Raw genomic sequence first — 57,671 nt, 5'->3', positions numbered from 1 at the left:
TGATGCAATTCGCCAAGCAACTGTTGAAGCGAAAGCAGAAAGCAATAAACCAACGATCATTATCTGTAAAACGATTATTGGTTTAGGTTCACCGAATAAACAAGGTAAAGAAGATTGCCACGGTGCACCACTTGGTAAAGATGAGATTGCTTTAACGCGTGAAGCATTGGGCTGGAAAGAAGATGCATTCGTAATTCCTGAAGATGTTTATGCTGCTTGGGATGCAAAAGCGAAAGGTCAAACTTCTGAAGCCGCTTGGAATGAATTGTTTGCTCAATACCAAGCAAAATATCCAACTGAAGCAACTGAATTGCTACGTCGTATCAACGGTGACTTACCTGCTGATTTTGCTGCAAAAGCAGATGCTTTCATTGCTGAAACTAATGCTAAAGCTGAAACCATTGCGACACGTAAAGCAAGCCAAAATACATTGCAAGCATTTGGTCCATTACTTCCTGAATTATTGGGTGGTTCTGCCGATTTAGCTGGTTCTAACTTAACGCTTTGGAAAGGTTGCCAAGGCGTACAAGAAAATCCAGCGGGCAACTATGTTTACTATGGTGTTCGTGAATTCGGTATGACGGCAATTGCAAACGGTGTAGCTTTACACGGTGGTTTTGTTCCTTACGTTGCTACATTCTTGATGTTTATGGAATATGCACGTAATGCAGTGCGTATGTCAGCATTAATGAAGCAACGCGTGATTCATGTTTATACGCATGACTCAATTGGTTTAGGTGAAGATGGTCCTACGCATCAACCAATCGAACAAATTGCATCATTGCGCGGTACACCAAACTTAAATACTTGGCGTCCATGTGACACAGTTGAAGCTGCTGTTTCTTGGAAATCTGCGCTTGAGCGTAAAGATGGTCCGACAGCACTCATTTTCTCTCGTCAAAACTTACCATTCCAAGCACGTAATGAAGCTCAAATTCAAAACGTTGCAAAAGGTGGTTATGTGCTTGCTGAAGAAAAAGGTGAGTTGAAAGCAATCATCATTGCGACTGGTTCTGAAGTTTCATTGGCAATGGAAGCATATGCACAACTTGAAGGTGTGCGTGTCGTGTCTATGCCATGTGCTGAAGAATTCATGAAGCAAGATGCTGCATACCGTGAAGCTGTATTACCTGCACATATTCGTGCACGTGTAGCGGTTGAAGCTGCTCATGTGGATTACTGGTGGAAATTTGTTGGTTTAGATGGCAAAGTGATCGGTATGACCACTTACGGCGAATCTGCACCAGCAAAAGACTTGTTCCAGTTCTTCGGTATTACGACTGAAGCTGTTGTTGCTGCGGTTAAAGAACTGACTGCTTAATGATTAAGTGGTATAAAAAAGCGTCCTGATTAAGGACGCTTTTTTTACATATTGAATTGAGTTTCTTAAAAACAATAGTGATAGAAAGTTAAAGAAATTATTAAATATTCTTTTGTTCTATAGGTGAATTATAATTATTATGAGTTACATATACCCACATTTATTTTCAATAATTTGTAGAATCGCTGCCAACCGTACTTATTATTTTGAGTGTGATGATTGGCGTTTAAAACTTAGAGAAGCTTTATTTGAACAAAGTACCATGGCTGATCTCGGTATAGGTTTTGATACAGAAATACTTTTTACAGAAGATCCAAAACAAAATTTATGTAAGTATCAACTACTTAAATATACAGACAATTTAATTCAGAGTTTGAAAGATATAGAAGATTTATCTGCTTGGCGATTCTTTGGGATAGAGTGTATTGATGAATATGAAACACGATCTTTAAAGTTGGCAAGCTTAGAGCTTGTTCAGTCTTTTGAAAAAACAGAAATTTTTCCACTACATAGGGGTTTTGTTGCACAAAGATTTGAAATGCAAAGCGCCCCTAATTGAGCCAAATTTAAGGCGTAACTTGGGTAAGTGGTCGACCTAATTCCGTAAACCTGTTGAGGACTGCTACACGTGCATGAATTTCATTCACCTGACTAGGAAAGCTTCTTGCCATTAATTTATCGCCTAATAATTTAATGCAATGCATCTTGGTTTCCACCAAACTTCGTCGATGATAGCCTGACCATTTTTTCCATAGTCTCCTGCCTAAACGTTTAACTGTTCGAAGTAATTCATTTCGTTCTAGCGAGCTGATCTTTGTATCTTTCCATGGTTTCGCATTTTTTCTAGGTGGAATCACCGCATGCGCTTGCCGATCTGCAATGACCTGACGGCATTGCTTGGTGTCATAAGCTCCATCGGTATAAACAGAGTCAATCTGCTCATCTTGTGGAATCTGATCGAGTAAATCACCAAGCACTTGTGAATCACTGACATTATTTGTAGTGAGTTGAATAGCGCGTATTTGAAGGGTTTCAGCATCTATACCAATATGTAGTTTACGCCATTGGCGACGATATTCAGGTCCATGTTTCTTGCGTTTCCATTCGCCCTCACCTAGAAACTTCATGCCTGTAGAGTCTATGAGTAGATGCAGCCCATCGCTACTTTTTTGGTAGCTGATTGCAATATCAATATGCTTTTGTCTTCTACAAAGCGTACTGTAATCTGGTGCGGTCCAATTTAATCCACAAAGTTTAATCAGACTTTGCACAAAGCCAGTGACCATACGTAAAGATAGACGGAATAAGGATTTAATCATTAAGCAGCATTGGATAGCTGCGTCGGAGTAGGTTTGATTTCGCCCTTGTTTGCCTTTTGATGGAGCATACCATTGCGTAGCAGGATCAAACCAAATGGCAATATTTCCGCGACTCATGAGTGCTCGGTTATATGCGGGCCAATTGGTTGTGCGGTAGATTTTGTGTGTAGGCTTCTTCATTTGAAAATTATATCGCTGAAAAAGCTTTTACAGATAGGTTTGTGCAACAAAGCCCTACATAGGTCTAAAATTATAGAAATGATTAACATGCTTCTAATACATAAGTATGGTTATGAGTTAAGAAGCGTTGATGAAAAATATATTAAATTGGACGAGAAGCAGGGAGTATTCTATTGTCCAGATGACGAGAGTGAAGTGAATTGGTATGACTTAACGTATATGGTTATAAGTTTAGAAGCAAAACAAGTTATTCCTATAAATATATTGGATGAATTCAAATGTCAGGAACTGAATTATCAGTTTAATATTAGTTTTTTATAAATATGGTTTTTAAAATAAAAACCATATTTATATTGCTTACCCGATGCTTAATTCACTCTGAATCGAAATATTTGACGTTAATAACTTATGAATCGGGCAGCTTTCCGCGACTTTTAATAAACGTTTGTGCTGATCGTCAGTAAATTCACCTTTAAGCACAATTTTACGCTCGATATTGTTATGACCTGATTCATGTTGACCATTTGGGTTTAAACTCAAATCAACTTGAACGTGGTCAAGTTTAATTCCTTTGTGTTTAGCGTACATTTCCAAGGTAATGGTAGTGCAAGCACCTAAAGCAGAAAGTAAAAGCTGAACAGGGTTGGGTGCTGTATCTTGACCACCTTTATCAGCAGGCTCATCCGCATGCCATGTATGACCAGATTCATCAGTCAGTGTTACGCGATAAGGGGTCAAAGTGCTTTCAGCTTGTACAGAATAAGTCATGATTTACCTTGTTGTTGGTATAAATGATTAAGCATATCTCAAAAGTGTTGCTTATTGGATGAAAATAAGGACATTAAAGCCCTTATTTTCAATGAGTTTGAGTATTTTATTAATAGCGCGCCTTGGCTAATAGGTTAGCATTTTGATCTAAAAACTCAGCATCTAAGAAATGAGCTTTACCACCATGATGGATTACCGTCGATAATATATCATCTACTATATCATCAGTCGTCGTCGTACCAGTATCAAGTTCAACAGTAGACGTTGCTGAATCAATATTCGCTGGCTGTATGTAACCTTTTTTAATAAAGATTTGGTCAAGGCGACCCTCATTTGCAGCACGGTAAATTGATGATAAATCCTCAATCAATAAATTCTGACTCTTTGCTTGATTGATTTCAGTTTGAGCAACTTCCTGAAGTTTGGTTCGGTATAAATTTACTTGCTCTTGGGCTTCTTCAATAATCAGGCGTGCTTCTGCTTCTAAGTTTGCACTGTTAGTAACAGTGGCGACAATTGCATTTGGATTGTCACAGACTTGTTGATAGAAAGAGACGGTACGCTCATCACCAACGACAATAATTGGTAAAGGATTTTGTTTATAGACTTCCTGAACGCTTTTATCAACACGATTTAGAAACTCTTTGATATAGTTTTCTTCTTTGGTTGCGTTTGAACGATCATTTGAGCTCGTTGTATAAAGATGCGTGTTTTCTAATGGGAATTCTAATCCTTGAAGTTCATCTTCTTGATTAAACTCATGTACGAGCTGATCGTTAAATACTTCAAATAATCGCCCATTCATTCTTGAAACAATCACCATGTAATAATGCACAGAACTGTTCAATTCACGGAGAATGTCTCGTGTAGCAAAATGTTGATCAATAATGACTCGTGGTTTTACCTTGAAAGGGAAGTTGAAAATTTGAGTACTTTCAGGTGTTGAGAAGATTGCTAAAGTATCGAGATTATAATTGTGATCATGCTCCGAAAGCTCTTTCTCAATTTGCTCTAATCGCGTCTGAACTTCACGCTTATCATGGGCTTCAGATAAGCGAGTTTCTAATTCTTTGAGTGCATTTTTTAATGCAATTGCATCTTGCTGGTTATCTGGAAAAGTTCGATGTGTTGGAACAAAAATGCTGATCGCTGGATTGGCTTGAACCGTGTTTAATTGATCAAATACTTGTTGTAAATTCATGATGTTTCCTCTAAATGAAAATATTTAAAAATTTTTTAAAGGTGATTAATTTTTATAACATCGTTTGCTAAAAACCACGGTTAAAAAATGATAAGTTTTGTATAGCTCGAATTTGTGTAAGTTATGCTTTATTGTTGTTTGTGTGATTTATTTATCTATATAGATGTATAATCGTTGCAAAAATAAAACACTGTGTCATAAATCAACCGCAGTTTATTCCTACACTTTTCTACTACAATCAATGAAATTTTGAAAAAATGATTCGAGGATGCCATGAACAGATTAAAAACGTTATCTCTAGGTGTATGTTTAGTATTAGGTTCAACACTAGTACAAGCGAAGGCTGTTGATTACAAAATTGATCCTACTCACACAGCGACGGTTTTTAGCTGGAACCATTTCGGTTTTTCTACACCAAGTGCAAATTTCACTGATATTCAAGGTGTAATTAAAGTTGATAATGCAAAACCAGAAAATTCTTCAGTAAATGTGACGATCCCAGTTAGCAGCGTAAATACAAATGTTGTTGCACTGGACAAAGAATTCCAAGAAGAAGCTTGGTTTAATGCAGCAAAATATCCAAACATCACTTTTAAGAGTACGAAAGTTGAAACTAAGGATAAAAAGCACTTCAAAATTACAGGTGATTTGACTGTTAAAGGTGTGACCAAGCCTGTGGTATTGGATGCGGTATTAAATAAACAGGGGGAGCATCCAATGGCAAAAGTTCCTGCGATTGGTTTTAATGCAACCACTTCATTTGATCGTTCAGCATTTGGTATTGGAAATTACGTACCGAATGTTGGTGACAAGATCACTGTAAATATTACAACTGAAGCAACTGCTGCTAAGTAATATTTAACAAATAATAAAAAGCTCAGGTGAATACCTGAGCTTTTTGTTTTGATGAAGAAAAATTTTAATGCTTAGCTCGATTATTCTGTCGCATTGAATGCATCTGAATATGTAACATTGCCTGTCGGTGTATGATCATAAAAAGGCAAAACTTGAAAATATTCAGCAGGCACACCATCCAGAATTAGTTTTGGATCTGCTTTAAATCCAAATCGACCATAATATTGAGGATCTCCAAGCAATACACAGCCCAAAGCGTCTAGATCTTTTAATGCTTCAAGGCCTGCATGTATTAACTTCGCTCCAACACCTTTACCCTGAAAATCAGGCAGTACCGAAATAGGCCCTAAACCATACCAGCCAGTTGTAGCATCTGATATTTGAACAGGCGAAAATGCAATATGCCCGATAACCTGATGATCACTTTCAGCAACCAGTGAAAGTGTTAGTTGGTTAGAATCTCTTAATGCATTTACAATGAACTGCTCTGTATGACTCGAATACTCCTCACGCTCAAAAGCTAATCGAGTTAAATCAAAAATAGCATTTATATCGGTTGGATTTTCATCACGAATAATTAGATTCATATTCATTTTCTCTTGAGTGTCTTGATCTAACATGTCACAAATTTGTTCGATCAAAGGTTTTATATTAACGATTGTCTAATTGTGGGTGCACTGATCTAAGCCCGTGTAAATTGATTTGATAGGGCTGTCCATTAAGTGATTTGATCAGTTTCTTCTTTTTTAACTTGTTGAATGTTTCAAGACTACAATCAGATAGCAAGAAACCTTCTCGGCTGTAACACTCTACAGCGATAGTTTGACCAGTATCATTACGAAGTTTTACGATTTTTCCGCCTTTAGCTAAGACGTGTAGAGTCCTTTGTTCGGACTTAGATAGGTTCATGTTGTATCCAGATATAAGTAATCATAAGCAAAGTTAAGCTTTTAAAAGCCAATAAAATCGCGTCGATAACCTATTTCAATATGCTATTGAAATACGATTATCAGATTACTGCTATCTCCAACATAAAATCCTCGATGAGAAGTAGATTGATACGAAATGTACCGAATGGAAATATTCTATAGAAACTGATAATAGAAGTAAATATCGATGTGCATATAGCCTATGCTTGAAAACCCGTTTTCAACACCAGTTGAACTATTATTTTTTCGAATTTTTTTCTTTAAGTTGTAAGTAGATTGGGATAGGTTTCTTTGCTTGCTTTTTCAGCATGAGTTTAATGTATAACGCAATCGCAAAGCAGGCTGTTGCAACTGTAAGCATAAGGCTATTCATATAACTCATCAGTGAGCTTACATAACCAATCGTCGTTAGTCTTCGTTGCATACGCTCAACCTGGGTGCTGGACTCAATCCCTGTGATTGCCCAAGTGCATAGATGTTCGCAATTGTTGATAATTAAATGATAGTTATTTTCATGCATGCGAGAACGCATCCGTTTTACAACAACTTTTGCTTTATAACGAGGTGAGGGGTAATGTCGAATGTAAATGGGTTTACCACGAGCAAAACGCTGAAGGGTTGTCATTTCAATCGGATGTTTTTTAAAGATATGAGCAAAACCAGAGTAATGAATCACACGTCCACGGCCCGCATAGATTCCATGATGGCTGTAGCCAAAATGTTTGACAATGAGGTGAGCGCCGAGCGGAAAGCGTCGATGTTTTTGTTGCATGCGGATACAAGGTCTTTGTATTTACACTTGTATTCTAATCAAAAAAAATGAATCAATCGAGTACCTTTGTGGATTGATTCGCATGAATGTGTTTGGAGATTGTATCTGGGGTTTGCGTTATATTGAGCGAGTTGTATTTATTCAAAATAGAGATATCTATGAGAACAGGTTTTTTGATATTACTCACATTATTGGCTATGCCGAATGCTTTTGCTATGCAGCATCACGTTTATCAATTTGAACGTGTTGATTATAGCGTGGTAGAGGTTCAAGACCTCAATGTGTTGAAGCTCTATTTAAAAAGCCCAAAAACTAATCGTTATTATCACAAGTTTTCTAATATTCAAAGTGAGTTACAAGCGTGCGAGCGTTTAGACTTTGCCATGAATGCGGGCATGTATCATCCGGATTTCCAACCTGTTGGCTTATATATAGAAGATGGAAATGAAGTGGTTGCATTAAATGAAGATCGTGGTTTTGGAAATTTCTTTATGCAGCCCAATGGCGTGTTAGCTTGGAATCAAACACAAGCAATCATAAAAACAACATCTGAATATAAACAGCACAGCTTTGATGCCATATATGCAACTCAGTCTGGTCCGATGTTGGTTTATGATGGAAAGATAAATCCTAAATTTTTGCCTGATTCAAATTCTTTGAAAGTTCGTAATGGTGTGGGCATCAAAGATAATACATTGTATTTTGTTATATCACAGCAACGCGTGAGTTTTTATCAGTTTGCACAATTTTTCAAACAACAATTGTCAGTAGAGGATGCTTTATACCTTGATGGTTCTATTTCAAGTTTTTATTCTGCAAAAACAAAACAACATGATCGTTTGATGAATTTAGGGCCGATTGTGGCGGGGGTAAAGCGAGATGAATGTAGGTAGTACCTAATCCCTTTATGAGAAAGGGATTAGGTTTTGCTTTATTGAATTGGTGGGTTGATCATTTCAAGAAGCTCTTTGCGGCTGTAGCCTCGAGAAATAAGTACCTTTTTGATGCCTTTAATTACGTCTTCATCTCTTGCTTTAACCAGAGCTTCCAATAATTGTTCGTTTGTTTTACATGAGCAATCATTTTCGACGCAAGCAATTTGATTCTTATGTTCATTGTGCTGTTGTTCAGCAGAGAACAGTTTTTCCCAAAAACTCATAGAGCCTTTCATATTCGGTTTAACATAGATCGAAATATAATCAATCTAAAATAAAATACAAGCCAGAAATAGTGATAAAAGCAGCAGTTAGACTCTGATTTTTCCGATGGTAATTGGTGAAATCAACGAAAATATGACATTGTTATGACTTGATATTTAAAGAATAATATTTTTCGTTTTTAAAAGTATTTAGAAATTAAAGAGTTAAAATTCTCTTTAATTTCTAATGTTACATTGACATAAATTGTTTAAATTTTTTCGAGCAAAACACCTGACTCAATATGGTGCGTAAATGGGAACTGATCGAATAAAGCAAATTTGCTGATACGATGGGTTTGAGTCAAAGTTTTTAAATTATCATGCAGCGTGTCAGGGTTGCATGATATGTAGATAATTCGTTCGAATCCTTGCATAAGTGCCAAAGTTGCATCATCAATGCCCGCACGTGGTGGATCAACAAAGATCGTATCAAACTGGTAGCTTTGGATGTCTATATTTGCTTCTTGTAAGCGTCTAAACTCACGCTCACCTTCATAGGCTTGAGTAAATTCTTCAGCTGAAAGACGTGCAACTTGGATATTTTCAATCTGATTTTGTTCAATATTCCATTGTGCCGCATAGACTGAGCTTTTTGCGAGCTCTGTTGCAAGAACACGATTAAATTTTAGAGACAATGGCAGAGTGAAATTGCCATTACCACAATACAATTCTAATAAATCTTTTTGTGAGTTTTGTGCTGCATCACACGCCCATTCAAGCATATGTTTGCAAACTTGTGCATTCGGTTGGGTAAAACTACTTTCGATTTGTTTGTATTTAAATATGCGTCCATGAACATTGAGTTGTTCAACAACATAGTCATCACCAACAATCATTTTTTGACCGCGGCTACGACCCATAATTTTAATGTTTAACTTTTCAGCTAAAGTTTTTGCAGCAGCTTCCCACTCACTATCTAAACGACGATGATAGATGAGCGTCACTAACATTTCTCCGCTTAAGGTTGCGAGAAAGTCAGCTTCAAAAATACGTTGTGATAAGATTGGGACTGCTTTTAATTCCTCTAATAGGCGAGGCATTAAGTCATTAATGCTTTGGTCGGCAATAGGAAACTCATCAATACGGATAACAGTTTTTTGTTTACCATCTTCAGCACGTTCAAACATGGCATAGAACAGATCATCATCAGTATGCCACAGACGAAATTCGGCACGCATACGAAAATGTTGTTCAGGTGATTGAAATACTTCTAAAGCAGGGGGATTGAACGGTGCAAATTGTGCAGTAATTCGTTCAACTTTCTCTTGAAGTTGCTGTTGATAAGATACGGTCATAACTACCAAAAATACAAAACAAATTTAGCTGTGAATGGTATCAAAATTTTATGGATTGACCTAGCTATGATTGAGTATATAAAAATCGAAATACCTAGAGATGAAGACCACTAAAATGCGTTGGCTGGGTAATATATTATTTTTGAAATAAGGTTAATGAGGTTAGGTTTGATTTATGAGTAATGCGAAAATTATTGTAGATTATCTTGATAAAAATGGCTCTTTATCAAGAGAAATAGTTTGGGGGAAGAAGTTTGAAAATGATAAATATTATATAAAAAACATCCCTTTTTTTGCTCCAAACATTTCATTTGATGATTTGATAGAAGTTGATAATGAAGAAGGTAGTTTATATTTTAATGACTTAGTAGAACCTTCCAACAATTCAACTTTGAGGATCATCTTTTTTGAAGATGATTCAAAGAGTATTTATGAGCTACTAAGAAAAATTGAATCTTATTTAGCTGAATGGGAGGGCTTAGAAAATAAACCTTATTACGCAATTAACGTACCTAAAAATGTTAACTATAAGGTGTTGAAAAATTTTCTAGATGAATATGAGGTTTTTTTTGACTATGAAGAGTCGTGCCTTTCAGAAAAACACCGTAATGATCTTCTATAAGTAATAAAAAAACCGAACCATGTAAACATGATTCGGGCTAGGAGATTGAGGACTAAAACTAGTCTTCAGATAAAGTCATCAAACTTGCATTACCGCCTGCTGCTGCAGTATTTACGCTAATGGCACGTTCGATGACGAGGCGTTCTAATGGAATCTGCTCACCTGTTTGAAGATGAGTAATACCAACGATAGCTCCTGAACGATTCGCAATTTTATGCTGTAAGGTTTGAAGCTGTTCTACTGAACCTTGATGTAATACAGCATCAAAGTGATCTGTTTCAACACGTGCAATGACTTTGATTGCTGCTAAAACTTCTTTGGGTAAAGATGCTTGATGTTTAGCCAAGAATACGTTGTCTTTTAGCACTGCTGCTGAACTACCAACTGCAAAAGTTGCAAGAAGTTGTTGTAGCTGAGCTGCTTCATCATTGGCAATTGAAAGCACACGATGACGAGGTAAGATAATGTATTGGTTGCTTTCACCCGTAGGACCTTGCAACTCATAGAACTTACCTACACCAAATGCAGGAATCGTTGTAATTGCTTGAGGCATATTTTGGTTTGCCCAAGACAATAAGCTTTGATAAGCAACATTTGATACCGCATCAAATTGAGAAATTTCTGCTTTCACCGCAAATGGTCTAGCCAATACTTTCTCAGAACAATGTTCCATCAAACGGTACATATAAAGTGGACCGCCCGCTTTCGGACCAGTACCAGATAAGCCTTCACCACCAAATGGTTGTACACCTACCACTGCACCCACGATATTGCGGTTAATATATAAGTTACCTACTTCCGCACGTTGGATCACAGTATTGATGGTTTCATCGATACGTGTGTGTAGACCCATGGTTAAGCCATAACCTTTGGCATTGATTCGATCGATCAATTGCTCAAGTTCACCATACTTATAAGTGATGATGTGCAATACAGGACCAAATACTTCACGTTCAAGGTCATCAAGGTTTGGTAATTCAATCGCAGTTGGCGGTACAAAAGTCCCTTGCGTAAGTGTTTGTTGGCTTGCAGCATCGTTAAACATCAATTGATGAACAGGGTAACCCTTAGATTTCATCTTTTGGATGTGGGTATCGATGGTTTGTTTTGCTTCAGTGTCGATTACAGGACCAATGTCAGTTTTTAAGATCGCAGGGTTACCGACGATCAACTGTTGCATTGCGCCTTTTAACATTTTGATGACGGTTGCCGCGCTATCTTCTTGTACGCACAAGATACGAAGTGCAGAACAGCGTTGACCCGCACTGTCAAATGCAGAACTTACAACATCTAGAACCACTTGTTCAGTAAGTGCTGAAGAATCCACGATCATCGCATTTTGACCACCAGTTTCCGCGATTAACGGGATAGGCTGACCATTTGGAGATAAGCGTTTTGCCACAGTCTTTTGCAAGATTTTTGCAACTTCGGTAGAACCTGTGAACATGATGCCTTGAATACGATCATCTTGGCTCAGTTGAGCACCTACAGTTTCACCACGACCAGGAAGGAGTTGAACAGCACCATGTGGTACGCCAGCTTCCCACAAAATTTGGACAGCTTGTGCTGCAATAAGTGGTGTTTGTTCTGCTGGTTTAGCAATTACACAGTTACCGCTTACTAATGCTGCTGCAATCTGACCAGAGAAAATTGCAAGAGGGAAGTTCCATGGGCTGATACAAAGGACGGTACCTAATGGTTTTACTTGTGCATGTGCAGGTAAATTCTCAATTTGAGTTGCGTAGTAACGTAAGAAGTCTACTGCTTCACGTACTTCAGCAATTGCATTGGCATAAGTTTTACCACTTTCACGGCAGAGTAAAACCATCAATTCCTGAATACGAGCTTCCATCAAATCAGCTGCACGTTTTAAGCAAACAGCACGATCAGTTTTATTTGTTGCAGCCCAACTTTGCTGTGCTTGTACTGCTGCTTCAAGTGCAAGTTGTACATCAGCACTCGTTGCTTCATTCACATAGCCCACAATTTCACTGTTTTGTGCAGGATTTGTAATTGCAATAGCATTACTTTCATCGTGAACAGTGGATTCAAAGCCCAGTAACGGTGTGCTTTTCCAAATGTGGTGACGTAGCTTCTGTGCTGTTGCATTTAGATCAGCAAGTGGCGTGTCATTATTTAGGTCAAAACCATTTGAGTTTGGACGCAATGGGTATAAATCATGTGGAAGAGGAATTGCTGGGTGTTTTAATCCGAGCTGGCCTTCTTCTTTTGCAGCAGTTTGAATGTCTTTGATCGGTGATTGGATTAAATCATCAACTTTCAATGTTTTGTCTGCGATACGGTTTACAAACGATGTATTTGCGCCATTCTCAAGCAAACGGCGGACTAGATAAGCCAACAATGTTTCATGGTTACCTACAGGCGCGTAAACACGACAAGGAATACCGAGTTTATTATCTTCTTTTGAACCCACGACTTGCTCGTACAACGGTTCACCCATTCCATGCAAGCATTGGAATTCGTATTGACCAGGGTAGTATTTGCTTGGATCAGCAAGATTGTAGATCGTCGCAAGTGATTGCGCATTGTGGGTTGCAAATTGCGGATACACTTGGTCTGGAGCAGCAAGAAGTTTCTTCGCACAAGCGATGTATGACAAATCGGTGTGTACTTTACGGGTAAACACAGGGTAGTCAGTCATACCGTCAATTTGAGCTTTTTTGATCTCGCTGTCCCAATATGCACCTTTCACCAAGCGGATCATCAAGCGTTTGTTACTGCGTTTAGCAAGGTCAACGATATAATCAACCACATAGAAACAACGCTTTTGATAAGCCTGAATAACGAAACCAATTCCTTTCCAATTGGCAAGTTTTGGCTCAAAACATAAACGCTCAAGTAATTCGAGTGAAATTTCTAAACGTTCAGATTCTTCAGCATCGATGTTTAAGCCGATATCATATTGTTTTGCTAAGCATGCAAGCTCAAAAACTTTGTTATAAAGTTCGTGATGAACACGGTCAATTTGGGCACGTTGGTAACGTGGGTGCAAAGCAGAAAGCTTAATTGAGATACCAGGACCGTCATATACACCACGGCCATTTGATGCTTTGCCAATTGCATGAATCGCTTGAGTGTAGTCGTTGTAGTAACGTTCAGCATCATGTTCAGTAAGTGCTGCTTCACCTAGCATATCGTACGAGTAGCGGAAACCTTTATGTTCTAATGGTTTAGCATGTTCAAGTGCTTCTTCGATGGTTTCACCGGTTACAAACTGTTCGCCCATCATACGCATGGCAACATCCACCGCTTTACGAATGATACCGCGACCACTACGTGCCAGAAGTCCAGTTAAAACACTAGATAAACTCGTTTGCTTTGGCGTTTCCATCAGTTTGCCTGTCAGCATCAAGCCCCAAGCAGCAGCATTAACGAACATGAGGTTACTTTGACCGACATGGTCTTTCCAGTTACCTTGGTTGATTTTGTCACGAATCAATAAATCACGTGTCGCTGTATCTGGAATACGAAGCAATGCTTCAGCCAAACACATGAGTGCAACACCTTCTTGAGAAGAAAGCGAAAATTCTTGAAGTAGACCTTGAACGATACCCGCTTTACCAGCTGAGCTTTTACGCTCACGTAAATTGTTTGCTAAGTTAAATGCGAGATCATAAATTTTTTGATCAAGATCAGGGGAGATATTGGCAGCTTCAGCAAGTTCTGCCACTGATTCAGGTTCTGCACGTCGCCAAGCGGTATTAATGCGTTGCTCAAACTCACTTTTTTCTTTAAATTCGGTGATGTAAGCACCGCTATTTTGAGTTGTGTCCATGTCTAGGCGGGTATCCAAAGTATTCATGCTAAATTCCGATAACAATCTTGAAGTTCTATCGATATTTGATGCCTTGCTTGATGCAGTTTTAGTTTGCAGCGCGGTTAACAAATAAAATACCAATAGACTCTATCTCTATTGAGTAGAGAGGTTTAGATAATTTATCATTGCAGAATAAAACCCGTATAACTCACTATATTTCGACCATTTTTTAGAGGAAAATTCAGTTGGATAGCCCAATTTATACTTTAGATCGAACTGATTTGAAAATTCTGGATATTCTTCAAACAGATGGGAGAATATCAAACAGTAAGTTAGCTGAATTAGTGAACTTGTCTCCGACTGCGGTAATGGCGCGCGTGCAAAAGCTGACAAAAGATGAATTTATTCTTGGTTACGAGGCAAAGCTCAATCCGAACAAGCTGAATGCAAATTTTTTGGTATTTGTTGAAGTGCTTTTAGATAAAACGACACCAAATGTTTTAGATGATTTTATTGATGCTGTGACCCAACATCCTGAAATCGTTGAATGTCATATGGTGAGTGGAGGTTTTGATTTTTTGATTAAGTTGCGTAGTGCTGGCATGGAGGAGTTTCGCCGTATAGCAGGGCAAATCCTATGGCAACTCCCTGGTGTCAAAGAGACACGGAGCTATCCAGTGATGCAAGTTGTAAAAGACAGCTCTAAAATCAAGATTAAATCACGCGCAAAATACTAGATCAAAAAAAGGGGCTCGAAAGCCCCTTAAATTTATTGAAAAATTATTTCATTTCACGTGCATAGATTTCATCAGCTTGTTCAAAGCGATTTGTAACATTCGCATTTGGCGCTTTACCAAGTAAGCTGACAACAACAATGCTGATAAATGCAAATACAAAACCTGGAATGATTTCGTAAATACCTGTATCGCCAAAGAAGTTTTTCCAAACGATAACCGTTACAGCACCAATGATCATACCTGTCAATGCGCCGTTTAGAGTCATGCGTTTCCAGAACAATGAAAGAATAATCAATGGACCAAATGCGGCACCAAAACCTGCCCAAGCATAAGCAACTAAGCCTAGAACTTTACTTTCAGGATTTTGTGCGAGGAACAACGCAAGCATTGCAACCACAAGTACCATACCACGACCGATCCAAACCAACTCTTTTTGAGAAGCATTTTTACGGATAATGCCTTTGTACAAATCTTCAGTTAAGGCACTCGAACAAACCAATAGCTGGCAACTCAAAGTACTCATAACCGCAGATAGGATTGCAGCAAGGATGATACCAACAACCCAAGGATTGAATAGAATTTTAGTCAATTCCATGAATACAGTTTCAGGGTTGGCAGTAACTGCAGCGGCAAGTTCTGGATGCTGTTGGAAATATGCGATACCAACAAAACCAGAGCCAACTGCACCAGCTAAACATAAAATCATCCATGTCATGCCGATACGTCGAGCAGCAGGAATAGATTTGACTGAATCAGCAGCCATGAAGCGAACTAAGATATGTGGTTGACCGAAATAGCCTAAACCCCATGCTGCTGCAGAAAAAATTGCAACCAAACTTAAATCTGAAGCAAAATTATAAGCATGCGGGCGAGCTGTTTCTACTAAAGCAGCAAATTCTGCAGCACCTGCATCCAATGAGAGGTAGGTGATGATTGGGAGCAGTAACAACGCAAAAATCATCAAGGCTGCTTGGAAAGTATCCGTCCAACTGATCGCAAGGAATCCACCAATACAAACATAACCAATGGTTGCAAATGCACCAAGCATTAAGGCTGTGCCATAAGGTAAGTCGAATAATGTTTCAAATAAACGTGCACCAGCGACCATGCCAGAAGCACAATAAATCGCGAAGAAAACCAAAATAATCAAAGCGGATGTTACGCGTAAGATTTTTTTCTGATCATCAAAACGACCGGTAAAATAATCAGGTAGGGTAAGGGCATTATTTTGCACTTCGGTGTGTACACGTAACCGTCCTGCAACCAAGTACCAGTTGAGCCATGCACCAATAATCAAGCCAATGGCGATCCATGATTCAGATAGTCCTGCCAAGTAAATTGCGCCAGGTAAACCCATGAGTAACCAACCACTCATGTCGGATGCACCAGCCGATAATGCGGTGACAAAACTGCCTAGACTACGTCCTCCAAGAATATAATCATCAAGACTTTTGGTAGAAAAATAGGCGTACAGACCTATACCCAACATGGCAGTAATATATACCACGAACACAACAACAGTGGGATTAGAGAAATTCATAATGGATGCTTATCCTTATATATCCATAACGGTACAATCCCATCTGAATAGCCAAAAATTGATTTACTATTCTAATAAGACTGATAAGGTCACAGATTCAAGCATGAATGTTTTTTGAATTACTGTTGTTTTTATGTTTATTTATTGTGTGTTTTATGTAAATTTAATTAAGTGTATGAATATTAATTCCTTTATCTATAAATCAAGTGTTTTTCTTGCTTTTAAAAACCTGTAAAACTCATTTTTAATTATGTAAATCTTGTTTTTGGTTACAAATGTCTAAATTTTTTAGAGTTAAAGTGATTCATTTGAAGAAAAAATACCTAAAAGTACAAATGTAGAATAATTATTTTGAATAAAAAGTGAGTGTTTAAGTGAATTCATGGCTTATAGGAGCAGAAATAATACTGATTTTTACTGCGGATGAATTTTGCTTGAAAAGTATGCAATTCTGATTTATGGGAGGATTTGGGGTCTGTTTCACAACCTGCTTTTAGAGCTATAAATCATTCAGTGATCCATAAAAAAGCCCAGCATGTGTGCTGGGCTGATTCAGGTAAGTATAAAGTTATAAACCCGACTCATATTCACTATTAGATAGAAGTTTTTCCACATCAGCCATATTGTCTGGCTTAATTTTGTAAATCCAACCTTTGCCATAAGGCTCTTCATTGACGAAATCAGGATCATCTTCAAGGTCTAAATTTACTTCAACCACTGTACCTGAAACAGGTGCATGAATATCAGAAGCTGTTTTTACAGATTCAACAATACCTGCTTGTTCAGTTGCAGTAACTTTACTGCCAACCTCAGGGGTTTCAACATAGACTAAATCACCCAACTCATCTTGTGCATGGTCAGTAATACCAGTTACAACCAAGTCACCTTCGACTCTTACCCATTCATGTGTGCGCGCATATTTCAAATCCGCTGGATGATTCATGACAACTCCTTAACAATTCGTCGTATCATTTTTTCTAGCTTTATACAGGTTTTTCAATAAAAACAAAAGCATCGATCAATGAAGCAATTTAGAAAATTATAAATATGGATCTTTACGCCAGTTACTTGGGCTACGGCCACTCCAACGCTTAAATGCACGGCTGAAATTGGCGACATCAGAATAACCCAACTCATCAGCAATTTGTTCTAGACTATAATCTGTACGTGAAAGCAGTGATGTAGCATGGCGATAACGGACTTCATCTACGAGTGTCGAAAAAGAGGTGCCTTCGGCTGCCAGTTGGCGTTTTAGGGTTCGATCAGACATATGCAAGCGTTCAGCGACATTCTCGATACTCAGGTAATGTTGTTCTGAATTGGTCAAAATGTCACGTACCCGCATCGCCAAACGACGTCTTTCACCTAGTGCTGATAATTCAGTTTCACACTGGTTGATCGCGATTTGACTGGCGATTGGATCGGCATTTACCATTTTTAAGCCGAGATATTTTTTGTCAAAACTTGAAATGAGATGAGGTTGATTAAAACGAATCGTACTACTTAACTTATCTTTATACTTTTCAAACCCTGTAGGCTCAGGGAAATCTAGATCCACTTCACCTCTTAAATCCTCAATCCCTGTTAAGGCTTTTGCCATGGTCATGATCCCGATGGTCAAGCCTAAGATGATTTCGGTGCGTAAAGGCTCAACTTCAATATCACATTGCAGTTGTAAAGTTGCTTTTGGCCCAAAGGTCGAGAAGTATAATTGTAGAAATGGTAAACGCAATTGAATGAATCGACTGGCGAGCGCAATTGCATCGGTAATGTCATGCGCTGTCATGATGGCATAGCCAATAAATCCATGAATTGAAATACGCATTTGCGTTCCGAGATGGAAGCCTAAAGTACTTTCACCTGTCAGACGCAATGCATGCTTCACCAATTCATTCGCAACGGGTGTAGGAATTCGATAATTCGGATCAGCCAGTTGTTCGCTTGTTAAATGAAATGGAGCGAATAAAGTTTCATCGTTATATCCCCAACGAGAAACAACATCTAATAGTAATAAGCCATAGACGCCTGGTATACCTTGATCTTGACGAGTTGAAGTTGTTTTCATCTGCTTTCCGTGGCGCTCATCAATTTTGCCAATATCTTTTAAACACTAAAGTCTTAATCATCTTTACATGAAATAAAATAATCAATCATAAAAATTGTTGGACAAGCGGGTCATTGCTCATTCAAAACATTAAGTCGGCTTTGTAAATACCATAACTTTGGTGGTAGATATTAATAACACATCACCGTTTTGGTTCAAAGCTTGTGTGACGTAACTGACAATACCACGATCAAGTTTGGTTTTAGAGGGTACAATTGCAGTAATTTCAACTTCAACATGAATTTTGTCGCCCGCACGAGTTGGTCTAGGCCAGCGTAGACTTGACTCAGTCCCTAAGAGACCACCTGCGATTGGAAAACATTCAGTCCATAAGCGCATCGTAACAGCAGATGTATGCCATCCACTGGCAGCTAGACCTTGAAACACAGGGTGTTGTGCGGCAGCTTGTTCATCTAAATGAAAAGGTTGCGGATCGTATTGACTTGCAAATTGCTTAATTTCTTCGAGTGTCATTTCATATTCGCGACTAATGAAACGATCACCAACATTTAAATCTTCTAAATACAACATTATTCAGTATCCTGAGCCACCACGCGCTGTTCTACTAAAAAACCACCTGTTTGGCGTTTCCATAACTGGGCGTATAAACCATCATTTGCAATCAATTCTTCATGTGTGCCTTGTTCAGCAATTCGGCCTTCATCTAACACAATCAAACGATCCATCTGAGCAATAGTAGATAATCGATGCGCAATTGCAATGACCGTTTTGCCAACCATTAAGTCATTTAAACTGCTTTGGATTGCTGCTTCGACTTCAGAGTCAAGTGCGCTGGTTGCTTCGTCTAAAATTAGGATAGGAGCATCTTTAAGAAAAACTCGTGAAATCGCAATACGCTGACGTTGACCGCCAGAAAGTTTAACACCGCGTTCACCAACAAAGGCGTCAAATCCAACACGTCCTTTTTGATCGGTGAGTTGGGGAATAAATTCTTCTGCTTTTGCCTTTCTTACAGCTTGTTGAATTTCAGCTTCAGTCGCATTTGGGCGACCATACTTAATATTTTCAGCAACAGTGCGATGTAATAAAGAAGTATCTTGAGTAACTAACGCAATATTGGCACGAAGACTGTCTTGAGTAACGTCATTAATATCTTGGCCATCAATTAGTATACGACCTTGGTTGATCTTGTAAAAATGTAGAAGTAATTGAATGAGGGTTGACTTTCCAGCACCTGAACGACCGACTATTCCAATTTTTTCGCCAGGTTTTATGGTTAAATTCAAATGATCAATTACATTTTTCTGATTATAAGCAAAGCAGACATTTTCAAAGCGAATTTCACCATGATTGACTTTTAATTCTGTTGCATCTTGTTTGTCTTGAATTTGAATCGGTTTACCTAAAGTTTTCATACCATCTTGAATAGTACCGACATTTTCGAACAGCATGGTGACATGCCACATGATAAATTCTGCCAAACTATCGAGTTTGAGCACCATTGCTGTGGTCGCTGCAATTACACCTAATGCAGCTTGTCCTTGCGTCCATAACCAAACTGAAGTTCCGATGACACCAATAAAGAGAAATGCGCTGAGTAGGCGAATACTAATTTGATATTTTACACCTAGACGCATTTGCTTATAAACGGTGACCATAAACTCTTGCATCGACTCTTTGGCATACTGGCTTTCACGTCCAGCATGAGCAAATAATTTCACCGTTTGAATATTGGTATAAGCGTCAGTTACACGACCAGTCATAATTGAACGTGCATCCGCTTGCTCCTGAGAGACTTTTCCTAAACGTGGAATAAAATAACTGGCAATGAGAATAAACAAAACCAGCCATATGATTAACGGAACGATTAGTATAGGAGAGATTGAACCCAGTACGAGGCTGATTGTTATGAAATAAATAAAAACATAAACCACCATATCACCGAGAATCATCCAAAACTCTCGGACAGCCAATGCAGTTTGCATGACTTTGGCTGATAGGCGACCTGCAAAATCAGTGTGGAAGAAATCTAAGCTTTGTTGTAGAAGTAAATTATGAAATCTCCAACGCATGCGCATTGGAAAATTACTAAATAAAACTTGGTGTTTAATGATCGCTTGCAAGCTGACAAAGAAAATATTGGCAAATAATATGCTTATTAAAATCGTAAGATTTTGTTGATTGGTTGCGAAGAAACTATTGGGTTGACTACTACTGAGCCAATCAACTAGTTTACCTATATAAGCAAAGAATAACGCTTCAAAGCAAGCAGCCGCAGCCGTACAAGCAATTAACAAAAATAAATATGGTCGGATCCCTTGAGTCGCTTGCCAAACGAAAGCAAAAAAAGTGGTTGGTAGAGGTTTGTTTAAGTCTTTGGTGGGGTATGGGTCGACTAATTTTTCAAACCACTTCAACATTGTTTTTTCCTCAAGACGTAGACTTAGATTCAATGGCTAAATGCTTTGCTATTATCTAAATGTATGTATAAAGTTTTAGCTTTAGCTGTATAGGATAGCAGAAAAATAAAGTAATTAATGATAATCAAACAAACACAATTTTATTATTCCTTAATATTAATAATTATCAATAACACTTGAGAAAAACCACATGCAACAATATTCTGATTATTCACAAAGTCCTAAATTAAAGATTGAGACTACTCAAATTGATCGTTTTAATCCAACGTATTGGCGGGTTGATGGTCCGCAAACGATGTCTTTTGCAATTACCAATTACTTAAATGGTTTTGAAGTGGTATTTAGGTCGCGTACCACAACAGATCTTGCTGGAATAGTTTGGGACTCACACGATGCAAAAGATCATAAGTTTCTGGCTTATGAAACGAAATATGATTACTCAGGAATGATCTGGGATTTTGATCTTGAGCTTTCAGCTTCTATGCCAGCTTTAAATAACGAAGCATTAACCCCAACATTGACTGTGCATTACCGTGAGCAAGGTCAAGATAAAGTTGCTTATATCGTATTGTTTAATTATGCCGATCAACCAGCTTCACGAACTGCACATATTCAGATTAACTGGGATACGGTAAAGGCAGGTTTTTCGGCGACTGATGATTTTCCTGTCACTCATATTCACCGTATCTCATTTTCAGCATTTACAATGAGTTATAACGGTCATTCGACACTTGCTTTGCCTCAAGCAGAGGATGGTTATATTCGAATAATCAATTCGGTTACTACAGGGGTGAATGCCAGACTAGCATTGACGCGAGTCATTGTGGCTCAACACCAGCATGGCATTTGTACTAGTTATGATGATCATTATGATTTAAACCCTCAGCGTTTGGTGGATAATATTGAGGCCTTGGGTTATCAGGGATTAATTAATCATTATTGTGGTATGTCCAAATACCCAGAGATGAAATGGCGCAGTGATCTAAATACTTGGCAGATTCCCGATACGCTTGTGAGCAATGAAAATGTTGTGAATCCATGCGCGCTAAAGTGGCATGAGTATTTTTCTAACGCGTTAGATCAAGCAAATATGCAACCTATCTTTGGCGTGAGTTTTGAAATGTATTCGCTTGCGGCAAATGAGCTCTGGGCGCAGCGGGACTGGCATAGTAATTTGGGCCGAACTGGATATGAGCCGCCAAGTTATTTTTTTAGTCCCTGTGATCAAAATGCAATGGCTTACCTACACAAAGCTTTTATTGAGTTTTCTGATACATTGGCTGCAGCGGGATGTGAGGTCAATATGCAGATCGGGGAGCCATGGTGGTGGTATAACCAAGGTACTGATTTGCCGTGTATTTATGATTTTCCAACTAAGCTGGCATTTCATGCGGATACAGGATTATACGCACCAGATGTTGGAACCATCTATGAGGCTATGCATAAAACGGGGACACCTTATGATGAATTCAAAGCATGGCTGAGAAATAAGTTAGGGCAAACATGTCAAGATCTACGCACTGTAATTAAAGCAAAGCATCCAAATGCGAAAGTTAGTCCGTTAATTTTCTTTCCGACGATACGAACACCAATAGAAACACTTGTGACAGATATTAATTATCCAAGTCATCACTATGCGTATCCAAACTTCGATTATATTACAACTGAGTCTTATGATTGGATTTTAGAGGCGAAATTAAGTTTGGCACATCAGGTTCTCTCTGAAATTCCAGTACAAGAATTAAACTACCCAGCTGACAAGATTGCCTATTTGGCAGGCTTTGTACCAGATGCCTCTATTGCTCATCTTTATGGTTTTGATCGTACAAAACCGTATCAAGCCCCAATTTGGCAACGTATCTTTGGTGATATGGAAAATAATGAGGTATTGGGAGTATTGAAACAATTTATTTGGGCTTATCCGCAAATTATGTCGGATTCAATCACTATTGATATTGAACAAGCACCAGAAGGTTTTTTTATTCAGCAGGAATATCATTTACCTGTGAATGACGACACACCTTATCCTCCAGAAATTTACTTATAACTTGGTTCTTTTTTGCAGCAATTAGCTTTAAATTAAGATGTATGATCATCTGATTTTTAGTTGATTGCTGGGTGATTTAATTTGGAATATATATTTCTAATAATGTGAATAGTAAATTAAAAATTAGTTAATTACTTTTAAAGAGGCCAGTTATGAATTTTTTTAATTGTTTTTTATGATCATAGACAAGATAAATGGTTTAAATTGAGCGATAATCGCACTGGATTTTTTGCAAAAAACGTGGATAATTGTGACTTGTTACACATTTATACGGAAGTGAAAAGTTGAAAAGAGTTGGAAATTTAGGCGCTTGTTTATTGTTCATCGCTGGTGTTTTTTTCTTGGTTATGGGGATTCCTTCAACCGATTTTGTTCTCATCGCAATTGCAATTGCACTGATGGTTGCTGCTTTCTTATTAATTTATGAGTTTAATCTAAATTTATTTAAGTGGACCAAATAACTTTATTCAGTATAAGAGAGGCTCTTTAAGAATAAATTAAGAAAAAAGATTAAGGGTTTAGATATTTTTCCCATTATAAGTCAATTTAACCTACCTATGGCTTGAGTCTTTGCTGCATAGAATTTAGTAAAAACTCAAGCCATTAAAAATTTAAGTCACATTTTTAGTGTCTATATGGTCGTTGTTAAGGTTTTGAAAATCATATCCAGACGGTGCTTGGTAAATTCTTAATCCAAACTCTGGGATAATTGCAATTAAATGATCGAAAATATCAGACTGAATTGCTTCATAAGAAGCCCAAGCAATTGTATTGGTAAATGCATAAATTTCTAAAGGTAAACCTTCACTGGTTGGTTGCAGTTGGCGAACCAAGATCGTTTGATTTTGAGCAATGCCACTATGTTGACGCAAGTAGAACTCAACGTAAGCTCTGAAAGTCCCTAAATTAGTTAAGCGTCTTTGGTTATATCGAGATTGATTACTTAGGTGATTATTAAATTCTTGTATTTCAGATTTTTTAGAATCTAAGTATTGATCCAATAATAAAAAATCTCTTAGCTTTTGTTGCTCTTCTTCGCTCATGAAATGAACACTACTTTGATCAATGAACAGTGAGCGTTTCATACGGCGACAACCTGAGTTACTCATGCCACGCCAGTTTCGAAAAGTATCTGTAACTAACTTATTCGTTGGAATGGTGGTGTAGGTTTTATCAAAGTTTTGAACAGTCACAGTATGTAATGACATATCAATGACATCGCCATCAGCATTTAAAGATGGCATTTCAATCCAGTCTCCAATACGAACCATATCATAAGATGCGATTTGTACACTCGCTACCAATGAAAGAATAGTGTTCTGGAAAACCAACATCAACACGGCTGCCATTGCACCAAAACCGGCGAGTAGGGTAAATACATCTTTTTTGAGAAAAGTGCCCAAGATCATTAGACCGCAAACCACAAATAAGATCAGCTTAACAAGCTGTAAATAACCTTTGATCGGTTTGTTTCTTGATTTTGGATTACGTTGATAGATCAGATTAAAAATATTAAGTGCTTCACTCACTGTCAGCGCAAGGGTAAGGAAAATAAAAGCTTGTGCGCCCATTTGCACAAAACTGACTACTTTCTCTGGTAGATGAGGGACAGTTGTAATTCCATTCATAATAACAATGGCTGGAACAATATTGGCAAAACGGCGGGTAACACTATGTTGTGCAAAAATAGACTGATTTGGGGATTTAAGTTTGGTAATTAAGTGTCGTATTCCACGAACAATGATTCGTTTAGCAATAAAATTTGCCAGTGCTGCAAATAATATTAGAATTGTTAAAGCAATCAACATTTCCAATAAAGGATATTGACTCAACTCAACTTTTATTTCACGGATAAAATCTAAATAATTCAAACCCAAATACCTTACGATTCTTTAAGCAAGGATTGTAAGGTGGAATTGTGGGGATATTATTTTAAATCACAGTTTATATACGATTTGTAAGACGTTTTTACATAATATGTGCAGGATTTACCACATGAGATCATCAGGAATAACATAGGCTGCATACGGATCATCTTCGTCGGTAGTTTCATTATTTTGTTCGCTGTTGTTGTTTACCAAGATAAAGCCCTGCATTTTTTGATTGATTTTATCTGCCAAGGCTTTAGGGAGATAGGCGTAACTTTCTTGATCTTTTGCAATCACAAGTGAACCTGAAACAAGCGCGTTATATACTTGTTGAGATAGATAAACTTTTTTAATTTTATTGTCATCAATAAATTGGTAGGCAATATCACCTTCAGTTTGTAGAACTTTGTGTTGTTTGATCATTTGAATGATCGATGCTTTTAGTGCTTTTTCTTCTAAAATACGTTGTTTTTCTGAGTTTAATGCTTGGTCTTTGGCGATTTTTTCTTGTTTAGCTCGATCAATATCGGCCTTTAATGCAGCGTCATCATTTTGTCCAAGACGTTGTTCATGCTGAACTTGTTTAGTGAGCTTTTTCGCTTTTTTATTATCCAACAAACCTGCTTTTAATAACTGAGCTTGAAGTGCATTTTTAACCATGATTTAGTCCGAATTTAAATTTGATGGAGAACGAAAATAATAAATCCAATATGCCACACTCATTATTAAGCTTAAAGCTGTAGGAATGAGGAAGGTTTGTAATTGTAGGTAAGGATAGAGCATGCTGGCAAGCACACCACCGACTAAAAAACCGAAAAAAATAAGTAAGTGAAGAAAAATGCGACGTCTTTCTACATGCAATCCACGGGCTTTATAACCTAATGCTAGGCCGATATCAGTGAGTACACCTGATAGGTGGGTAGTACGAATAATTGCACCCTTATAGTGGCTGACCATTGCATTTTGAACGCCCATGGCGACGCATGCCCAAAGTAAACCATATCGTGGAAAATAAGGAATAAGTAACCATGTTAGAAATAGGAAAATCGCGACTAGACTTAATGGAAAGCCATAATGGCGACCAAGCGCTACATTGCCATTGCCTAGAATCAGTCCACTATAAAATGAACCAATCACATAACAAATCAAAACGAGGCTGAGATAAAGAAGGTGATCTGGCTGCCAATTTACCAAGCTCATTGCGAGTAGGCTGGCATTTCCTGTCATGTGGGAAACAGACTGGTGAAGTACGGTGAATAAACCGAGAACGTTTACCATCCCTGCATTCAATGCCAATAAAAAAGCACCCAGTTGAATCCAGTTTGGTAAACGTTGAAAAGGCATACTGACCTATGAGTCTTGGCGGTTTCTAAAATCTACGGCTGCAGTAAATAGAACGTCAGTCGATGAGTTAAGTGCAGTCTCAGTTGAGTCCTGCAATACACTAATAATCATACCAATCGCGACGACCTGCATAGCAATCTCAGATGATATACCAAATAAGCTACAAGCAACAGGGATGAGTAATAATGAACCACCAGCAACACCCGAAGCACCGCAAGCAGAAACTGCTGCAACGACAGATAAGATGACCATAGTGCTAAAGTCTACGTGAATACCAAGTGTGTTCACAGCCGCTAACGTTAAAACAGTCACTGTAACAGCAGCCCCGGCCATGTTAATGGTTGCACCAAGTGGAATGGATACACCGGCAGTTGCTTCATTGACACCTAAGCGATGTGCAAGGTCTAAGTTTACGGGAATATTGGCAGCGGAACTACGTGTAAAAAAGGCGGTAATTCCACTCTCTTTTAAACATTTGAAGACCAGTGGATATGGGTTCGAACGCATGGTGATTCCAACTAAAATTGGATTTATCACTAATGCGACAAAAATCATTGTACCGATGAGAACCATCAACAAATGTGCATAGCTTGCTAAGGTTGCAAAACCAGCATCTGCAAAGGTTACTGCAACCAAACCAAAAATACCCACTGGTGCAAAAGCAATCACGATATGGATAATTTTATTGACCGCATTCGAAACATCAGTGAGCACATGTTTTGTATTGTCAGAACTGTGACGTAAAGCTAAGCCAAGACCAACAGCCCATGCTAAAATACCGATAAAATTAGCATCACTGATTGCTTGTACTGGGTTTGCAATAAAACTCAGCATGAGGTTCTTTAAAATCTCAGCCAGATTGCCGGGTGCTTGTAGTTCTGATTGCGCCGCTAAATGTAAAAACAGTTGACTTGGAAAGAGAATACTCGCAATCACTGCACTGAAAGCAGCAAGGAGCATTCCTAATAAGTAGAGTGTCAGTACTGGTTTTAAATTCGCATTTTGACCGACTTTGAAGTTTGCGATAGAAGAGAGTACAAGTACAAAAACTAAAATTGGTGCGACAGATTTTAAAGCCTTGATGAATAACTCACCTAATAAACTTAGGTAAGGTGTGACATTTGGGAAGAGCAATGCCACGCCGACCCCTAAAAAAATAGCGATAATAATTTTGCTAACTAAACTCAAGCGAGACAATACATTAAACATATGAAGGCCTTATAAACCTATGCACGATTTAAGGTTAAACAAGCGCCGTATTCTATACCTAAGAACCGTGAATATTAAAATTTTTTTTGCAAGCGAATTGCTTTAAAAATAATTTAAAAAATAACACAATGTTTTTAAAAAGTATTTTTAAAAAATATGCCATATCTTTTTGAATAAAAAAAGAGCTATAAATTACTTTTTTGTCGCGCTGCTTTCCGAAAGTTGTTGTATCGCTTGGTAATGTGTTAGAAAAACTTGTCCAGACAATTCCTTGATCAAAGCTGATTTGATTAGCTTTTCCATCACAGGACTTTTGACTTCGGAAAGGTGTAGTTGAATATTTAAAAGTGATAACTCTATGTTTATTTCCTCCAACATTTCAAGTGCACTCAGATCGATGTTGCTAATGCTTGAGCAATTAATGACAACATGCTGTAGTTGAGGGTTTTGACTCACGTGAGTAATGATGTAGCCTTTCAGTACATGTGCGTTGAGAAAGCTTAGATTTTCATCAACACGAAATGAAACGATATCAGGCGAGGTAATTACTTTATAGTGAGATATATTTCTAAAATGCTGCGTGCCTTCTACTAATCCGATCACCGCGATATGTGGTCGGCTGACACGCCACAGTAATAGTACAAACGTTAAAATAATTCCAATGATTAATCCTGTCGTGATATCAATACAGGTTACGCCGATAAAAGTTGCCCACATTGCCAAACCATCTGCTTTTGAATATCGCCATGTCTCAATAAAAGGACTCAGTGTTATCAACTTCCAGATAGAAACAACGATGGTTGCAGCCAAGACTGCTAAAGGTAGATTTTGAAAAAATCCGGTAAAATATAAACTGACAACGATCATCAAGATGGAAGATAGAACACCTGCCATAGGGGTTTTTGCGCCAGCATCAGCATTGACTACAGTACGAGATAAACTACCTGAAACTGCAAAACCAGAATTTATGCCAGCAGCGATATTGGCTAAGCCAAGAGCGATCAGTTCTTGGTTGCTGTTTAGATCGTCACGTTTTTTTAGCGCAGTTGCCTGTGCTATGGCCAGTGACTCAATAAAGCTAATCATGGCGATCATAAAAGCACTTGGGAGTAATTGTATTACCAAATTCCAGTTCCAAGATGGAAAATGAAAACTGGGTAAAGCTGAGGGGATGACACCAACCGTTTGAATTGAATAGTGACTGCTATTAATGATAAATGTCATGATGAGAATAGAGCAAAGTAGAATCAACAATGGAATGATTCTGTTTATAAAACCTGATCGAATTAATTTAGGCAATAAGAACAGTAAGACAATTGAAATAATTCCGATACTAAAGTTACTTAAACTGATTTGATGAAAATTTTGTTGAAGACTAATAATAAACTCAGGAATATTGTTCGCTTGTAAAGGAATAGCAAATAAGAACTTAAATTGTCCCAAGGCAATTAATAAAGTAGACGCGATGATAAAACTTTTGATCACGGGGTGGCTAATCAGTTGGATTAAAAATCCAAAACGGAAAATGCCAAGAACAAATGAGATCAAACCAACTAAGACGGCAAGTAGGCAGGCTGCTTCAATATAGGCTTGAGATCCCACTGTAAATAGGGGATTCAATGCTGCAAAAACCATCATTGAAATAATGGCAACAGGACCGATTGAAAGTGTTGAACTACTGCCCGTAAAGGCATAAATGATCATTGGCAAAATACTTGCGTATATACCCATGATTGGAGGTAGTCCTGCTAACATTGCATAAGCCATGCCTTGTGGGACAAGCATAGCAAGTACGATTAAGGCTGCGACTAGGTCAGCCTTAAAACTTGCTGTTTGATAATGACTCAACCATTTACGAGCTGGAAATAATCTATCAAAGTCAGGCATTAGCAGTTTCATGCATAATATTCTAAATCATAAATTTATATATATTATGCAGAAAAAATGCTAAACAAAGGAGAGATAATTTAAACTTCTACTTGGGGACAATAATGTTTATATAAGGTTTCTAAAAGAATACTGAGTTTGGGATCAAGGATAGAGTAAAAAATTTGTTTACCATCTCTGCGAGTAGATACTACTTTACTTTTACGCAACATCATCAGTTGTTGTGAAAGTGTGGGTTGAACAATTTTTGTTACTTCGGCAATTTGAGAAACATTGAGCTCTTTTTGAGTTAGATGACACAAAATGATTAATCGATCAGTATTTGCAAGAGATTTAAGTACATTTACAACGATATCAGCAGACTCTCTCATTGCCTCAATTTCAAGATCCTTTTGCATACGCTCATCACTACCAGAAAACCGGGTCTAGTATAAGGTGAGAAATGGGAAAAAATGTAGTAAAACTGCATAATTGCAATGGATTTTAATGACATATCATATCAAAAAATCTAATAAGTATATGTGTTTTTGTGATTTATATCTCAAAAATAATGTTTATTATAGATGTAATTCACAAAATAATTTTTATTGCTTAAAAACGGATCAATCCATTCTGATGTAAGTAGTAATTATTAATTTTTGTTAAACAATAAAATTAAGTTGTTAATATATCTAAAAATATGCAAAAAATTAAAATAATGATTGTGCTTTGTGAAAAATTGTATACAATTGCCAATAAGACAGAATAATCTGTCTGCATAAAAAGGATCGGAGATGTGAAAACATAACCGCCAGAGGGTAATAATACTTATTATTCTTTTACACTCAGACGCAAGCGTGAGCCAGAAAAATAATTATAAATCACGCTTTATTTTTTTATCACATTATTTTTTATAAGCTATCCCTCTATGACTAAAGGGATAGAGCTGTTTATGTTAGTGCTTGCTCAAAACTGATTAATTGATTTACACGTTTCCAATACTCATTAATATCGACTGAGCTTTTGTTGACATGTGCCTGTATTGTCATACCATCAAGTATGCTTACAATGAGTGTTGCCAGATGGATTGGATTTTGAATCCCAAGATTCGCAAGCAAGTTTTCAATGAGTGCCGTCAACCAAATTTTATATTGTGTTGCTGGTTCCAAAGTCGAAGGGTAGATTTTAATAACTTCATCGAGTGCTTTTTGGAACATGCAGCCGTTAAAATCGTCACTATTGAACCATGCTGAATACCATTCAAAAATTGCTCTAAGCTGTCCCAAATGATCTGTTGGGTCACACTCTGCTAGTGTTAAATTTAACGAGGCTTGTAAATTTTGATTGCGTTGGATCAGACATTCTTGAATTAATTTTTCCTTGGAAGGGAAATATTTGTAAAATGTCATTTTTGCGACATTAGACTCGCTTATGATCCGATCAACCCCAACCGAATTGTAACTATGCGAGTTAAACAGTCGTAACGCTGTGGTAATAATATCTTCTTTTTTTGACATATAACGCCTCGAGTTTGCTCGTCATCAAGAGCATCTTTTTGCATTTCATCATGCAATTTTGGCGAATAGTCTACACTGTATCAAATAAATATCATAGCGAAAAATAACAATATTTATTTGATTGATTTTAAATTTTACAACGAAATAGACCAGTTAAAAATAACAGCATGAATTTATAATATTAATATCGAAACTGTATATATGAGTTAATAAGAAAATCTCTGTACACGACAAATTTCATAGGATCCTTGTCCTATCAGGCTTTTTCTTTCTTAAAATTGCTAGCACTTTCTTAAATTCTTCTTTTTTTCCAAAACCAATCAAACGTAGAATAGCCATTTGAACATAGTCCAAACCGTAGCGAAATAAACTTACTGAAAGTCGTCCATGCTTCTTTATTTTTATCGCTTTTTTCCGATCATGTTGCCATTCACCTGTTAAATAGCACCAACAGAAACCGATAGCTAGCACTGCTATCAATTTCTTGACTCGTCTAGGGTCTGTTAAACGAGTATTTTCAAGATTGAATCCACGTCCTTTGAGACAACTAAATAACGTTTCGATTTCCCAGCGTAATGCATAATCACGAATAGCAGAAGCATTAAACATAGGAGAAACAACAAGTAAAAGCTCTCCATCTTCTAATCGTAGCGCACTAATATACAGTTTCACTCGACCAACCCAAATACGTCGTTTACGACATTCAGTTTGACCAACTTGAAGATGACGAAATAAATCACTAATTTTATGATTCTTGGCTAAGTGATTGGTCACAATAAAGTTTTTTTAACACGTATACAGAAGTTAATGTCATTTTCAATTAACCATGTAAACCATTTCTCACCGATAAATTCTCTGTCTGCAAACACATTCACAATACGATCTTTACCAAAAATGGAGATAAAGCGTTGAATCAAAGCAATACGCTCTTTTGTATCTGAATTTCCACGTTTATTGAGCAATGTCCAAACAATAGGTATCGCTATTCCACGATAGACGATGGCTAACATCAAGATATTAATATCTCGTTTTCCCCATTTCCAATTAGTTCTATCCAAAGTTAATTGGACTTTATCGAATGAAAATATATTGAAAATTAACTGAGAAATTTGACGATAATCGAAATACTGATCTGCAAAGAAGCGTTGTATACGTCGATAAAATGATTGTGGTAAGCACTTGATGGGTAAGGCTTTAGATGCAGAAGAAAGATTACATGTCTGTTTTACAATTAATGCAAGCATAATCAGTGTAAAACATTTTGCATGTGACTTGTTCCACTTTAGATATTTGTTTAAGATGAGATGTAACTCATTGAAATGTGTCATCATATTCGTCGTCAGAAAACAAGTATTATGCCATTATTTCAATGAGTTATCTTTTTTTGTCGTGTACAAAGTAAGAAAATATAAAAAAATAAATTGTGGTTAACTTTAGTTAATATAGATAGTGAGTAAATAACTAAGCATATAAATTTAAATAATAATCATTTGCATTTTTTGAAATTAAAGATCAACTGTAGCAATACAATTGATCTCTAATTATGTGTAAACAAGGAGGGATTAGCGGGTGAGTTCAGTTATGAGTTGTGCAAAGTTATGGTAAAGCATAGATTGTTGTGTTGGGGTATAAACTGAACGTTTAATTACGCCTTTGTTGGTATCTATAGCGAGATCCACATTTTTGGCATTTCTCAACTCATACAAAAATGAACTCGGAATAACGAAAGTGTTGGATGAGCGCTTTGGAATCAAACGGTTTATATATTTTTGCTGGGTCGGTCCTATAGGTGCATAGGTAAATGTTTTGCCATCGATGGTAAAAATAATGTTACCGATATCATAATAGTCATAACTACTAGTCAGTGCGACATCAAGCTTAAGTTGTTGTTTGTTTTGCTTGTCCCATTCAACAACCACACTCGGACAAAGTTCATTCGCCTTACAGGTTAAAGAACCTGCTGTTGCTATAAGATCATTGCTGTTACTACTTGTTGATGTTACTGGTGTGACACAACCAGCAAGTGTGAACGAAAGACCAATTAAGACAATGATTTTTTTCATATCTGAATTCTCTTGGGTGAATTTTTAACGTGAATGGTGTAGCTGAGGACCAAGAAACTCAAATGGCTTGGCAATTTTAAATTGATTCGTGGCATCACCAGCAAAGGTATTCTGTTGATCTTTGCCAAGATCAAGTTTACGCGTTATTCCATCTTTAAAATTAATTTTCTTTAAATCTATCCAAAAAACATTTGGTGAAACAGCAGATTCAAAGAAATATAATTGCTGTTTATGATCTGCTACAGTTCTCCAGCGTGTTGAAGAGATATTCGGTTCTTCTGCTGTATTTAAACCATAGGGTACAGATGCATTACGAATAACACTAAATACAGAGGCGATTGCATCTTTTGGATTATCATTTTTAGGAATTGCATTGATATAGAATGATGCGCGTGCAAATCGATCCGCAGCACGATTTGTACCAGGTAACATAACGGTTCCACCTATTTGCTGCCAATAGGTATTCAATGCAAGTTGCTGGTCAAAGGTTGGTGAATTGGTCATCACTTGATATTTTTTATTATGATGGATGACTTGCTTACCCCCAATATATTCAACAATCGCACTATCACCAGTTTTATCTGAAATCGACAAGTGTAATGTTGTTAGGCGTTGCTCACCAGGAACGTTGTCTGTAATTAAATCAAATGGTTCTTTCTCTAAGGTTTTAACTGCTTCAGCTACTGTTGAGAAATTATCAAGTAAGTATTGTGCCCAAGCGGAGATACTTAATTGTGGTTTGTTCGATTTTTTAGTGTCAGGATATTGAGATTCTACTAACCAAAGCACATTTGCCACTAAGCCTGCTTCATTCATTCCATCTGTTGTCGAAATATCATAGCCAGTTGCGATCACACTACCGTATTTGGATTTCCATTTCAGTGATTTTGGTCCAGCATTGCTATCGCGTTCGATACCACTTGGCATAATCCAAAGGTTTGTTCCGACATCAACCTTCCAATCCATTGAGCGGGCAGTAATAATATGATCATTATTGCCTAAATACACCGCTCTAGTGCAAGCGTGAACCGTCTGAAGAAAGAGGGAGGATGCAATAAATGAACAAACTAAGGTTTTTTAAGCATGGTGATGACTCCGTTGTAATCAAAAAATAATTAGCTTTAATGTATGTTTAATATTATTAATAAACAGTTTATAAATTTTTTATTGTTATTCAAATATTAATATGTAATTTTTATACCAATAATTGGATTACAACTTTCGAGTATAGTTAATGACCTGTAATAAAACGACATAGTTGATGTGTTTCATATACTTCCATAAATTTACTCGAAAGTCGTTGCTAAAAAGTTAATTTGGAGGCAAAAGCATCACGATTGCACTATTGAGCAATTGAGCTATATCTTCTAAAACTTCATGTTGATTGAATTTCTCATTAAATTCTAAGCTTTCACCATCCGCGATTTTCTTTAATTCATTTTCGAAATTTTTGGATACACATACATTTTCACTGTTTGCCCAGAAATCTAAACTGTCTCCTAGTTCTCTGTAGAGTAGTCTTGATGCTGGTTCTAAAATTAACTGATAACCAGTCCCAATGACCTCCAGTAAATCTTCTATTGTAATTTCTTCAGGTTCAGGAATGCTATTTGGGTAATTTGATTCACTCATATAAGACATGATTGCCGCCTCAAACTCAGGGGCTTGAGTAAGGTAATCTAACAATTGCGCTTTTAAATAGGCAAGTTCAGTACTGTTGATCTTACCGATTGGAGCAGTGTGTTGACGTGCAATGTCGATGAGTGGTTTTTTAAGTGTTTCATTTTCAGCAAACTTATCACTGACCTGATCGATCATTTCTGAAAGGTTTGGCATACGGAAGCCAAAAGAAAATGTTAAACAGTCATCTTCTGCAACACCATAATGTGCAAGTCCCGGTGGAACGTAAAGTAAATCGCCAGGTGCAAGCACTTCGTCAAATTCAACATGCATTTCCGTGAGAAGTTTTAGTGGCTGATCGGGAATAAGCGTAGTTGATTCGTCACATTTTTGGCCCAACTGCCAACGGCGATGACCATAACCTTGTACTAAGAAAACATCATAAAAGTCAAAATGTTTACCAACAGATCCTCCTTTAGGTGCATAAGACACCATAATGTCATCACGTCGCCACTGTGGAATAAAAGGAAATTTTTTCCATAATTCTGCGATATCAAAAGAGTAGTGGTCTACTGCTTGTACCAAGAGCGTCCAAAGATTCGGTAGTTTTTGGAAGTCACCTTTGGTTAGTGGCGATGATTTGACATGCCATTCATTTGGATTTTTATTTTTTTGACGGATTAAGCGAGCGGTAACATCTTCCTCTAATGCGAGTTCCTGAACATCTGCTGGTTCTAATAGACCAATGATCTCAGGCATCGCATTGCGTACAAGTAAAGGTTTCTTTTGCCAATATTCGGCAAGAAATTGTTCTGCAGTAATACCGCCTAAAACCGTCAAAGATTGTTGAGACATAAGGAGAAAACCAAAACGTATAAATTTGAGGTGTATTGTCTATGCAGTTGAGGATTGGTGCAAGCATTGTCGCGATGTAATCATTGTGGAAATAAAAATGATGGAATGTATTTAATCTTGATCAATTAGCAGCGTATTCGTTCACAGTCTTTCAAAAAAACAGTATGCTTAAGATGCAAAAAGGGAGCATACATGTATCAAGTACTGGCAAGAAAATACCGTCCTCGTAATTTCAATGAGTTAGTGGGGCAAAATCATGTTTCTCGTGCGTTAACCAGCGCTTTGGAGCGTGGACGTTTACACCATGCTTACTTATTTACAGGAACGCGTGGGGTTGGTAAAACCACGATTGCACGTATCTTAGCCAAGTGTTTGAATTGTGAAACTGGTGTAACTTCAACACCATGTGAAGTATGCGCTACTTGTAAAGCGGTGAATGAAGGTCGTTTTATTGATTTGATCGAAATTGATGCAGCATCACGGACTAAAGTCGAAGATACCCGTGAACTGCTTGATAATATTCCTTATGCACCGACACAAGGTCGATTCAAAGTTTACTTGATCGATGAAGTGCATATGCTTTCTACGCATTCTTTTAATGCTTTACTTAAAACATTGGAAGAACCTCCTGAGCATGTAAAATTTCTATTTGCAACGACTGATCCGCAAAAGCTTCCAATTACTGTGGTTTCACGTTGTTTGCAATTTACGTTGCGCCCTCTGGCTGTAGATGAAATTACTGAACATTTAACAGCGATCTTGGCTAAAGAGCATATTGATGCGGATCAAGATGCGATTTGGCAAATTGCGGAGTCTGCACAAGGTTCTTTGCGTGATGCATTATCTTTGACTGACCAAGCAATTGCCTATGGTCAAGGCGCAGTGCATCATCAAGATGTCAAAGATATGTTGGGCTTGATTGATCGTACGATTATTTATGATTTGATTTTAGCTATTCATCAAAATCAGCAGGCACAAGTGAGTCAATTGCTGATGCAATTTAGACAACAAGCATTAGATGTTTCATTGGTTCTCGATCAGTTGGTTTCAACATTGCATGAATTGGCCATGTTGCAGTATTTGCCTGATCTTGCCCTAAAATACAGCGAAGAAATTAATCAGAAAATCTTACATCTTGCTCGTTTAGTTTCAGCACAAGATTTACAACTTTATTATCAAATCGCATGTAAAGGTCGTGCAGATTTGCAGTTGGCGGTCACACAAGAACAAGGTTTTGAAATGTGTGTTTTGCGGATGCTTGCATTTAGACCATTGAGCATAGGTGAAGTCACCGTCAGTGATCAGTCAACTGTAATTATTGAAACATCATCACTGCAATTCACCCAAAGTTCAGGTGTTGAACAGCAGCTTGCAGTAGATGCTAAAGTAGTTAATGTTGAACCTGAACCTGAACCTGAACCTGAACCTGAACCTGAACCTGAACCTGAACCTGAACCTGAACCTGAACCTGAACAGAAAAATGCTGATCTAATGGTTTTTGATGCTGAGAATGGCCAGCTTATCGGATTGGATACATCAGTTGATCAGCAACATTTTCAGTTAGATATTACTAAGTCAGAAGATGTTTTAGTTTTTTCAGTTGAGTCAAATACCCAAGTTCAATTGAGTGAGCAAATCGTTGAGCGGGCACAGGATGATCATTTCGATTTAATGCCTCAGGACATTCTCAAGCTGCCTATGCAGATTTTGGAAGGAGAGTGGGATTTGGCGAAATGGGAATATTGGTTTAGAACCAGTCAATTGTCACCAGCAGTACAAGAGCTCGCACAGCATGGCGTGATGCATGGGCAAATTAATGGTGCTTCTATTTTTCATATTCCACAGCAATACGAGGGAATGTTGTCTCAATTGCAACATGGTTTAGAGGAAGCATTGAAAGCACAATGGCCGAAGACCCAATTCAGTGTAGAGTATGGTGATGTAAGCTCAAATACTCCTTTGATTTTGCAAAACTCACGTAAGGAAAAAGCATTTAATCGTGCAGTTGAGTTGTTGCATCAAGAGCCAACGATTAAAAGTTTAGTAGATACATTTGATGCTGAGTTGCAAAATATTCAGTTGAAACCTTAGCTTATGAAACCAAGGTAAAGCTTTTCACATTACCTTGGTTGTTATTTTTCTATCAGTAGATATTGATTAAGTACCTCGCGCATATTTTGAGGAATTGCTGTACTTTTACGATTTTCTCGATCGACAAATACATGAACAAAATGCCCTTGAGCGGCAGCTTGTATTTGATGCTGTTTAAAAATTGCTAATTCATAACGTAAGGAAGAGTTGCCAATTTTTCCAATCGCAACACCGACTTCAATGATTTCTGGAAAAGACAATTCTTGGAGGAAACTACATGCTGAGTCTACGACTAATCCAATAATTTCGCTGTTGTGAATGTCAAACCCTGTTTTCTGAATGAGGAGTGAGTTTGCGGCAGTATCAAAGTAACTATAATAGGTCACATTATTGACGTGACCATAAATATCGTTATCTGCCCAACGTGTTTGAATGTTAAAAAAGAATTTAAATTGTTCACGTGTTCTTAAAGTTGGTTTAGTCATGCATAAATGGCCTGATAAATTTGTAAAGCATCTTGCTCAGTCATCTCTCTAGGATTATTTTGCAATAATCGAGTTTGTAACATCGCATCTTTTGCAAGTTGTGCTAATTGTGATTCTGCAATATTCAAGTCTTTTAGTTTTAGTGTCAAACCACTGTGGTCTAAATGATTTTGCATATGATCAATGAACAAATCGCATAGGCCATCAATACAGCCTGTGCTTCGAGGATCTAATAGTTGCATTAATTCAGCATAATATTGTTTCGCTTTTGGAGCGTTGAATTTTAGAACTTCAACAAGAACCAGTGCATTAGTATGACCGTGTGAAAGATGAAAATGTCCACCCAATGGATAGGCTAAGGCATGCACTGCACCTACGGGTGCATTAGCAAATGCTTGACCAGCCAGCATTGAACCTACCAGCATATTTTGACGTGCCTCTAGATCTGATCCATTCTTAAGTACTTTGGCTAAATTATTGTTGAGTAACAATAATGCATTTTTAGCTAGCATATCCGCATAGAAATTCTTTTTAAGCTGTGATGTGTAGGCTTCTATCGCATGTACCATTGCATCTATTCCTGTTGCGGCAGTGATATGTGCTGGTAATGCTTGGGTAAATGTTGCATCTAAAATTGCCACATCTGCATAAAGAATAGGAGAGACAACGCCCATTTTGGTCGTTGCTCCCGTAGTGACCATTGAAATAGGGGTAACTTCTGAGCCTGTGCCGGCTGTAGTTGGAACAAGGATTAAAGCCAAACGAGGTGCTTTTGCCTGATTTACGCCATAAATCTCAGTGAGATGTTGCTGCTGCTGCGGGTGTGCAAGTAGTGCAATTAATTTAGCGACATCCATGGAGCTGCCACCTCCAAAACCGATCACAACATCAATCTGCTCCTGTTTGGCGAACTCAACTGCTTCTAATACAAGGTGTTCTGGAGGGTCGGCTTGTATATCTGAATAAAGAATATAGTCCAAGCCAATTTGATCTAAAATTTTTAAGATGGGTAGGTGAAGCTGATGCTGAATCATTCCCTGATCAGTAACTAAGAGCGCTTTATGATAATTCTGTGATTGCAGAATACTGCCAAGTTCATTGATAGAGCCCAAGCCTGAAATAATGTTGGAAACGGTCTGAAATTGAAATGAGTTCATACTTGTGTCCTTTCTGCTTGGAAAATCTAATTGTTTTCATTCTGCCACGTGTATTTAGGAATGTCAGTATTTCTCTATACGTATCCGACATAGTCTAAAAACATCGTTAAATTGTTAATAAAACTCTACAAATGCAAAATTTTAATTTGAGATTGCTATAAGTTTCAGAACACAAATAAATTAACATTAGATGCTGTTTTGAGTGTGTAACTCTGAAGAAATTATGCCATCTAAAACGCCCAATTAGGGTGTTAGACGGTTAGATGTGTGTAAAGGATTTTGTTGCAGAAATATACCAAAGCTGAGCTGTGCTCAAACCATACGTGAAAAATCCTTTGCGGATAATATATCGCCCAATAATTTAATATGATATAGCTTGGTTTGCCTTTGAGTGTACTCATTGTTGCGCTCTAGGGTTGAAAACAATTTTTTTATATTTATCAGTATCTTATGATAATAAGACCAATTGGTATACGATATATTGTAGACATAGGCTTATTCATATAAGAATTATATTGTTGAATAAGCCTTTAGAAATAGGTTTGTGTAACAAAGTCTTTGTAAACTATTTACTACTTGTCATTTTAATCAATGTCCGGTCTTTTTTAACGTAATGATGGTATAAGGCGGCACCTGCATGACCTGCAATTAATATCCAAACTAGCCATTTACCCAAAATTTCCTTGTGAATAAAATCAATAGGTTTTTCAAATGCTTCAAAACTTATTCCTAGGCCATTATGTATCCAGTTTTGGAAGATATAGGTATCTTCAAATTTTGGAATATTAAAAAGGAAGAAGTACTCTGTATCTACGCCTGTACCTAGATATCCAGTAAGCGGTGTAATGATCATAATGGAATACAAGGCAAAGTGACCTGCGTGGGCCGCTAAATGGGATAGTTTACTTGCGGGCTCTAGTTTAGGTTGTTGATTTTTAAGACGCCATATAATCCTGAGTATGATGATCACACCAATACTGATGCCTACCGATAGATGTAACTGTAGTGCAGTAAAGTTTTCAGGTGTCCCTCTTTCTGTAAACCAATGTCTGTAATAAACAGAGCAATATGCTGCTAGAAATAACAGTGCTGTTCCCCAGTGAAACCATTTAGCAATGGTTCCATAGTCTGTGGATGTATTATGTAACGGCATGAGTGATTCTCCGAAGGTTAAATAACTTAAGCTGGCTGAAAAGGAATTATTTGTGTTTAGAGTTTTTACAAACTCCAAATCACCAAATAAATGAGTAAGCATCCGGCTAACACAGCCTTACCAAGCGATCCTATAAGCCTTAATTTAGTTCCCACCTAAAAACAAGTGGGGACTTAATCCATGAACATGGATATATATTCAGCAACACCTCCTGTTGCTAAAAAACGCCGAAAATACAGCAAAGAATTCAAACTCAGTATTGTCAATGCCTGCAAAAATCCTAATACCTCGATCGCTTCGGTCGCACTGCAACATAGTATTAATGCCAACCTTGTCAGTCGTTGGATCAGGATCTTCAGCCATCATGAGGGTGCCGTGCAGGATCCTACTCATGTGAATCCAGCATTTATTGCTTTGCCTTACACTGCTGCAATCAGCCAACCTATTGATGAGAGGATCACGTTGTGTATCACCGTGCCTCATACGAATAATGATATTCAGCTAAAATGGCAGACATCAGAAATACCTGCCTTGGCAGAATTACTCAAGGCACTTGCAACATGATCCGCATTGATGAAATCTGGTTGTCTACTCAGCCCATGGACATGCGTGCAGGTATGGATACGACCATGGCTCAGGTGGTGAGAGCCTTTGGCTACATCAAACCGCATTGTGCTTACCTGTTCTGTAATAAACGTGGCCATCGCATGAAAGTGCTGGTACATGATGGATTGGGCATCTGGCTGTGTGCCCGGCGGCTGGAACAGGGCAAATTTCACTGGGCTCAAGTTCACCAAGGTGAAACCGTGGCCCTCAGCCCGGAACAGTTACAGGCACTGATCCAAGGTTTGCCCTGGCAGCGCATTGGACGACAGCAGGTGGTGACGATGCTTTAAACCAGGCTCGACCATTCTGCTATTCTCCAAACGTTCTATTTCATTCTTCTCATGACCTCAGGCATACTGCGGTCATGAATACGCTGCCTGACTTAAGCCAACTGACCCATGAACAACTGCTGGAATTCACCAGGCAGTTGGCGCTGCAGCATCAGTCTCTAGCACAATCAAACCAACAATTGGATGCCAAAGTTCAACATCTTTCTATTCTCAATCAAAAATACGAGCATGAACTGGCGCTGTTTAAAAAGCACAAATTCGCCCAAAAGAATGAACACTTAACGGCAAAACAAATCCATCTGTGGGATGAAGCGGTTGAAGAAGATATTGCCGCGGTTGATCTAGAACTGGAACGGCTAAATGCAGATAAAACCAATGCAGCGACACAGAAAGCCAAAACCAATAAACCTAAACGTCGACCACTGCCAGATCATCTACACACCATCCGTATTGAGCATGAACCTGCATCAACCCAATGTGCTTGTGGCTGCCAACTCCGTCGTATCGGCGAAGATGTCAGTGAAAAACTGCATTTCAGACCGGCACAGTTCTATAAGGAACAGCATGTGCGTGGTAAATGGGTCTGTGATCAGTGTGACACTCTAACTCAGCAAGCGATGCCCGCCTATGTGATTGATAAAGGCATTGCTTCACCTGAATTGCTCAGCCATGTGCTGGTATCGAAGTATGCCGATCATTTGCCGCTGTACCGTCAACGTCTGATCTATCAGCGGGCTGGCATTGATCTTTCCAGATCCACTTTATCTGACTGGATAGGTCGCTGCGGTGTAGAACTGGAACCTCTGGCCAATGCCTTAAAAGAGGTGGTGCTGCAACAGCGGGTGCTGCATGCAGATGAAACACCGGTCACCATCATGCGGATGGGTGAGAATAATAAAAAACCGAAGAAAGGTTATGTCTGGGCCTATGCCACCACACAGTATAATCCAGTTCAGGCGGTGATCTATGACTTTCAGGATAGTCGTTCAGGCCAGCATGCTGAAGAGTTCTTGAAAGGCTGGCAGGGCTATCTAGTCTGTGATGATTACAGTGGTTATAAAGCACGTTTTAAATCAGGCCAGGTGATTGAGGTGGGGTGCATGGCCCATGCACGTCGTAAATTCCATGAACTGCATGTAACTGGGAAAAGTCAGGTTGCTGAACAGGCCTTAGTGCTGATTCAGAAACTGTATGCGATAGAAGCAGAACTCAGGAAAAAGACCGATGGTACAGCGGAAGACCGCCGCGAATACCGACAACAGCATAGTCAACCAGTGATGCAACAACTATATGAATGGCTCAACCAACATCATCTGACAGTGCCATCGAGTTCTCCCACCGCCAAGGCTATCAATTACACTCTGAAGCGTTGGCCAGCCTTAAGCCGCTATCTGGATGATGGCAATCTACCGATATGCAACAATTGGGTAGAGAATCAGATGCGTCCCTGGGCGTTGGGACGCAAGAACTGGCTGTTTGCAGGTTCGCTGCGCAGTGGTCAGCGAGCGGCAAACATCATGACTTTAATCCAGTCAGCAAAGCTGAATGGCTTGGATCCGTATGCCTATTTAAGTGATGTGCTGAAAAGGTTACCGACACACAAAGTGACCCAAATTGAAGAATTGCTGCCGCACTGCTGGAAACCTAAATCGAATTAAAAAATAGGTATGGGATTCAGCGGACGCTTACATAAATGACTGATATAATTTAATTTTTAGTGGTTGATTGGAGAGAGTGGGAATATATTCATAGCTCATTCGATATTTCGCATTCATAAATAAATCATCCTTCTGGTTCTGATAAGAATTAGGTCTAAGAACAAGACTGCTAATGAGATAGATAGGATAGATATATGAGCAACTATTTATATTATTCATATGCTTACATTGGATAATTTTGGTTCGTATGAAACTATACGAAATTAATTATTAAGATAGTATTAAAACATTTATTATTTTTATTATATATTTATCTAAAATTGGGTTAGTGGTTAGTGGTTAGTGGTTAGTGGTTAGTGGTTAGTGGTTAGTGGTTAGTGGTTAGTGGTTAGTGGTTAGTGGTTAGTGGTTAGTGGTTGAAGTTCTAGCCTCTATATCTGTTTGGAACCAAACCCAAGCGAGTTCATCGGTACTCTACAAGCTGATTAGCTGCAATTAGAATTAGACTATCAAGACAGTTAAGATGTCAGCTTGATATTCAAAAGTTAGTCAAATAAATGTAATTGTCGAGCGCGGCTCCAAGCTATGCGCTCGTAGTTTGCACACTTCATTTATTTCCAAAAAGTAAACATCTAAGAAGAATAATCATTACTAATAAACATTATTTCCTTTCAAATCAATGCAAGTTTTGACAAAATACCTGATGTCAGAATGGTCAACTCATGCATAATGACATTTAATAGTTTTGCGTTTATTTTGCAGGAATTTTGCATGTCATATAACTATCTATTCAAAATACAAGTTGTTGGAGTGTTTTTTTAAATGAAAACGCCCTATAAGGTGTTGTGTGTCTGTTTAGGAAATATTTGCCGCTCACCAACAGCAGAAGTTGTTTTTAGACATCATTGTGATGCGCATGGCCTGAATGTAATCGTCGATTCGGCAGGTACCAGCAATTATCACCCGAATAAAGCTCCAGATCGCCGTAGTCAGCAACATGCAAGTCAACGAGGCTATGATCTTTCTGCATTGAGGGCGAGACAAATGATCTTGACAGATTTTATTGAGTTTGACTTGATTCTTGCCATGGATCATGAAAATTACCATGATATTCAATCGCTCATGTCTGAAGCTATCACTGAGTTCGGTGCGCATAAAATTCGTGCCAAAATTGCTTTAATGAGTGAACATGATCCTCGATATTCCCAGCAGGCTGTTCCAGATCCCTACTATGGTGGAGCTGATGGTTTTGAGCGTGTACTTGATCAGTGTGAATCAAGTAGTCAAGCTTGGGTAAATATTCTAAAAGAACAAATGAGCGTTGCGTAATTAAGGTTAAATGTCATATGCAAGTAAAACAACAGGTTCAACTTCAACATTTAAATACCTTAAATCTTGATGTAGTCGCTTCTCATTATGTTCAGCTTAATCAATCCAGTGAAATCGTTGATGCTTTGGCATTTGCTAAACAAGAAAACTTGAATGTTCTCATTTTGTCTGGTGGTAGCAATTTGCTTTTGCCACAACATATTCATGCTTTGGTGATCCATCTCAATATTCAGGGTATCAACGTGCTGAGTGAAGATGATCAAACTATTGCGGTAAAAGTTGGCGCGGGTCAGGTTTGGCATGATTTCGTATTATATTGCACCAAGCAAAACTGGTTTGGTCTACAAAACCTTGCGTTAATTCCAGGTTTGGTAGGTGCTTCACCAGTGCAAAATATAGGTGCTTATGGTGTGGAGGTGGGTGAGTTTATCGAATCCGTGCAAGTCTATGATCGCCAACTGAAGCAATTTGACACCATTGCTGCTCGTGACTGCCATTTTTCTTATCGCCACAGTATTTTTAAAGATCATCCGCAGCGTTATATCATTGTGAGTGTTACCTTTAGATTGTTAAAGCATGAAAATCTAAAGTTAAGTTATGGTGATCTAAAACAGGCAGTAGCTGATGACTTAACTGCTGAAAATTTGCAGAATCAAGTGATTCAGATACGCCAAAGTAAGTTACCAGATCCAAAAGAATATCCAAATGTCGGTAGTTTTTTTAAGAATCCTATCTTAACAGAAATTGAATTTGACAAAATTACTCAACAATTCCCAAACATTCCACATTATCCTCAAGGCAACGGCAGTGTTAAAGTTGCAGCAGGTTGGTTGATTGACCAAGCAGGCTGGAAAGGAAAACAGCTTGGTCCAGTGGGTATGTTCCATAAACAGGCGTTAGTCTTGGTGAATTACTCAAATGCCACCTTAGTTGATGTTCAGCGTACATACAAAGCGGTACAGCATGATGTAAAACTGAAATTTGGTATTCAGCTTGAACCTGAGCCTGTGTTGTACAGTGATCAAGGTTTAATTCAATCACATTAGAGTTGAGGAGATATATGAAGAAAGTGCATTGGATGGTCAGTTTGGTGCGAATCATTACGATACTTTTCGTGCTATTGGGCTGCTTTGTGCTTTTTTTATATTCACCTTTTTATTCTCAAGTAATGGTCAAAGGTTTAAATCATTTTGTCTCGTTCAATGTAAATGAAGTCGCTGCTGAAAGCCAAAAATCGGCGGCTTTGAGTGAACATGAGAGCCTAGAACCTGGTTCAAATTTATGGATCGCGCGGCAAGCATATTTTAAGTTGTTGGATAATAAGGATAAACAACGAGATGCTGAGGATCTTAGAGTCCTTCAAGCACGTTATAAGGTGTTACAACAGCTGATTGTTGAAGAACAAGAGAAAGCACCAGAAGATCCAAACAAAAAAACAAGTTTGCCAGAACAAGCTTCCGAGCAAGAGCATATGCTTGCAGCAAGTAGCCCAGCTGATTTTTTGCAACATACAACTACCGAGAATCAGGCTTTGATGGATGCATATCTTAATTTTCTCGATACTTATCCTATACCATTACCTATAGATGAAGAATCCGAGTCATTACTGAGTAAGGATTTACTTGAGTCTAAAAAAAATAAACAAGATGATCGTGGTGATTTAAAAGATACAAATCAACCTTATGCAATTGTTGTTCTGGGTGGGGGCTTAACACTTGGCGCAAATGGCAAAGATATTGTTGTGAATAATTATACAAGACTTCGTTTAGAACGTACGTTGGAAGTTGAAAAGCAATATAACTTGCCTATTGTTTTGAGTGGTGTGGAAGCGCCTTATATGCAAGCTTGGTTGGAAGAACGTGGCATTAAAGCCAAACTACTAGAAAATAGAAGTATGAACACATGTGAAAACACACGTTTTAGTTCTTTACTGCTGCAAAAGAAAGGTGGTGCTCCTAAAGTTATTCTCATTACAGATGAGTATCATATGCCGCGAACTCGACGTTTATTTGCATTAAATGGAATCGAGACGGTTCCTGTTGTTGCGCCGATGCCAACTAAATTAACAAGTTGGCGTCCAAGTGAAAAGAATTATGACCATAGTCGTCGTGCAAATTATGAGTTGCTTGCCACGATCCGCGATGTGTTGTTTGGTTCAAGTGATTGTCGGGAGATACCATAATGTCAAATATTCCTTTTCTAAATCCGACAATTTTAAAGCAACTGGATCTACCTGTACCTAATCGTGAGACAACACCTCAGCTACTTGAAGTATTGGATCTGAATAAAACGATTGAACCACCAAAGGCACTTTTGGCTTATCGTAAACTGTATGGATTGGACTCATTAGAATGTGAGCATTGGCAAGGCTATGTTGAAATGCCTTTGTTTCGCCTACATGTGCAAGTATTTCAACCTTTAAGAGATCGTGTGCAAGGTACAGTGTGTTTATTACATGGTTATTTAGAGCATAGCGGTATTTATCAACCTATTATCAAAGAGATTCTTGATCAAGGTTTTAGTGTGTTGACCTATGATTTGCCAGGACATGGTTTAAGTGATGGTTCTGCTGCCAGCATCCAGAACTTTGATCATTACCAACAAGTACTTCATGCAGTTTATGATGCGGTACGTGATGCAAAACAATTACCTAGACCTTGGTTAGGCATTGGACAAAGTACGGGTGGTGCGATCTGGATGCATCATTTATTGGAATTTGCTGAACGTCGAGAAGATCCAATCGTAGATCGGGTGTTGTTATTGTCACCTTTGATTCGACCTGCTAAAACGGCATGGTGGCACAATTCAGTTGGATTAGGCATCATTCGTCGTATTAAAAGTCAAGTACCACGACATTTCCGCCGTAATAATCACAATCCCGAGTTTTTGCGTTTTATTCGACTGAAAGATCCATTACAACCTCGTATGATGGGTATGGATTGGATTCTGGCGATGTCAAAGTGGATGCTAGAAATGGAGCAACGTCCGGCTTGTCGTATCCCAGTATGGTTAGCCCAAGGTGCACTTGATCAGACCGTGGATTGGCGATACAACATTGAATATATTCGCCGTAAATTTAGGTTACAGACATTATTAATGTTAGAGGAAGGCTCGCATCAATTAATTAATGAGCGTGCTGATATTCGTGCCGCATTAACAGGATTAATTCCAGCATTCCTACATGCTAAACCAAATCACCACTATTATTAGTGGTGATTTTTATCAAACAATTTAAGAATTAAAAGCTTTTGGCATCTGCCATTTTCCACATGCGATAATAAAAATTCTCATCATCATGTAGCTCATCTTGTAACAGTTCTTTCTCTTTGAGGAAGAAATGGATCTGTGCGTAGTTTTTGATTTCACGATCATTCATACGTTGAGCTAAATGATGTGCTTTGATGTCGGAAGGGTGTTGTAAGCCTGCTGCGGCAATCATTTCAGAAAGGGCGTGCAATGTATTTTTATGGAAACTAAATACGCGCTCTGCTTTGCTTGGTACATGAATTGCCTTTTGACGGTCCGGATCTTGTGTGGCGACTCCAACAGGACATTGGTTGGTGTGACAGCTTTGAGCTTGAATACATCCTACAGCAAACATAAAACCGCGTGCAGAATTCACCCAATCGGCCCCGAGTGCAAAAGTGCTGGCAATATCAAAAGCACTAATAATTTTTCCACTCGCGCCAATTTTGACCTGGCTACGCAGACCAGCACCTACAAGTGTGTTGTGTACGAAACGTAAGCCTTCTCGTAGAGGTGTACCTATATAATCACTAAATTCTATCGGGGCTGCACCAGTACCACCTTCGGAGCCATCCACTACCACAAAATCAGGAACAATCTTGGTTTCTAGCATTGCTTTTACGATACTCATGAATTGCCAAGGTTGGCCAATACATAATTTAAATCCAACTGGCTTTCCACCAGAAAGTTCTCGAAGTTGCTGAATAAAATGCATCATTTCAATGGGTGTATTAAAACTTGGATGCTTAGAGGGGGAAACACAATCATGTTCTCTCGAAATGCCACGAATGCGTGCAATTTCTTCGGTGATTTTATGTTTTGGCAGTATACCGCCGTGACCAGGTTTCGCGCCTTGAGAAAGTTTAACTTCGATCATTTTGATTTGTGGGTTTTTAGCCTGTTGAGCAAATGTTTCTGGATCAAATAAACCGTCAGGTGTGCGGCAGCCAAAATAGCCACTGGCGATTTGCCATACAATATCACCACCATTTTCTAGATGATAAGGACTCAAACTTCCTTCGCCTGTATCATGATAAAAATTGCCTAATCGAGCGCCTTGGTTTAACGCACGAATTGCATTTGCACTCAAGCTACCAAAACTCATTGCAGAGATATTCATGATAGAAGCACTATATGGCTGGCTACATTGTGCGTTTCCAATATGTACACGGAAAGTTTTGGGATCAGCAGGTGGACATGGTGTAATTGAATGAACGATAAAGCGATAGTTGGGTTCATACACATCAATGATGGAACCGAAGGGTTTATCTGCGTTTTCATTTTTAGCCCGTTGATAGACGAGGCTTCGTTGCATACGTGAAAATGGCAGCGCATCTTGATCGGCTTCAATAAAATATTGTCGGATTTCAGGGCGAACATCCTCAAATATAAAACGGAAATGTCCAAGGATTGGATAGTTTCTTAAAATGGCATGTTTCTTTTGTAATAAGTCGTGCAGACCAATTAAGCTGAGAATACCTGTTACTAACCATAAGCCGTTAAGTAGAGTATCCGATATAAAATAATAAATGGTATGCGGGGTGTGTGTAATCTTAAACCATGTAATCGTTAAAGCAGTAAAAATACATAAGAACCAAATCGAATGTCTTGAAAAAAAAGTATTAAGTAGTTTGTGTCGTATAGCTTGTGCTGGACTAGCCATGTGTTTCAATTTCCAGATATTTCACTAGTTGTAACCTTGCCAATACTGACAGAGAAGTACAAGTGAGGAATTGTTAGTAGAGATAATGATTCTAAATAACGATCTACTTCAATATACTATGTATATAATAATTAATATCTATAATTGAATTTTATATTATGTGGTCTTAATTTATTTAATTATAAATGGCTTTGTTGCACAAACCTATCTGTAAAAGCTTTTTCAGCGATATAATTTTCAAATGAAGAAGCCTACACACAAAATCTACCGCACAACCAATTGGCCCGCATATAACCGAGCACTCATGAGTCGCGGAAATATTGCCATTTGGTTTGATCCTGCTACGCAATGGTATGCTCCATCAAAAGGCAAACAAGGGCGAAATCAAACCTACTCCGACGCAGCTATCCAATGCTGCTTAATGATTAAATCCTTATTCCGTCTATCTTTACGTATGGTCACTGGCTTTGTGCAAAGTCTGATTAAACTTTGTGGATTAAATTGGACCGCACCAGATTACAGTACGCTTTGTAGAAGACAAAAGCATATTGATATTGCAATCAGCTACCAAAAAAGTAGCGATGGGCTGCATCTACTCATAGACTCTACAGGCATGAAGTTTCTAGGTGAGGGCGAATGGAAACGCAAGAAACATGGACCTGAATATCGTCGCCAATGGCGTAAACTACATATTGGTATAGATGCTGAAACCCTTCAAATACGCGCTATTCAACTCACTACAAATAATGTCAGTGATTCACAAGTGCTTGGTGATTTACTCGATCAGATTCCACAAGATGAGCAGATTGACTCTGTTTATACCGATGGAGCTTATGACACCAAGCAATGCCGTCAGGTCATTGCAGATCGGCAAGCGCATGCGGTGATTCCACCTAGAAAAAATGCGAAACCATGGAAAGATACAAAGATCAGCTCGCTAGAACGAAATGAATTACTTCGAACAGTTAAACGTTTAGGCAGGAGACTATGGAAAAAATGGTCAGGCTATCATCGACGAAGTTTGGTGGAAACCAAGATGCATTGCATTAAATTATTAGGCGATAAATTAATGGCAAGAAGCTTTCCTAGTCAGGTGAATGAAATTCATGCACGTGTAGCAGTCCTCAACAGGTTTACGGAATTAGGTCGACCACTTACCCAAGTTACGCCTTAAATTTGGCTCAATTAGGGGCGCTTTGCATTTCAAATCTTTGTGCAACAAAACCGTTTGGAGATATAAGGAAGATGCTTGATGTTAAAATGCATCTCAAATTTTTAATACATATTCGCTACTTGATTCTATGTTTCTTGCTGCATGCACATGATTTTCCTTAGATCCATTTGTTTTATTTGAAAATATTTTAGCTAAATTGATTTATTGATTGCTCGGTTAAGTTACAATTTATGACTCAGCTTAGCAAAATGATTTGATAAGTCAGTGTATTGAAAATGTGAAGGTCTATAACTTGTCCCAACTTCTTACAATCCAAACACGATTAGGTGGTTTTTACCTATTTTACTACGCGATCGTGGGGACATTTATGCCTTATTGGAACTTATATCTTCAAGATCAGGGCTTTGATTACCAAGAAATAGGGATTTTGTCTTCTATTGCGATTGTCACTCGTTTTTTTGCGCCATTGATTTGGGGTTGGATTGCGGATAAATCGGGTAGACGCATGCTTCTCGTTCGAATTGCAACGTGGATGGAGGCCTGTATTTGGTTTTTAATTTTTATTATTCCAAATAATTTTCAGTCTGTTGCGTTGTTGATGCTGATTTTTAGTTTTTTTCAGAATGCAATTTTAGCCCAATTTGAAGGGGTAACATTATTTTGGTTGGGAGAGAAGCGAGCAGAGCTTTATGGGCGAGTGAGAAAATGGGGTTCTGTAGGCTTTATTGTTGGTGTATTTGCCATCGGGGCATTACTTGAAGTTATTCCAATATCAATGTTGCCGATCTTACTTCTAGCAATTTCATTTCTTGCTTTCTTATGGTCATTTACGATCCAAGAGCCTGAACATGCACCTAGTTCACAGAAAAAATTAGAACCATTGTGGCCAGTATTAAAGCGGCCAATGATTGCAGCATTTTTTACCATTGAATTTATTTTGTTGTTTTCTCAGGCACCATTTTATAGCTTTTATAGTAATTATTTACATGAGGTCGGATATAGCACTACACAGATTGGAAGCCTGTGGGCGACAGGAGTTATCGCTGAAATCATCATGTTTGCTATAGCTCATAAACTTTTCTTTAGTCGGTTTTCATGGAGAATATTGGTTGCTGTTTGTCTAATTATGACAAGTGTACGTTGGTTTTTGGTTGGAATCTTTGAAACGAACTATATGGGGCAATTATTGGCGCAATGTTTACATGCATTTAGCTTTGGTCTGTTTCATTTAATTGCGATGAAAGTAATTTTCCAAAATTTTTCAGCAGGCCAACAGGGGCGCGGGCAAGCTTTGTATAGCACGATGTGGGGCTTGGGAGTGGCATCTGGAAGTTTGTTGGCTGGATATTACTGGACGCTTTTATCGGGTGCGACCATTTTCTTGTGTGCAGGTCTTATTGTGCTGTTCGGTTTGATCTTGATTTATTGGTTGCCGAATCAGCTTGAGACGGCAACCCCAAAATAATATTAAAGCGATATTTTCTTGTATTGAGGCATCCATGGTTGAGCTTGTTCTAATTGCGCTGCAAGTTGTAACAAGCGATCTTCCCGCCCAAACGGAGCGATAAACTGACTACCAAGTGGTAAACCATGCTTATTCCAATATAAGGGCACTGACATGGCAGGTAAACCTGTAACATTTGCCAGTTGTGTGAATGGTACCCAGCTTAAATTGTCTTGTACCATTTTTTCAACCAGTTTCCCTTGTGCAAGATAATGTGCTTTTCCGAGTTTTAGTAAACCTTTTAGAATGGGTTTCTGCCACGCAGGCGTAGCAATCTCACCATTTTTTGGTGCAACTGAAGCCGTAGTTGGAGTCAAATAAAGGTCATATTTCTCAAAGAAAATGTTCATTTGAGTGCTATAAAGTCCCCAGTTATTGAGGTTGTGAATATATTCAGTTGCTGTTGTTTTAGCACCAAATGCAGCCAAAGCAATGGAGTCAAGCTCAAAGTCCTGATCTGTAGAGCCGGTCATTTGTTTGATTTGTGCTTGCATATAGGAGAATTGGCTAAACCATGTCGTAATAAAGTCTTTTGCTAAAGCAAGTCCATCGATTTTGGGGCGATCTTCCACCACAATATGTCCAAGTGACTCTAAAAGTTTGGCGGTCTGTTGAATGGCTTGAATAGCATCATTAGATACTTTAGTGCCAATAGGTGATTGGGTGTTAAATGCGATTTTAAGTTTTTTAGGGGATTGCTGGATGATATCCAGATATTTTTGATCGGGCGCCTGAATGGTAAAAAGTGAGCTTTGTTCAGGACCTTGCACTGCATCGAGCATAGCAGCACTGTCACGAACTGTTTTGCATAAAACATGTTGCATCGCTGCACCATGCATGGCTTCACTATATTGTGGTCCCCATGGTGTACGACCTCGACTTGGTTTAAGCCCAAACAATCCACAATAAGATGCGGGAATGCGGATTGAGCCTCCACCATCTCCAGCACCTGCGATCGGTACAATACCACCTGCCACTGCTGAAGCAGATCCACCCGATGAACCACCACTATTATGTTTTAAATTCCATGGATTATGGCATGCCCCCCAAGCATCGGGTTCCGTAATTCCTTTGATTCCGAACTCTGGTGTATTGGTTCGACCAAAACTAATGATTCCTGCTTTTTCCCAACGATTTACAATTTCTGCATTAAAATCCGGGGTGTAATTGATTCTTTTTAATGAATGGCTGCCATAAGAAGTGGGTACACCTTGATATTCTTGAAATAAATCTTTTACTAAAAAGGGAACGCCTGCAAATGGTCCCGATAGATTTTGTTTAGTGCGTTGCTTGGCTTGTTCATGCATCGGGATGATAATTGCATTGAGTTTGGGATTAACTTGAGCACTTCGTTCTAGGGCAAGTTCTAATAACTCTACTGCTTGAATTTCTTTATTTTTTACAAGCTGAGCTAAACCAAGACCATCATATTGGACGTATTCAGAAAATTTCATGGCTTTGATCCCTAAAGCTAAATTTTTACAGTAATATTTTGTTCAAATTGAACTTAGCATACCTTAAAAAAGTAAAATCAATAAATAGATTGCACCAGAAAAATATTGTGTTGATATGGTTATGAAGCAGTGTTTTTATTGAAAAATATGCTAAGTTAAAGCCAAGGAATGTTTAGATGATAACTTAAATTAAATCTATGAAAAATATTTATATTATTGGATTCTTGTGTGCTTGCTCAACATGGACATTGGCTGAAACGACAGCAAATACGAGTGTTGTGAACACCCCCCAAATGGCAACAGCGAATAGCATTCGTGTCACAAATCGTCCTGAAATTATGGGGCTTTGGGGAATGGAAATACCAAATAATAAAAAATGTGTTGAGTACTACAATTTTCGTGGTGCAAATGAAGTTGTAATTAGAAGTGGTAAAGAGTGGTCTTATGGAATGTATGACTATCAGCCTTCTGACAATCAATTAGAGCGTTTACCCGCACTTATTTTACAAATCAAATATGATAATAATGAAGTTGATTGTTCAGGCCAGCAAGTTGATCAAACAGGTGAGGTTTCTCAATATTTTGTCAAATGGGCTAATCCTCATACGATAGATTTTTGTGCCAATGAAAAAGGCGACAAGTGCTTTGCAACTTTACGCCGTGTTTTGCCATAAAATATTGATATAAAAAACCTCTTATTCGTAAATAAGAGGTTTTTTATTTAAGCAGTTTCAGCTTTTGGTTCAAGCTGTTTTAGCAAATGCTTTTCAAGGTAATGAATATCCATTGCTTGTTCGCAGAAGTTTTTGTCCTTCAAGATCAAATCTTTATGTAATGGGATATTGGTTTTAATACCTGTCAAAATCATTTCATCAAGTGCTTGGCGCATACGTGCAAGTGAAGTTTCGCGATCTTTACCATGAGCAATTAATTTTGCAATCATTGAATCATAGTATGGGGGGATGCTGTAGCCTTGATAAATATGAGAATCTAAGCGAATACCTGCACCACCCGGTGCGTAGAAACTATTGATTTGACCTGGTGATGGTAGGAAGGTCGTTGGATCTTCGGCATTGATACGGCATTCAATCGCATGACCTTTCACTTCGATCTCATGTTGTTCAAGGTTTAGACCTAAACCACCAGCAATACGAAGTTGTTGTTCGATGATATCGACTCCAGTCACCATCTCGGTCACAGGATGTTCAACTTGAACGCGTGTGTTCATCTCGATAAAGAAGAACTCTCCATCTTCAAATAAGAACTCGAATGTACCTGCACCACGATATTGCATGAGCTTACATGCATTGACGCAAGCTTCGAGAATATCAGCACGTGCTTGTTCTGGAAGATTTGGTGCAGGTGCTTCTTCTAATACTTTTTGATGACGACGTTGGAGCGAACAATCACGATCATATAAATGAATTGCATGACCATTTCCATCACCAAGTACTTGAACTTCTACATGGCGAGGTTTTTGTAAAAAGCGTTCCATGTAAACAGTGTCATCACCGAACCACATTTCAGCATCACGTTGGGCAGCTTGAACAGACTCAAGTAATGTATCAACACGCTCAACGATACGCATACCACGACCACCACCACCAGCAGCAGCTTTAACAATCAGCGGGAAACCAATTTCTTTGGCTTCTGCAAGCGCATTGTGGATAGTTACTGCATGGTCACAGCCTGGAACAGTAGGTACGCCTGCCTTTTTCATCGCAATAATCGCCGATACCTTGTTGCCCATGAGGCGGATATGCTCAGGGCGAGGACCGATGAAAATAAAACCAGAATTTTCTACAATTTCAGCAAACTCAGCGTTTTCTGAGAGAAAGCCATAACCAGGATGAATTGCATCAGCACCTGTGATTTCTGCGGCAGTAATAATGGCAGGAATATTTAAATAGCTTTCACTTGTTGTGCCCGGTCCAATACAAACCGCTTCATCTACGAAGCGTAAGTGCATTAAATCTTTATCTGCATCGGAATATATACCAACAGTTTTAATGCCAAGCGTTTTGCAAGCCCGAGTAATTCGTAATGCGATTTCACCACGGTTTGCAATGAGTACTTTTTGCAACATAGAAATCCCCAGACTGATTAAGCGCGGTAGCGGAATAATGGCTGACCAAATTGGATTACATCACCATTTTTCACTAGGATTTCTTCGATAACGCCGCTTTGAGTTGCCTCGATTGGGTTCATGATTTTCATTGCTTCGATGATCCCAAGTGTTTCACCAGCAGAAACCGTCTGACCTACTTTTACAAAAGGTGCCTCACCAGGACTCGGCGCTGCATAGAACACACCTACCATTGGAGATGGTTCAACTGCACCACGCGGTGTTTTTGCAACTGGCGCAGCTGCTGCAGTAGCCGCAGGGGCAGCAACAGGCGCTGCTGCATAAACTGGTGTTGGGCGAGTCAATGAGATGGATTGATCACCTTCCTTAACTTCAATCGCTTGTAAGTCAGATTCAATCATCAAGTCGATGAGCTTCTTGATTTTACGGATATCCATGAGTGAGCATTCCTGAAGGTTTAAATTAATTAGAAGATTGAATTTTTTCGATAGCGTAGTTGAGTGCAAAGGAATAACCTTGTGCACCTAAGCCACAAATCACGCCGATGGCTTTGTCTGATAAATATGAGTGGTGACGAAATGATTCACGCGCATGAACATTTGACAGATGAACCTCAATAAATGGGATCGCAACACCGAGAAGGGCGTCACGTATAGCAACAGAAGTATGGGTGAGTGCAGCAGGGTTAATGATAATGAATTTAACGCCTTCATTTTGCGCTTGATGGATACGATCGACGATCGCACCTTCCCAGTTACTTTGAAATGTATCTAATATCAGTGATGCATGTTTAGCTTGAGCAGTGAGCTGTTGGTTAATATCATCGAGAGTGAGATAACCATAAACTTCTGGTTCGCGCTTTCCTAGTAAGTTTAAATTCGGTCCGTGAATTACCAAAATGGTTGAGCTCATTCAGCCTGCTCCAATTTTAAAACTGCAAATGTTTTTTGCAAGATGTCTGCAAAGTTTGCTTATTATGGCACAAAATTCTGCAATTTTTTATAATTTCATTTAATCGATGAAGAAATTTGCATACCAAGCATGCTGCATATAATGAAAACTTTGCAAGGAAATGGCAATGTTAAAATATGACAAATTTTTCGATATTTTTAAAGTTTCATTATTTTAAACTGAATCGGCTGAAATGGTTCATGGCATTTGTGTAACTCAGCAGTCATTACTGTAAAGCGTTGATTTCGATCATGGGTTTTTCATGATCTATAAATAGTGGATAAGTGTTATAAATATTCAGATTTATTTTTTTTGAAAGATACTAATCTATTGTTTTTATTTTGATTTCTATCTTTATATTTGTTTTTTAATTTCGTGTTGATGACATGAGGAAATGCATTGCAATAAAGTTTTGATTTCAAAGTTAGTTTGATTCTTGGCATATTTTTAATGTTATAAGAAATTGTTTATTCTCTAAGCGGTTTGAGAAAATATGGAATTGGCAAAAGTGATGTGTTTTTATATTTTTGATGGCAGTTAATGACATAAAAATGTCCGAAAAAGATATGCTAGGTTTCGCTAAGATCATCTGACTTAAAAGGCTATATTGATTGGCTTAGCCTTTTTTGGGTCTTTCAAAGCTGTCTTTACTATAAAGACAGCTTTTTTTTGGGGCTAAATGTTGCTGTTGAAGCTGATTGCATTTTGATAAGTCTCTAGCAAAAGACAGTCTTGTGCTAGATCCAGTTCGGGTCTTTGAGTAGGTTGTGGTGTTTGCCATTTTTGCATCTGTTGAAATAGCCATTCAAAATCTTTAGTTTTCGGTTTTGCATCGATCTGTATAAAGTTTCGAATGATATTTTGGATTTTAAAATATTTTTCAACATGAACCTCAGGTGAGCAATTGAACTGAATGATGTCAAACTCGACTAGCAATCGCCAAACAGGAGAGAAGTCTTTTATTTCCTTCAATTCTTTTTGAGCTCTCAACACTGCACTAGTGAGTGCAATCAAAGTGTTTGGATGTTGTTGAGCCCATTCTTGGGTTACTGCTAGTACTTTATCAGCTACATTTGGGATAATTTCCTGACTCGAACAAACAATATGGCTCAAGCCAAAGACTTCAGCTTGAGTATTCCAAGGTTCACCCACACAAAAACCATCAATCAGGTGGGTGTCGAGTGCTTCGACCATATAAGGTGGCGCTAAGGTTTTGACATCCATCGAATGTGCGAGATCTGCATCGGCGAGTGCTAACCATTCTCTTAAGCAATAATGATGAATGGAGTGCTGAAATACATGTGCTAATGAAAGCGTTTGATGGGCTTTAATTTTTTGCACGAGCTTATGTGCTGAAACTTCAACTGGGTCGTGTTGGTGAATATCTAATTCATAGCAAAGTTTTTGACTCAGGCTAATAAACGCACGGTTTTCG

General features: G+C 38.3%; 52 protein-coding genes and 2 pseudogenes (2 of these 54 cut by a window edge). 20 read left to right on the top strand and 34 right to left on the bottom strand.

Features of this window, described 5'->3' with window-relative positions:
• Both tkt and F927_RS02015 read left to right on the top strand, forming a co-directional pair.
• On the top strand, positions 1-1,321 hold the 3' portion of the coding sequence (tkt, locus tag F927_RS02020) for a transketolase (RefSeq protein WP_005081009.1). Its footprint begins 668 nt before the window's first position; the window shows 1,321 of its 1,989 coding nt (coding positions 669-1,989); the start codon falls outside the window, past its left edge; the stop codon is at positions 1,319-1,321.
• Positions 1,322-1,460: 139 nt separating this feature from the next.
• Positions 1,461-1,862, top strand: a pseudogene (locus tag F927_RS02015) (hypothetical protein); the annotation flags it as partial.
• Positions 1,863-1,887: 25 nt separating this feature from the next.
• Here the strand turns inward: F927_RS02015 and F927_RS02010 are convergent.
• Positions 1,888-2,820, bottom strand: a complete 933-nt coding sequence (locus tag F927_RS02010; protein ID WP_020846310.1) for an IS5-like element IS17 family transposase — start codon at positions 2,818-2,820, stop codon at positions 1,888-1,890.
• 57 nt (positions 2,821-2,877) lie between these two features.
• On the opposite strand from F927_RS02010, the pseudogene F927_RS17330 reads away from it, so the two are divergent.
• A pseudogene (locus F927_RS17330) lies at positions 2,878-3,141 on the top strand (hypothetical protein); the annotation flags it as partial.
• Between the two features lie 36 nt (positions 3,142-3,177).
• Here the strand turns inward: F927_RS17330 and F927_RS02000 are convergent.
• Entirely contained in the window at positions 3,178-3,588 is a 411-nt protein-coding gene (locus tag F927_RS02000) for an OsmC family protein (RefSeq protein WP_005081004.1), read from the bottom strand.
• A gap of 109 nt (positions 3,589-3,697) precedes the next feature.
• Positions 3,698-4,789, bottom strand: coding sequence for an AOC03_06830 family ribosome hibernation factor (locus F927_RS01995; RefSeq protein WP_005081001.1), 1,092 nt, complete (start codon positions 4,787-4,789; stop codon positions 3,698-3,700).
• Between the two features lie 273 nt (positions 4,790-5,062).
• Here F927_RS01995 and F927_RS01990 point away from each other — a divergent pair, with 273 nt between their 5' ends.
• On the top strand, positions 5,063-5,644 hold the full coding sequence (locus tag F927_RS01990) for a YceI family protein (RefSeq protein ID WP_004638828.1): 582 nt from the start codon (positions 5,063-5,065) through the stop codon (positions 5,642-5,644).
• Positions 5,645-5,724: 80 nt separating this feature from the next.
• Here F927_RS01990 and F927_RS01985 read toward each other — a convergent pair whose 3' ends face one another.
• The 3 genes from F927_RS01985 to F927_RS01975 form a co-directional block, all read right to left on the bottom strand.
• Positions 5,725-6,264, bottom strand: coding sequence for a GNAT family N-acetyltransferase (locus F927_RS01985; protein ID WP_005080999.1), 540 nt, complete (start codon positions 6,262-6,264; stop codon positions 5,725-5,727).
• Between the two features lie 31 nt (positions 6,265-6,295).
• A complete protein-coding gene (locus tag F927_RS01980) occupies positions 6,296-6,553 on the bottom strand; it encodes a YjhX family toxin (RefSeq protein WP_005080997.1) in 258 nt (85 codons plus the stop codon).
• Positions 6,554-6,811: 258 nt separating this feature from the next.
• Positions 6,812-7,345, bottom strand: coding sequence for a lecithin retinol acyltransferase family protein (locus F927_RS01975; RefSeq protein WP_004638832.1), 534 nt, complete (start codon positions 7,343-7,345; stop codon positions 6,812-6,814).
• Positions 7,346-7,503: 158 nt separating this feature from the next.
• On the opposite strand from F927_RS01975, the gene F927_RS01970 reads away from it, so the two are divergent.
• The gene (locus F927_RS01970; RefSeq protein WP_005080995.1) at positions 7,504-8,238 is read left to right on the top strand and encodes a phosphodiester glycosidase family protein; all 735 of its coding nucleotides are present in this window, start codon (positions 7,504-7,506) and stop codon (positions 8,236-8,238) included.
• 38 nt (positions 8,239-8,276) lie between these two features.
• Here F927_RS01970 and F927_RS01965 read toward each other — a convergent pair whose 3' ends face one another.
• A complete protein-coding gene (locus F927_RS01965; RefSeq protein ID WP_017394697.1) occupies positions 8,277-8,504 on the bottom strand; it encodes a hypothetical protein in 228 nt (75 codons plus the stop codon).
• Between the two features lie 248 nt (positions 8,505-8,752).
• On the bottom strand, positions 8,753-9,838 hold the full coding sequence (gene trmA / locus F927_RS01960) for a tRNA (uridine(54)-C5)-methyltransferase TrmA (RefSeq protein ID WP_005080993.1): 1,086 nt from the start codon (positions 9,836-9,838) through the stop codon (positions 8,753-8,755).
• 175 nt (positions 9,839-10,013) lie between these two features.
• Between trmA and F927_RS01955 the strand changes: the two genes are divergently transcribed.
• On the top strand, positions 10,014-10,460 hold the full coding sequence (locus F927_RS01955; protein ID WP_005080991.1) for a DUF4265 domain-containing protein: 447 nt from the start codon (positions 10,014-10,016) through the stop codon (positions 10,458-10,460).
• 58 nt (positions 10,461-10,518) lie between these two features.
• Here the strand turns inward: F927_RS01955 and putA are convergent, their stop codons facing one another.
• Complete coding sequence (putA, locus tag F927_RS01950; protein WP_005080989.1) at positions 10,519-14,283, bottom strand: trifunctional transcriptional regulator/proline dehydrogenase/L-glutamate gamma-semialdehyde dehydrogenase; 3,765 nt, start codon at positions 14,281-14,283, stop codon at positions 10,519-10,521.
• Between the two features lie 200 nt (positions 14,284-14,483).
• On the opposite strand from putA, the gene F927_RS01945 reads away from it, so the two are divergent.
• Entirely contained in the window at positions 14,484-14,975 is a 492-nt protein-coding gene (locus F927_RS01945) for an Lrp/AsnC ligand binding domain-containing protein (protein ID WP_004638843.1), read from the top strand.
• Between the two features lie 43 nt (positions 14,976-15,018).
• Here the strand turns inward: F927_RS01945 and putP are convergent, their stop codons facing one another.
• The 5 genes from putP to F927_RS01920 form a co-directional block, all read right to left on the bottom strand.
• Positions 15,019-16,515 (bottom strand): sodium/proline symporter PutP, encoded by a 1,497-nt coding sequence (gene putP, locus F927_RS01940; RefSeq protein ID WP_005080988.1) that lies wholly within the window; start codon positions 16,513-16,515, stop codon positions 15,019-15,021.
• Between the two features lie 568 nt (positions 16,516-17,083).
• Complete coding sequence (gene gcvH / locus F927_RS01935) at positions 17,084-17,458, bottom strand: glycine cleavage system protein GcvH (protein ID WP_004638847.1); 375 nt, start codon at positions 17,456-17,458, stop codon at positions 17,084-17,086.
• A 96-nt stretch (positions 17,459-17,554) separates the two neighbouring features.
• Positions 17,555-18,580 carry an AraC family transcriptional regulator gene (locus F927_RS01930; RefSeq protein WP_005080985.1) on the bottom strand — a complete coding sequence of 342 codons (1,026 nt, stop codon included), beginning with the start codon at positions 18,578-18,580 and terminating at the stop codon, positions 17,555-17,557.
• 129 nt (positions 18,581-18,709) lie between these two features.
• Positions 18,710-19,150, bottom strand: a complete 441-nt coding sequence (locus tag F927_RS01925; RefSeq protein WP_005080982.1) for a MaoC family dehydratase — start codon at positions 19,148-19,150, stop codon at positions 18,710-18,712.
• A complete protein-coding gene (locus F927_RS01920; protein WP_005080980.1) occupies positions 19,150-21,000 on the bottom strand; it encodes an ABC transporter ATP-binding protein in 1,851 nt (616 codons plus the stop codon). Before F927_RS01920 ends, F927_RS01925 begins: the two co-directional genes overlap by 1 nt.
• Positions 21,001-21,190: 190 nt before the next feature.
• Between F927_RS01920 and F927_RS01915 the strand changes: the two genes are divergently transcribed.
• On the top strand, positions 21,191-23,047 hold the full coding sequence (locus tag F927_RS01915; RefSeq protein WP_005080977.1) for a non-contractile tail sheath protein: 1,857 nt from the start codon (positions 21,191-21,193) through the stop codon (positions 23,045-23,047).
• A 284-nt stretch (positions 23,048-23,331) separates the two neighbouring features.
• Positions 23,332-23,508 carry a hypothetical protein gene (locus tag F927_RS17025; RefSeq protein WP_008941507.1) on the top strand — a complete coding sequence of 59 codons (177 nt, stop codon included), beginning with the start codon at positions 23,332-23,334 and terminating at the stop codon, positions 23,506-23,508.
• Between the two features lie 150 nt (positions 23,509-23,658).
• Here the strand turns inward: F927_RS17025 and F927_RS01910 are convergent, their stop codons facing one another.
• The 11 genes from F927_RS01910 to F927_RS01855 form a co-directional block, all read right to left on the bottom strand.
• Positions 23,659-24,918 (bottom strand): mechanosensitive ion channel family protein, encoded by a 1,260-nt coding sequence (locus F927_RS01910; protein ID WP_005080976.1) that lies wholly within the window; start codon positions 24,916-24,918, stop codon positions 23,659-23,661.
• A gap of 117 nt (positions 24,919-25,035) precedes the next feature.
• Positions 25,036-25,575: a DUF2058 domain-containing protein gene (locus tag F927_RS01905; RefSeq protein ID WP_005080974.1), complete on the bottom strand. Its 540-nt coding sequence runs from the start codon at positions 25,573-25,575 to the stop codon at positions 25,036-25,038.
• A 3-nt stretch (positions 25,576-25,578) separates the two neighbouring features.
• On the bottom strand, positions 25,579-26,259 hold the full coding sequence (locus F927_RS01900; RefSeq protein ID WP_004638863.1) for a YoaK family protein: 681 nt from the start codon (positions 26,257-26,259) through the stop codon (positions 25,579-25,581).
• A gap of 6 nt (positions 26,260-26,265) precedes the next feature.
• Complete coding sequence (sstT, locus tag F927_RS01895; protein WP_004638865.1) at positions 26,266-27,468, bottom strand: serine/threonine transporter SstT; 1,203 nt, start codon at positions 27,466-27,468, stop codon at positions 26,266-26,268.
• Positions 27,469-27,660: 192 nt separating this feature from the next.
• On the bottom strand, positions 27,661-29,367 hold the full coding sequence (locus F927_RS01890; protein WP_026057315.1) for a SulP family inorganic anion transporter: 1,707 nt from the start codon (positions 29,365-29,367) through the stop codon (positions 27,661-27,663).
• A gap of 68 nt (positions 29,368-29,435) precedes the next feature.
• Positions 29,436-29,753 (bottom strand): ArsR/SmtB family transcription factor, encoded by a 318-nt coding sequence (locus F927_RS01885; RefSeq protein WP_004638870.1) that lies wholly within the window; start codon positions 29,751-29,753, stop codon positions 29,436-29,438.
• A 531-nt stretch (positions 29,754-30,284) separates the two neighbouring features.
• Positions 30,285-30,851 carry a TetR/AcrR family transcriptional regulator gene (locus F927_RS01880; protein ID WP_005080969.1) on the bottom strand — a complete coding sequence of 189 codons (567 nt, stop codon included), beginning with the start codon at positions 30,849-30,851 and terminating at the stop codon, positions 30,285-30,287.
• Positions 30,852-31,088: 237 nt separating this feature from the next.
• Positions 31,089-32,179, bottom strand: a protein-coding gene (locus tag F927_RS17020) for an IS4-like element ISAba33 family transposase (RefSeq protein ID WP_107010211.1) whose coding sequence is annotated in 2 segments (ribosomal slippage) — positions 31,089-31,639 and positions 31,639-32,179 — 1,092 coding nt in all. Because the reading frame shifts where the segments join, the coding sequence is not laid out codon by codon here.
• Between the two features lie 234 nt (positions 32,180-32,413).
• Positions 32,414-32,914 carry a hypothetical protein gene (locus tag F927_RS01865; RefSeq protein ID WP_005080967.1) on the bottom strand — a complete coding sequence of 167 codons (501 nt, stop codon included), beginning with the start codon at positions 32,912-32,914 and terminating at the stop codon, positions 32,414-32,416.
• Between the two features lie 24 nt (positions 32,915-32,938).
• Positions 32,939-33,970 carry a linear amide C-N hydrolase gene (locus tag F927_RS01860; RefSeq protein ID WP_026057305.1) on the bottom strand — a complete coding sequence of 344 codons (1,032 nt, stop codon included), beginning with the start codon at positions 33,968-33,970 and terminating at the stop codon, positions 32,939-32,941.
• Between the two features lie 255 nt (positions 33,971-34,225).
• Positions 34,226-35,389 (bottom strand): cupin domain-containing protein, encoded by a 1,164-nt coding sequence (locus tag F927_RS01855; RefSeq protein ID WP_005080964.1) that lies wholly within the window; start codon positions 35,387-35,389, stop codon positions 34,226-34,228.
• Positions 35,390-35,581: 192 nt separating this feature from the next.
• On the opposite strand from F927_RS01855, the gene dnaX reads away from it, so the two are divergent.
• Positions 35,582-37,480: a DNA polymerase III subunit gamma/tau gene (gene dnaX / locus F927_RS01850; protein ID WP_005080963.1), complete on the top strand. Its 1,899-nt coding sequence runs from the start codon at positions 35,582-35,584 to the stop codon at positions 37,478-37,480.
• 41 nt (positions 37,481-37,521) lie between these two features.
• On the opposite strand, the gene F927_RS01845 is transcribed toward dnaX, so the two are convergent.
• The 3 genes from F927_RS01845 to F927_RS01835 all read right to left on the bottom strand — a co-directional run bounded on the left by F927_RS01845 (position 37,522) and on the right by F927_RS01835 (position 40,275).
• Complete coding sequence (locus F927_RS01845; protein WP_005080962.1) at positions 37,522-37,965, bottom strand: acyl-CoA thioesterase; 444 nt, start codon at positions 37,963-37,965, stop codon at positions 37,522-37,524.
• Entirely contained in the window at positions 37,962-39,122 is a 1,161-nt protein-coding gene (locus F927_RS01840; protein ID WP_005080960.1) for an iron-containing alcohol dehydrogenase, read from the bottom strand. The genes F927_RS01845 and F927_RS01840 overlap by 4 nt, the downstream gene beginning before the upstream one ends.
• 565 nt (positions 39,123-39,687) lie before the next feature.
• Complete coding sequence (locus F927_RS01835; protein WP_004638885.1) at positions 39,688-40,275, bottom strand: cytochrome b; 588 nt, start codon at positions 40,273-40,275, stop codon at positions 39,688-39,690.
• Between the two features lie 180 nt (positions 40,276-40,455).
• Between F927_RS01835 and F927_RS01830 the strand changes: the two genes are divergently transcribed.
• The 7 genes from F927_RS01830 (at position 40,456) to F927_RS01800 (ending at position 47,368) form a co-directional block, all read left to right on the top strand.
• Entirely contained in the window at positions 40,456-40,839 is a 384-nt protein-coding gene (locus tag F927_RS01830; RefSeq protein ID WP_001055585.1) for a transposase, read from the top strand.
• Positions 40,836-41,171 (top strand): IS66 family insertion sequence element accessory protein TnpB, encoded by a 336-nt coding sequence (gene tnpB / locus F927_RS01825; protein WP_000618091.1) that lies wholly within the window; start codon positions 40,836-40,838, stop codon positions 41,169-41,171. Before F927_RS01830 ends, tnpB begins: the two co-directional genes overlap by 4 nt.
• 74 nt (positions 41,172-41,245) lie before the next feature.
• Complete coding sequence (locus tag F927_RS01820) at positions 41,246-42,829, top strand: IS66-like element ISAba25 family transposase (protein WP_005080957.1); 1,584 nt, start codon at positions 41,246-41,248, stop codon at positions 42,827-42,829.
• 822 nt (positions 42,830-43,651) lie between these two features.
• Positions 43,652-44,158 carry a low molecular weight protein-tyrosine-phosphatase gene (locus F927_RS01815; RefSeq protein WP_004638887.1) on the top strand — a complete coding sequence of 169 codons (507 nt, stop codon included), beginning with the start codon at positions 43,652-43,654 and terminating at the stop codon, positions 44,156-44,158.
• On the top strand, positions 44,158-45,204 hold the full coding sequence (murB, locus tag F927_RS01810) for a UDP-N-acetylmuramate dehydrogenase (RefSeq protein ID WP_257787231.1): 1,047 nt from the start codon (positions 44,158-44,160) through the stop codon (positions 45,202-45,204). The genes F927_RS01815 and murB overlap by 1 nt, the downstream gene beginning before the upstream one ends.
• 14 nt (positions 45,205-45,218) lie before the next feature.
• Positions 45,219-46,340 carry a YdcF family protein gene (locus F927_RS01805; RefSeq protein WP_005080952.1) on the top strand — a complete coding sequence of 374 codons (1,122 nt, stop codon included), beginning with the start codon at positions 45,219-45,221 and terminating at the stop codon, positions 46,338-46,340.
• Positions 46,340-47,368, top strand: a complete 1,029-nt coding sequence (locus F927_RS01800) for an alpha/beta hydrolase (protein WP_005080949.1) — start codon at positions 46,340-46,342, stop codon at positions 47,366-47,368. Before F927_RS01805 ends, F927_RS01800 begins: the two co-directional genes overlap by 1 nt.
• A 28-nt stretch (positions 47,369-47,396) precedes the next feature.
• Here the strand turns inward: F927_RS01800 and F927_RS01795 are convergent, their stop codons facing one another.
• Positions 47,397-49,067 (bottom strand): FMN-binding glutamate synthase family protein, encoded by a 1,671-nt coding sequence (locus tag F927_RS01795; RefSeq protein ID WP_005080947.1) that lies wholly within the window; start codon positions 49,065-49,067, stop codon positions 47,397-47,399.
• Positions 49,068-49,308: 241 nt separating this feature from the next.
• Between F927_RS01795 and F927_RS01790 the strand changes: the two genes are divergently transcribed.
• Positions 49,309-50,241 carry an IS5-like element IS17 family transposase gene (locus F927_RS01790; protein ID WP_020846310.1) on the top strand — a complete coding sequence of 311 codons (933 nt, stop codon included), beginning with the start codon at positions 49,309-49,311 and terminating at the stop codon, positions 50,239-50,241.
• Between the two features lie 292 nt (positions 50,242-50,533).
• The gene (locus tag F927_RS01785) at positions 50,534-51,706 is read left to right on the top strand and encodes an MFS transporter (RefSeq protein WP_171503646.1); all 1,173 of its coding nucleotides are present in this window, start codon (positions 50,534-50,536) and stop codon (positions 51,704-51,706) included.
• A gap of 2 nt (positions 51,707-51,708) precedes the next feature.
• Here F927_RS01785 and F927_RS01780 read toward each other — a convergent pair whose 3' ends face one another.
• Positions 51,709-53,199, bottom strand: a complete 1,491-nt coding sequence (locus F927_RS01780; protein ID WP_005080943.1) for an amidase — start codon at positions 53,197-53,199, stop codon at positions 51,709-51,711.
• 197 nt (positions 53,200-53,396) lie between these two features.
• Here F927_RS01780 and F927_RS01775 point away from each other — a divergent pair, with 197 nt between their 5' ends.
• Positions 53,397-53,873, top strand: coding sequence for a hypothetical protein (locus F927_RS01775; RefSeq protein ID WP_004638902.1), 477 nt, complete (start codon positions 53,397-53,399; stop codon positions 53,871-53,873).
• A gap of 47 nt (positions 53,874-53,920) precedes the next feature.
• Here F927_RS01775 and accC read toward each other — a convergent pair whose 3' ends face one another.
• The 4 genes from accC to F927_RS01755 form a co-directional block, all read right to left on the bottom strand.
• Positions 53,921-55,285 carry an acetyl-CoA carboxylase biotin carboxylase subunit gene (accC, locus tag F927_RS01770; RefSeq protein WP_004638905.1) on the bottom strand — a complete coding sequence of 455 codons (1,365 nt, stop codon included), beginning with the start codon at positions 55,283-55,285 and terminating at the stop codon, positions 53,921-53,923.
• Between the two features lie 17 nt (positions 55,286-55,302).
• Complete coding sequence (accB, locus tag F927_RS01765; protein ID WP_004638908.1) at positions 55,303-55,722, bottom strand: acetyl-CoA carboxylase biotin carboxyl carrier protein; 420 nt, start codon at positions 55,720-55,722, stop codon at positions 55,303-55,305.
• 25 nt (positions 55,723-55,747) lie between these two features.
• Positions 55,748-56,197, bottom strand: a complete 450-nt coding sequence (gene aroQ / locus F927_RS01760) for a type II 3-dehydroquinate dehydratase (protein WP_004638910.1) — start codon at positions 56,195-56,197, stop codon at positions 55,748-55,750.
• Between the two features lie 714 nt (positions 56,198-56,911).
• On the bottom strand, positions 56,912-57,671 hold the 3' portion of the coding sequence (locus tag F927_RS01755) for an ABC transporter substrate-binding protein (protein WP_005080941.1). The gene runs 275 nt beyond the window's last position; the window shows 760 of its 1,035 coding nt (coding positions 276-1,035); the start codon falls outside the window, past its right edge; its stop codon occupies positions 56,912-56,914.

The organism is Acinetobacter haemolyticus CIP 64.3 = MTCC 9819 (assembly GCF_000369065.1).
Lineage (GTDB): Bacteria > Pseudomonadota > Gammaproteobacteria > Pseudomonadales > Moraxellaceae > Acinetobacter > Acinetobacter haemolyticus.
The sequence above is the reverse complement of the archived record's forward strand: the minus strand, read 5'-3'. Positions and strand labels throughout refer to the sequence as shown.

What these genes read in the sequence shown, in the direction of transcription:
- F927_RS02010 (WP_020846310.1), bottom strand. Translation starts at nt 2,820, where the DNA reads ATGAAGAAGCCTACACACAAAATCTACCGCACAACCAATTGGCCCGCA.
- F927_RS02000 (WP_005081004.1), bottom strand. Translation starts at nt 3,588, where the DNA reads ATGACTTATTCTGTACAAGCTGAAAGCACTTTGACCCCTTATCGCGTA.
- F927_RS01995 (WP_005081001.1), bottom strand. Translation starts at nt 4,789, where the DNA reads ATGAATTTACAACAAGTATTTGATCAATTAAACACGGTTCAAGCCAAT.
- F927_RS01990 (WP_004638828.1), top strand. Translation starts at nt 5,063, where the DNA reads ATGAACAGATTAAAAACGTTATCTCTAGGTGTATGTTTAGTATTAGGT.
- F927_RS01985 (WP_005080999.1), bottom strand. Translation starts at nt 6,264, where the DNA reads ATGTTAGATCAAGACACTCAAGAGAAAATGAATATGAATCTAATTATT.
- F927_RS01980 (WP_005080997.1), bottom strand. Translation starts at nt 6,553, where the DNA reads ATGAACCTATCTAAGTCCGAACAAAGGACTCTACACGTCTTAGCTAAA.
- F927_RS01975 (WP_004638832.1), bottom strand. Translation starts at nt 7,345, where the DNA reads ATGCAACAAAAACATCGACGCTTTCCGCTCGGCGCTCACCTCATTGTC.
- F927_RS01970 (WP_005080995.1), top strand. Translation starts at nt 7,504, where the DNA reads ATGAGAACAGGTTTTTTGATATTACTCACATTATTGGCTATGCCGAAT.
- F927_RS01965 (WP_017394697.1), bottom strand. Translation starts at nt 8,504, where the DNA reads ATGAGTTTTTGGGAAAAACTGTTCTCTGCTGAACAACAGCACAATGAA.
- trmA (WP_005080993.1), bottom strand. Translation starts at nt 9,838, where the DNA reads ATGACCGTATCTTATCAACAGCAACTTCAAGAGAAAGTTGAACGAATT.
- F927_RS01955 (WP_005080991.1), top strand. Translation starts at nt 10,014, where the DNA reads ATGAGTAATGCGAAAATTATTGTAGATTATCTTGATAAAAATGGCTCT.
- putA (WP_005080989.1), bottom strand. Translation starts at nt 14,283, where the DNA reads ATGAATACTTTGGATACCCGCCTAGACATGGACACAACTCAAAATAGC.
- putP (WP_005080988.1), bottom strand. Translation starts at nt 16,515, where the DNA reads ATGAATTTCTCTAATCCCACTGTTGTTGTGTTCGTGGTATATATTACT.
- gcvH (WP_004638847.1), bottom strand. Translation starts at nt 17,458, where the DNA reads ATGAATCATCCAGCGGATTTGAAATATGCGCGCACACATGAATGGGTA.
- F927_RS01930 (WP_005080985.1), bottom strand. Translation starts at nt 18,580, where the DNA reads ATGAAAACAACTTCAACTCGTCAAGATCAAGGTATACCAGGCGTCTAT.
- F927_RS01925 (WP_005080982.1), bottom strand. Translation starts at nt 19,150, where the DNA reads ATGTTGTATTTAGAAGATTTAAATGTTGGTGATCGTTTCATTAGTCGC.
- F927_RS01920 (WP_005080980.1), bottom strand. Translation starts at nt 21,000, where the DNA reads ATGTTGAAGTGGTTTGAAAAATTAGTCGACCCATACCCCACCAAAGAC.
- F927_RS01915 (WP_005080977.1), top strand. Translation starts at nt 21,191, where the DNA reads ATGCAACAATATTCTGATTATTCACAAAGTCCTAAATTAAAGATTGAG.
- F927_RS01905 (WP_005080974.1), bottom strand. Translation starts at nt 25,575, where the DNA reads ATGGTTAAAAATGCACTTCAAGCTCAGTTATTAAAAGCAGGTTTGTTG.
- F927_RS01900 (WP_004638863.1), bottom strand. Translation starts at nt 26,259, where the DNA reads ATGCCTTTTCAACGTTTACCAAACTGGATTCAACTGGGTGCTTTTTTA.
- sstT (WP_004638865.1), bottom strand. Translation starts at nt 27,468, where the DNA reads ATGTTTAATGTATTGTCTCGCTTGAGTTTAGTTAGCAAAATTATTATC.
- F927_RS01890 (WP_026057315.1), bottom strand. Translation starts at nt 29,367, where the DNA reads ATGAAACTGCTAATGCCTGACTTTGATAGATTATTTCCAGCTCGTAAA.
- F927_RS01885 (WP_004638870.1), bottom strand. Translation starts at nt 29,753, where the DNA reads ATGCAAAAGGATCTTGAAATTGAGGCAATGAGAGAGTCTGCTGATATC.
- F927_RS01880 (WP_005080969.1), bottom strand. Translation starts at nt 30,851, where the DNA reads ATGTCAAAAAAAGAAGATATTATTACCACAGCGTTACGACTGTTTAAC.
- F927_RS01865 (WP_005080967.1), bottom strand. Translation starts at nt 32,914, where the DNA reads ATGAAAAAAATCATTGTCTTAATTGGTCTTTCGTTCACACTTGCTGGT.
- F927_RS01855 (WP_005080964.1), bottom strand. Translation starts at nt 35,389, where the DNA reads ATGTCTCAACAATCTTTGACGGTTTTAGGCGGTATTACTGCAGAACAA.
- dnaX (WP_005080963.1), top strand. Translation starts at nt 35,582, where the DNA reads ATGTATCAAGTACTGGCAAGAAAATACCGTCCTCGTAATTTCAATGAG.
- F927_RS01845 (WP_005080962.1), bottom strand. Translation starts at nt 37,965, where the DNA reads ATGACTAAACCAACTTTAAGAACACGTGAACAATTTAAATTCTTTTTT.
- F927_RS01840 (WP_005080960.1), bottom strand. Translation starts at nt 39,122, where the DNA reads ATGAACTCATTTCAATTTCAGACCGTTTCCAACATTATTTCAGGCTTG.
- F927_RS01835 (WP_004638885.1), bottom strand. Translation starts at nt 40,275, where the DNA reads ATGCCGTTACATAATACATCCACAGACTATGGAACCATTGCTAAATGG.
- F927_RS01830 (WP_001055585.1), top strand. Translation starts at nt 40,456, where the DNA reads ATGAACATGGATATATATTCAGCAACACCTCCTGTTGCTAAAAAACGC.
- tnpB (WP_000618091.1), top strand. Translation starts at nt 40,836, where the DNA reads ATGATCCGCATTGATGAAATCTGGTTGTCTACTCAGCCCATGGACATG.
- F927_RS01820 (WP_005080957.1), top strand. Translation starts at nt 41,246, where the DNA reads ATGAATACGCTGCCTGACTTAAGCCAACTGACCCATGAACAACTGCTG.
- F927_RS01815 (WP_004638887.1), top strand. Translation starts at nt 43,652, where the DNA reads ATGAAAACGCCCTATAAGGTGTTGTGTGTCTGTTTAGGAAATATTTGC.
- F927_RS01805 (WP_005080952.1), top strand. Translation starts at nt 45,219, where the DNA reads ATGAAGAAAGTGCATTGGATGGTCAGTTTGGTGCGAATCATTACGATA.
- F927_RS01800 (WP_005080949.1), top strand. Translation starts at nt 46,340, where the DNA reads ATGTCAAATATTCCTTTTCTAAATCCGACAATTTTAAAGCAACTGGAT.
- F927_RS01795 (WP_005080947.1), bottom strand. Translation starts at nt 49,067, where the DNA reads ATGGCTAGTCCAGCACAAGCTATACGACACAAACTACTTAATACTTTT.
- F927_RS01790 (WP_020846310.1), top strand. Translation starts at nt 49,309, where the DNA reads ATGAAGAAGCCTACACACAAAATCTACCGCACAACCAATTGGCCCGCA.
- F927_RS01780 (WP_005080943.1), bottom strand. Translation starts at nt 53,199, where the DNA reads ATGAAATTTTCTGAATACGTCCAATATGATGGTCTTGGTTTAGCTCAG.
- F927_RS01775 (WP_004638902.1), top strand. Translation starts at nt 53,397, where the DNA reads ATGAAAAATATTTATATTATTGGATTCTTGTGTGCTTGCTCAACATGG.
- accC (WP_004638905.1), bottom strand. Translation starts at nt 55,285, where the DNA reads ATGTTGCAAAAAGTACTCATTGCAAACCGTGGTGAAATCGCATTACGA.
- accB (WP_004638908.1), bottom strand. Translation starts at nt 55,722, where the DNA reads ATGGATATCCGTAAAATCAAGAAGCTCATCGACTTGATGATTGAATCT.
- aroQ (WP_004638910.1), bottom strand. Translation starts at nt 56,197, where the DNA reads ATGAGCTCAACCATTTTGGTAATTCACGGACCGAATTTAAACTTACTA.